We start from the raw sequence: 55,642 nt of genomic DNA on the forward strand, positions 1-55,642 counted from the left end.
ACCGCCGATCCGTCCGACCTGCTGACCGGCTTTGTCGCCTTTCTCTCCTCGCCCGCCGTGCTGGCAATGCTCGGCGCCATTCTCGGCTGCAAGGATGATGCCGCCTTCGCCGACGGTCAGGCGACGAGCTATGGCGCAGGGCACTTCCTGACCCGCCACGACGACGATGTAGCGGGCAAGCACCGCCGTGCCGCCTATGTCTATTCGCTGGCGCCGGCGTGGCGCGCCGAATGGGGCGGCCTGCTGATGTTCCACGGCGACGACGGCAATATCGAGGAAGCCTTTGCCCCCCGCATGGATGCGCTACGGCTCTTCTCGGTACCGCAACAGCATAGCGTCAGCTATGTCACGCCGTTCGCGCCCGAACCGCGGCTGTCGATCACCGGCTGGCTGCGCGCGAACGGGCCCTAGTCGAGGCTGTAACCGTAACGCTCGACCCACGGCGCGAGAATCGGCAGGATTTCGCGCATCTGGGGTTCGTAGCGCTTCCAGCGCCCGCTCGCCGACGAATAGATCGGTTCGGTAACCTGCGCATAGCTGGGGGTGCGGATGAAGCCGCGCTCGACCGCCGTTTTCTGATGGTCGAGGACGCCCTCTTCCCAGTCGAGCCCGAGGAAATGGAAAAGCGGCCGCGTCGCCGCCGCGACATCGGCGATCATCGCTTCATAGCGCAGCATATGAACGTCGATCGGGAACAGGGCCCGGCAATTTTCCCAATAATGGAAAATGCTGTCGTAGGTGCGGCTGGCGTTGGCGAGATCGAGAAAGCTCGCCATCGCCTCGGTCGGCTTGAAATTCTGGATATAGCAGCTGAGCACGACGTCGCACGGATGCCGCATCGCGAGAATGAACTTCGCGTCGGGAAACAGGCGATGGATAAGCGGGACGCGGATCATCGACAGGGGGTTTTTATCGATAACGAGCGCGCCGGCCGGGGGCGGCGCGCGCTTGTCGAGCTCGGCGAAATAGCGGCCCCGCAGATCGGCGACGGCGGCCGCATCGAGCGTGCGGATGTGGTCGAGGTCGCCCAGCGATTGCCCCAGTTCCTCGATGATCGGCAGCTCTTCGAGCATATGGATGCGGCTGTGCCCCATCAGGATCGTATCGAGCAAGGTGGTGCCTGACCGCGGGAAACCCACCAGAAAAGCCGGCGAAGCGCGGTCCGAAGCGGGCGGCACCTCGGCCCATCCGGCGAACCATGCCTGCGTCGTCTGGCGATCGACGGCAGCGATGGTGCGCTGATAGGCGCTGCGATCGACGCCGATCCCCATCGGGCTTTGCGCCTGCGCCCGGTTCATTTCATCGTAGAAATAGAGTGCCTCTTCCACGTGACCCAGCCGGTCGGCAAGCTGTCCCGCGAATTGCATCCGGATCGTCGGGTTGACGCTCGACCCGTGCAGGTCGCGGATCAGGGCGAGCGCCGCTTCACGGTCGCCATCGCGCGACAGCATCAGGGCACGAAGATAATCGATATCGTCGCCCTTAACCTCCGCCGCGGTGGCATCGGCCAGTACGGCGCGCAGCTCGTCGAGCCGGTTGGCCTTTTCGAGCAGGATGCCGAGGTTGAGATAGGCTGGGGCGAAGCGCCGGTCGGCCTTGATCGCAAAGCGCAATGCCCGCTCGGCTTGATCGTTGTTCGACAGGTCGAGAAAGGCAATCGCGATCGCGAGGAATATCTGCGGGTTCGATGGATCGAGGCGCGCCGCCGAGCCAAGCGCGCGTAGCGCCGGTTCGGCATGGTCGATGCTGGTCAGAACCCGTCCGAGCTCAAGCAGCGGCGCAGCGTCCTGCGGGGCGAGGAGCACTGCCTTTTCGAGCATCAGGCAGGCATCTTCATAGCGGTCCATCGAAATCAGGACGCGGCCGATATTGGTGTGGACGAGCGAGGATTTCGGATCGATCTGCCGCGCTTCCTGAAAGGCCTGCAACGCGCCCTCCAGATCGCCGCCCTCGTGACGCGCATTGCCAAGGTTGTTCCACGCAACGAAATTCTTCGGATCGTCCGAAACCAGCTTTTCATAGGCCCAGCCCGCTTCGGTCGCGCGCCCCTGCGCCTTCAGTATCTGCGCCTGCATCGCCTGCAAGTCGGCCGACCCTGCGAGGTCGCCTTCGGCGCACACGCGCGCAGCCTCGTCGGTCTCACCCAGATCGAGCAGCGCGCGCGTGAGGTTGATCCGGTTGTCGCTGGTGTCGGCGCCGTTGGCGATCGCCCGGCGGAGATAATCGACTCCTTGCCGCAACGCGCCGGTCTGGCACGAAACGACGCCGAGTAGCTGGAGCACGGTGGGATTGGTCGGCTGGGCGCGGAGCGCCACCTCGCCCTGGGCTTTCGCAGTCGCCAAGTCGCCCTTGGCATAGGCCGCATAAGCGGCGCGCAATCTGTCAGTCACGGTCATCGACGCTATCTATAAAAAAAGAGGGCGGGACACCAGTCCCGCCCTCTCCTTTGGTTCGCTTGCCGAAGCTTAGAACTTCAGGCGTGCCGACACATAAGCGCGGCGACCGATGACGTCGTACAGCGACGGATCGGTGCCCGACTGCACGTTCGGCGCGTACGTCGGCGGCTGCTTGTCGAACGCGTTGTTCACACCGATGCGGAAGGTCATCGCATCGACCTCGGCCTGGAGCGCGAAGTCGAAGTAGAAGACGCTGCCCGGACCGGTGAACTCTTCGCCGACATACTGGACCGCAGCGCGGTTCTTCATCCCGTCGGTGAAGCGGACGCGGGTGTCGAAGCTCAGCTCACGCGTGATGTTGAGCTTGCTGTTGAGCGTCGCCCTCCAGCGCGGGAAGCTCGTTCCCAGACCGGCGCCGAAGTAGGATGCGGTGCCCGCATAGTCCGTCTTCAGCCCACCCAGACCGACATTCTTGAAGTCGATCAGGTAGTTGAGGGCCAGGTTGAGGTTCAGCGCGCTGTCTTCGTTGATGAACGGCGTCGGCAGGCGATAGCCCAGCTGAACGTCGACACCCGAAGTCTTGACCGAACCCTGGTTCACGTTCTGGAAGTAGCCAGTGACCGGGTCACCGCCAAGTTCTTCCGGCAGGAAGATCGCGGCGATGTTGTTGTTCGACCGGGCGAGGCCAGCACAATAAGGGCTGTTTTCGTCCAGATCCGGGTTGATGTTGTTGTAGCCATAGCACGACGCGATGATTTCGTTCACGTCGGGAGCGAAGATCGTGTCCTTGATCTTGATGTTGTAATAGTCGATCGAGGCGACGAACGGACCCGATTGGAACACCGCACCGACGGTGAAGGTGTCCGACTTTTCAGGCTTCAGATTCTCGTTGCCCGTCGTCGTGATGAACGCCTGTGCGCCCGGCGTCGCGACGAACGAGTCGATCGTGCCGGCGCTGACGCCCGTGTCGAGGCAGAGCTGACGCGCTTCGGCGCCACCGTTCTGACGGAACTGGCTGTTCACCGAGCAAGGGTCGAAAATCTGCGGGAAGCCGCCGCCGCCCGAGAAGAGTTCGCCGAAGTTCGGAGCACGAACCGAGTGCTGATAGCTGGCACGCAGACGCACCTGGTCGATCGGCGACCAGCTGATCGTACCACCGTAGGTCCAGTCACCCGACGAACCGCGGCCGCTGGTGTTCGGATCGCCATCGTCGATCAGGTTGCGGAACTTGCTCTTCGAGTGACGCGCGGTGAGCGACAGCTCGAGCGTGTCCATGATCGGCGCGCGAAGTTCGCCGAAGAAGTCGAGGAACTCGTTGGTGCCAAGGTCGGGCGTGCTGGTGTTGAAACCGGCGATCGGACCGAAGAGAGCGCCCGGGTCGAACGCATATTTGAACTTGCGCTGTTCGACACCGAACACGACGCCCAGCGGGCCGCCCGGCAGATCGGCGAGTTCACCCGAGACATAGGCCTGGGCAACCTTCTGCGTGAACTTGGTTTGCGTCACGCCCGTTTCCGACACGAAGTCGACGCATTCCTGCGAGAGCGGCTGGATACCGAACGGGTTGAAGCCGCCGGCGCAAAGGCTGTCGCCGCCATCGGCCGCTTCAAGCAGTTGCTGTACCTTCTGCACGTTGACGTTGCCCGTCGCGCGCTGGTCGATCGTCGTCTCGCCCCAGCTGTAATAGGCTTCGTAGCGCCAACCCGGAGCGAACTCGCCACGCAGGCCCGCGAGGCCCTGGATGACTTCGTTCTCGAGCTGCTGTTCGCGCAAGCCGGTGCCCAGGAAGCGGTAGCCAATGCGAATGCCTTCATCGGCGCCCGAGCCCGCAAGCAACGGATCATCCAGAACGCGCGAGTTCAGGAGCGACCGCAGGTCGTCCGAGACAAACGGGTTGGTCACCGGAACCACGAAACCGGTGATGCGCTGACCCACTTCGACGAGCGGCGAACGTGCGTTGAGCGCCGAGGCATCGCTGGTCGGATCGACGATGCCGGTGCTGACCGGCGTCGGCGCGAGCGCCGTTGCCGACTTGTAGTTGGTGTAACCGCCCTGCACGAAGACTTCGAACGCCGGGTTGATTTCGTACTTCGCCGTCAGGAACGCCGATTTGCGCTCGAGCGGCAGTACGAGGATGTTCACGATGTCGAAGTTGTAGCTGTAGAAGTCAGGGAAGAAGTTCAGGTTCGGGTTCGCCGGCGAGGCGAGGTCGTACCGGAAGTTCGACACATCGACCGGGCTGTTGAACGTACCGACGCCGAACAGCGAACCGTCCGAGTTAAACCCGAGCTGGTTAGCCTGCGGGGTCTGGCCCGGCGCCACGCCGTAGCTGGCGAACAGGGCGTCGATCGACGCCTGGCTGATCGGGTTGGTCGCGCTGTTCGAGAAGGAGCCCGTCGGGAACGAGCTGGTCGTCGAGGTCGCCTGCGACGCGAAGTCGCGCTGCGCCTTGATCAGGCCCTGGCGCTTCGAATATTCGGCCGAGAAGGCGATGTTACCACGGCCGTCGGCAAAGTTGCCGCCGATGATGCCGCTGAACTGATATTCGCGCGCGTCGGTCTTCGGAATCGAGTTCGAATAGTTGACGCGAAGGTCGATACCTTCGAAATTGTCCTTGAGGATCAGGTTGACGACACCCGCGATGGCGTCGGCGCCGTAAGCCGCGCCAGCGCCGCCGGTCACGATTTCGATGCGCTCGATCAGGCCCTGCGGGATCGTGTTAAGATCGACCGTCTGGTCCGATGCCGACACCATCGGACGGCGGCCGTTGATCAGGACGAGGTTACGGTTCGAACCGAGACCGCGCAGGTTGATGTTCGACTGGCCGTTGTTGCCGGGGTTGTTCGACGTGGTGGTGCCGGCCGGATTGACCTGCGGCAGCGTGTTCAGGAAGGTGTCGAGCGTGACGTCGGCGTTTTCGACCGTCGCTTCGCCGGTGACAACCGCAACCGGGCTGTTCGATTCGAGGTTCGGACGCGCGATGCGCGAACCGGTGACGACGATCGTCGCTTCGCCTTCGTCGGCGGGCGCGTCCTGCGCCTGGACGGGAGCCGAAACCATCGCGACGCCCAAGACGAGGGGCGCGGCGCTCAGTTTCAGCATGGAAAGTTGGGTTTTCTTCACAGTGCAGTCCCTTGCTACTGGTGGCTAAGATACCCGGGCCCCAGCGCGAAGGCACAAACCCCCGAACAGACACCCCGATAGCGTGCGGGATGGAGGGTCATTCATCTTGAGTAAAGGAAATTCCCGGCGCGTTCGGCGGTTTCGGAAGTGATTGTGACGTATTTGCAACAACCCGGAGAAACGACGAAACACAATGCGGTAGCCGCACCTGTTTCGCGACATTTTGTTTCATCGGTTACGAAATCGCTTCGGTCTCCCCGGCCGTTCAGTTGCCCATCGGGCCCGCAAGTTTTCCGGGATCGAGCCGCGCGTCGCGCCATTTGAGGCCCCAGTGCATGTGCGGCCCGGTGGCGCGTCCCGTCCGGCCGACCGTTCCCAGCCGCTGCCCCTGCGCCACCCGGTCACCGACCTTCACGTCGAGCTGCTGACAATGGAGAAAGGCGCTGTTGAGACCCATGCCATGGTCGACGATGAGCAGGTTGCCCTCGAGCGTGAACGGTGCCGCCGCCGCGAGCACGACGACCCCGTCGGCGGGCGCCACGAAGGGGGTTCCCGCCGGCACCGCGACATCGGTGCCGCCGTGATAGCTGCCGGGCTTGCCCTGATAGACGCGCTGCGACCCGAAGAAGCCCGACAGGCGCCCGGTCACCGGCCAGCGGAATTGCTGCCGCCAGCCGTTCGATTCATGATCGGTCCGCCGTGCCTCGGCGATCTGGGCGAGTTCGGCGGGACGGCGGCGCTCGAACTCGGCGTCGCTCGCCGCGCTGCCGCGATAGGGCGCGTTGATATGCTCGATCCGCCAGGTCCCCGCCGCGACCGCAAGGTAACGCTCGACGGCGCGTCCGTCGGCGAGCGTGGCAACGAGGTGCTGGCCGGTTTCGGCATCGCGGTCGAAAGCGATGAGGAAGCTGCCGTCGGCAGCGACCGGCACCGCCTTGCCGTCGAGCGTCAGCGTGCGCGTATCGCCCGGCACCTGCCCGATCAGCACGCCGCCCTGTTCTGCCACGCCGCGAAAGGTGAAATCGCTGCGGACCGGGGCGCTCGGTCGCGGCACCGGTGCCGGTGTCGGCGCCGGGCTTGCGACGGGCGGCGGTGTCGGAGCGGGCGTGTCGGCGGGCGGGACGCAGCTCGCCGTGAGGATCAATAGCGGCAGCGCGGCCGCGGTGCGGAACCGGTCCTTCGTGCCCCTCATGCGCCGCGGGTATCGTCCAGCGCGGCCTGCACCGAAATCGCCGCCGTGGCATAGGGTTCCTGCCGCGCGACCGACCAATAGCGCAGCTCGTCGAGCCCGATCGCCACTCCGGTCACCGCGCACAGGACATGGTCGCCCGGCGACAGGACACGAAAGCCGTTGGGTCCGTAGTGGAGGTTGGCGAGGCGGTTGCGGCTGGCGATCAACATGGTTTTTCGGTCCATTCGGTGTCGGGTCTTTGCCCGACTATAGCCATATCTGCCGCCGCAGCCACCCCCTCCCCGTTACGCCGGCGGCTCAGAACAGCTCGCCCTGCCCCCGCTCCGGCGATGGATCGGCAGGTTTGCGGGCCGACTTTGGCGGAGCCGGAGACGAAACTGGCGCAGGCGGCGCAGGCGTCGGATCGCCCCCGCTCACCGCAACCGGCACGTCGCCGTCGGCGAATTGCAGCCGGAGCGCCCCTGCTTCGCGCGCCGCGCCGGCCGTCGTCACGATCGCCCCGCCCGCATCGCGCACCATCGCATAGCCGCGCGACAGCAGCGCGCGCGGGTCGAGCGAGACGAGCAGTCGCCCCAGCCCCTCAAGCAGGGCCCGGTCGCGATCCCAGCGCCGCGCGAGCAGGCCGGGGCGCAGCGCCGCACCGCGCGTCGCCAGCCGCTCGGCGACCACCGTCAGACGGTGCCGCTGCGCCCGGTCGAGCCGGTCGCCGGCATCGTCGAGCCGCTGCCGCTGCGGCGCGTAAAGCGCCTCGCGGCGTGGCAGGTGGCGCGCGAGGGCGGCAAGCCGTTCACTTGCAAGGGCCTGATGCCGGTTGGCGGCGCCGATCATGCGCCCGGCGCGATGGATGAGCAGTTCCTGCAATTCGGCGCGCACCGGCACCGCGATCTCGGCGGCCGCCGTCGGCGTCGGCGCGCGCACGTCGGCAGCGTGATCGGCGAGCGTCACGTCGGTTTCGTGCCCGACGGCACTGATCGTCGGGATGCGGCAATCGGCGATCGCGCGCACGACCACCTCTTCGTTGAACGCCCACAGATCCTCGATCGAGCCGCCGCCGCGGGCAACGATGACGAGGTCGGGACGCGGCACCGGCCCGCCCGGCCGGATCGCATCGAACCCGCGCACCGCATTGGCGACCTGCGCCGCGGCGCCGTCGCCCTGCACCAGCACCGGCCAGACGAGCACATGCATCGGGAAACGATCGGCGAGGCGGTGCAGGATGTCGCGGATCACCGCGCCGGTCGGCGAGGTGACGACCCCGATGACGGCGGGAAGCCGGGGCAGCGGCTGCTTGCGCGCCGGGTCGAACAGCCCCTCGGCGCCGAGCCGCGCCTTGAGCTTTTCGAACAGGAGCATCAACGCGCCCTCGCCCGCAACCTCAAGACTGTCGACGACGAGCTGGTATTTCGAACGTCCCGGATAGGTGGTGAGCTTGCCGATCGCGATCACCTCGATCCCGTCCTCGGGCCGGAAGGCGAGGCGCCCCGCCTGCCCCTTCCACATCACCATGTCGATCAGCGCATTATCGTCCTTCAGCGCCGCATAGAAATGCCCCGAGGCCGCGCGTTTGGCGCCCGACAGCTCGCCGCGTACCCGAACGCGCGCGAAGCCATCCTCGACCGTCCGCTTGATCGCCGCCGACAATTGGCTGACTGATAAGGCAGGCGCATTGTCCCCCGGCGCCGCCTCGGCTAACAGCCGCGCTTCGGTGCCATCGTCGGACGCCGTATCGGGAAAAGGGACAGACATGAATATCCTGCTGGTGGGCTCGGGGGGCCGCGAACATGCGCTGAGCTGGCAGTTGGCGCAATCGGCGAGTTGCCGCAAGCTCTATGCCGCACCGGGCAACCCGGGGATCGAGGCCCACGCCGAATGCGTCGCCATCGCCGCCGACGATCTCGACGGCTTGATCGCCTTCGTCCGCGCGCACGGCATCGATTTCGTCGTCGTCGGTCCCGAAGCGCCGCTCGTCGCGGGGCTTGCCGACCGGCTGCGCGCGATCGGCGTCGCGACCTTCGGCCCCTGCGCCGCGGCAGCGCGGCTCGAGGGATCGAAGGGCTTCACCAAGGACCTGTGCGCGCGTGCGTCGATCCCGACCGCCGCCTATGTCCGCTGCACCAGCGCCGAGGAAGCGCATGCGGTGCTCGAAGGTTTTGCGATCCCCGTCGTGATCAAGGCCGACGGCCTTGCCGCGGGCAAGGGCGTGATTATCGCCGAAACCGCGGCCGAAGCAACGGCCGCGATCGACGACATGTTCGACGGCGCCTTCGGCGGCGCAGGCGCCGAGGTGGTGATCGAGGAATTCATGACCGGCGAGGAAGCGAGCTTCTTCGCGCTGTCCGACGGTACGGACGTGATCGCATTCGGCAGCGCGCAGGATCACAAGCGCGTCGGCGACGGCGATGTCGGACCCAATACCGGCGGCATGGGCGCTTACAGCCCCGCGCCCGTGCTCACCGCCGAGCTCGAAGCCGCGGTCATGGACCGCATCATCCGGCCGACCGTCAGGGCGCTTGCCGCCGAGGGCTCGCCTTATGTCGGCGTGCTGTTCGCCGGGCTGATGCTGACCGGCGAAGGACCGAAGCTGATCGAATATAATTGCCGCTTCGGCGATCCCGAATGCCAGGTGCTGATGATGCGCTTCAGGGGCGACCTCGCGGCGCTGCTGTACGCCGCTGCCACGGGCAGCATTACCGCGGCGGAGGCGCCGGCCTTCGCGCACGACTATGCGCTCACCGTCGTGATGGCGGCGAACGGGTATCCGGGCACGCCCGAAAAGGGCGGCGCGATCCGCGACATCGCCGCGGCCGAAGCTGGCGGCGTGCGCGTTTTCCACGCCGGGACGGCGAGGGTCGACGGCGCAATCGTTGCGACGGGAGGCCGCGTCCTCAACGTCACGGCGACGGGCAAGAGCGTTACCGAAGCGCAGGCACGGGCCTACGCATCGGTCGACAAACTCGATTTCCCGACCGGTTTCTGCCGCCGCGATATCGGCTGGCGCGAGGTCGCGCGCGAGGCGGTATAGGCGGCGCTGGACGCGGCTGGCGCGCCCGCATAGGCTGAACGGAAAGCAGGGAGAGCAACATGACGTGGCTTCAGGAAAATTGGATCGTCGCGGTCGTCGGCCTCGTCGTCGCGGTCATACTGCTGTGGTGGCTCTTCGGCCGCAAGAAACCCGAAGAGATCGCGCCGCCGGCCGCGACTCCCGCCGAACCGCGCAAGCCGCTCGAACCGGCAAAGCCCGAGATCGTCGCGGCCGAGCCAGCGCGCTTCAAGCCGGTCGAGCCGGCACCCGCACCGACGCCGCCGCCCGCGCCGGTCGCCAAGGCGGCGCCTCCTCCCGCACCAAAGCCCGAGCCTGCCCTCGACATTCCCGAAGAACCCTCGGTTCCGCCAGCGCCCGCAACCGAGACGCCGCCCGCCCCCGAACCCCGTCCTGCCCCGGCGCCCGAGCCCGAGCCGGAACCGGAGCGCGCCGTTCCCGAGGAACCGACCGTTCCGCCGCCGGCCCCCGAGCCCGCTCCGACGCCTTCGCCGGCGCCGGCGCCGGCCGCCGCACCGACGGCAAAGACGGACAATCTGCAATTGCTGAAAGGCGTCGGGCCCAAGATGGTCGCGCTGCTCGGCGGTCTCGGCGTGACCAGCTTTCAACAGATCGCGGACTGGACCGACGCCGATATCGCGGTGATCGATCCGCAACTCGGCGCATTCCAGGGCCGTATCGCGCGCGACAATATCGTCGATCAGGCAGGCTATCTCGCCCGCGGCGACAAGGCCGGTTTCGAAGCGAAATATGGGGCGCTCGGCGGCGAACTCTGATTTCGGCAGTGTTCGAGGCTTGTATCGCAAGCGCTCTTGATCGGGCGGTTTCGACCAAATGCGGACTGGCCGCTTCCAAGCGGCAAACCTAGAGAAGCGGACGTTTGAAGCCGGTGGGGCGAGAATGACAGCTCGGGACCGGTTGCGGACATGCCGGAAAGGACTAGTAAGCTCTCCATGCGAGCTGATCACTCACTTGCAGTTTTTATTGCCGCCTGCACCCTCTTGGGATGCCAGCCCGCGGAACCGACGGCATCGGCGCTGAGCATACCGTCTCTCGGCGAATGTACCGCTTCCGGCGGGACAATCGAAAAAACCGGAATGAATAGCACTCCTCGATGCGTCATTCGGACCATGGACGCCGGGAAAGTCTGCCGCGATAGTTCAGATTGCCAAGGGCGATGCCTCGTCGATGATTGGGAGGGTGAACGGCCGCCGCGTATTGGCACGGCATCGCTTGGGAGGTGCGAGGCGTCCAACCTTACATTTGGGTGCTTCGCTGAAGTCCGCCGAGGAAAAATCGGCAGCTCCTTTTTGTGCGTGGATTGAATGGCTGCTTTCCCACCCCAAAGCCGCCCCTCGAACCCGACGATCTTTCACGCAAAGAAAAAGCCCGGCGAATCGCTTCGCCGGGCTTTCCCGTTCGATTGCTTGTCAGACCGCTTATTCGCGGCTGCCCAGCAGGTTGAGCAGGAAGGTGAACATGTTGACGAAGTCGAGATAGAGGCTGAGCGCCCCCATGATCACCGACTTGCCGACAAAGTCGGTCCCGCGGACGTAGAAATACATGCTCTTGATCTTCTGCGTGTCATAGGCGGTCAGACCCGCGAAGACGAGCACGCCGATCACGCTGATCGCCAGGCTGAGCGCGTTCGACTGGAAGACGAAGGCGTTGAGCAGCATCGCGACGATGATGCCGAACACGCCCATGATCAGGAAGGTGCCGAGGCCCGACAGATCCTTCTTGGTCGTATAGCCATAGAGGCTGAGGCCCATGAAGGCGGCCGCCGTCGCGAAGAAGGTCTGCGCGATCGATGCGTCGGTAAAGACGAAGAAGATCGACGCCATCGACAGGCCCATGACAACCGAGAAAGCCCAGAACAGGCCCTGTGCCGCGGTCGTCGACAGCTTGTTGATGCCGAAGCTCAGCACCATCACAAATGCCAACGGCGCGAACATGATCAGATATTTGGCCGCGCCCGGGCCGAACAGCAGGGCGGGCGCGCCTTCCCAGCGCGAAAAGAGCAGCGCGACGATGCCGGTCAGCAGCACCCCCGACGCCATGTAGTTGTAAACCGACAGCATGTACGACCGCAGCCCGGCATCGACGGCCTGGTCCATTGCGTTCGCGCCGGCGCCAAAACCGGAAGCCGCCACATTGGGGTCGTTCCAATTCGCCATTTTTCATCTCCATCACCGGCCAGCCCATACCGGCCGTAGGGCGAATATCGGCATTTTCCTCCCCGCTTTCAAGCGAAACCGGACATTACGCGCGCTTTACGGTTTCCGAACGTGGCAAAGCTCCTATGCTGGCACAGCCATGTCCACCCATCGCCTCTTCGTCGCGCTGCGCCCGCCGCGCGCGATCCGCGAACAGCTCATCGCCGCGATGCACGGCATTTCGGCCGCCCGCTGGCAGAGCGACGACCAGCTCCACCTGACGTTGCGCTTCATCGGCGAGGTCGATCGCCACCGCGCCGAGGATATCGCCGCGGCGCTCGGCAGCCTGCACGCGCCCGCCGTCGCCGCGCGCCTTGCCGGGGTCGGAATGTTCGAACGCCGGGGTCGCCCGCACACCGTCTGGGGCGGCGTCGAGCCACAGGAGCCGGTTGCGGCACTCCACCGCAAGGTCGACCAACTCCTCGCGCGTGTCGGCGTCGATCCCGAAACGCGTGCCTTTCAGCCGCATATCACCCTCGCCCGCCTGGGTCATGCCGCCGGGCCGGTCGCGCCCTTCCTGGCGCTGCACAGCGATCTCGCGAGCGCACCCTTCGTCTTTGACCATGCCCTGCTCTATGAAAGCGAGATGGGCCATGGCGGGTCGCGCTATCACCCGGTCGCGCGCTATCCGCTTTTCGCAGACGCCGCGACCAGCGCCGCGGCGACCGCGCCGACATCGTCCCACGTCGCGGCAAAGCCGCCGTCGTCGCCATAATAGGGATCGGCGACGCTGTCGCCCGCGCGCCCCGGCACCAGATCGAGCATCAGCCGCAGCTTTGCCGTCGCATCGGCAGGCGCGAGTGCGCGGGCATCGCGAAGGTTGGTTTCGTCGGCGGCGAGGATCAGGTCGAAGCGATAGAAATCCTCGCGAACCAGCTGGCGAGCCCGAAGGTCGCCGATGTCGGTGCCGCGGCGACGCGCCTCGGCCTGCGCGCGCCGGTCGGGCGGATGGCCGATGTGCCAGTCGCCCGTCCCCGCCGAATCGAGCGTCGCATCGATACCCTCTTCGGCAAAGGCCGCGCGTGCCGCCCCCTCGGCCAGCGGCGAGCGGCAGATATTGCCGAGGCAGAGGAAGAGGATCGCGGGTTTCGCATCTTGTCGATCGTTGCGCATATCGCTCCTGTCGCCCGCAAAGTTGAACCGACTTTCAACTTGCGCCTTTTCGCGGCTCTGCTAGCCATTGGCGTCAACGATAACGGGTGAGCGGGAGGGATGCCAGATGGCCGAGGAGACGAGCCACGGTGGAGCGGCGCATGAGCAGGCACCGGCCGCCGCGGCCAGCGCCAGCGGCTATAGCTGGTACGTGCTGTCGGTGCTGGTGGTCGTCTATATCCTGAATTTCATCGACCGGCAGATCATCAGCATCCTCGCGGTCGACATCAAGGCCGACCTCGGGCTGAAGGACGGCGACATGGGCTTCCTCGGCGGCGCCGCCTTCGCGGTCTTTTACGCGCTGTTCGGCATTCCGCTCGGCCGCCTTGCCGACAACTGGAACCGGGTCAAATTGCTGTCGATCGGCCTGACCCTGTGGTCGGCGATGACTGCCGCATCGGGCTTCGCATACAACCAGTTGACCCTGACGCTCGCGCGCATGGGAGTGGGCGTCGGCGAAGCGACCGCCAGCCCGACCGCCTATTCGCTGATCTCCGACTATTTCCCGAAGCGGCAGAAGGCGACGGCGCTCGCCATTTATTCGTCGGGCCTGTACCTCGGCGGCGGCGTTTCGCTGTTCATTGGCGCGTTGATCCTCGAGGGGTGGAATAGGGCCTATCCGGCCGGAGGGCCATTGGGGCTGGTTGGCTGGCAGGCGGCCTTCCTCGCCGTCGGCATTCCCGGACTATTGCTCGCCCTGTGGGTCGCATCGCTGCGCGAGCCGGTGCGCGGCGCGATGGACGGCGCCCCGGCGCACAGTTCGCCGACGCCGTTCCGCGAATTCGGCAAGGATCTGTCGATGATCGTGCCGCCGCTGACGCTCTATGGCGCTTGGCAGCGCGGGCCAGCGGCGCTGGCGATCAACATCGGCTTCGCCGCGGCGGTCAGCGCCTTTGCCTGGTGGATGATAAAACTGACCGGCAATTTGCCGCAATGGTCGGCCGTCGCGCTCGGCTATTATGCCGTCTTCTCCTGGGCCTGCACGCTCCGCGCGCACGACCCCGCGACCTTCCGGCTGATCTGGGGGACGCCGGCGTTTATCTGCACCACGCTGGGCTATGGCCTCGTCAGCCTCGCCGCCTATGCGCTTGCCTTCTGGTCGGCGCCCTATGCCGAAGCGGTGCTGGGCCTCCCCAAGCAGGAACTGGCCTTCATCCTCGGCGCGAACGGCGCGGTCAGCGGCTTTGTCGGAGTGATCATCGGCGGCCGGATCGCCGACGCGCTGCGCGAGAAAAACCCGGCGGGGCGCATCCTGATGATCATCTTCGGCGTCGTCGCGCCGGTCGTCCCAATCTGGATCGGCTATACGACCGAGGATTCGACGATATTCTACACGATGAACTTCCTCGCCGGCCTTTTCGGTGCCGCCGCACTGGGCGCCGCCGCGGCAACGACGCAGGATCTGGTGCTGCCGCGGATGCGCGGGACGGCGACGGCCGCCTTCTTCCTCGGCACGACGCTCGTCGGCCTGTCCTTCGGCCCCTATATGGTCGGACAGATTTCCGATCTTGCCGGGACGATCGTCGACGGCAAACCGGTGGGCGATCTGCGCACCGGCATCCTGTCGCTGATCGGCGTCGCGCCGATCGCGCTCGGGCTGCTCATCTATGCCTATCGCGCCGTGCCGCAGGCCGAAGCGACGATCGAGGAACGGGCGCGGGTCTAACTTGTCCCGGGACTCCTCCCCGCGCGCGGGGAGGAGCGATTGCGACTAGTCCGCCCTGGCGACGATCACGCCGCAGGCAATGCGGTCGCCGCTGTTGCCGCTGGGATCGGTCCGGTAATCGTCGGGCTTGGCGTGGATCACGAACGCCGCGCCGTCGGCGTCGAGCAGCCCGCCGTCGCCGGCCAGGCGTGTGCCGACGAGGGTCAGCGTCGCGCGGCCGATCGTGTCGGGCTCGACGACGAGGTTCGGCATGTCGCCATGATGCGCGCCCATCGGATTTTCACGCCCGTGCTGCGCGCCGGTCGGATTCCAGTGCGGCCCGGCGCTCGTATATTTGGGACCTTCGCAAAGACCGACGGCATGGACGTGCATGCCATAGGTGCCCGCCGCAAAGCCGCGCGCGACCAATTCGAGCCGCAGGCCGTTCGTATCCTTGAAGATGTCGACGCGGCCGCGATCGCTGCCGCTGGCGTCGGTCAGTTGCGCCACCGCATCGGGTTCGGGCAGCTTGTCGGGCGATCCCTTGCCCGTCAGGCTGGCACAGCCGGCCAGCGCGAGGGCGATCAGGCCGGTGGCCAGCAATGTGCCGTTGCGGCGCGATACGATCGTCATAACTTGCTCCCCATGGATTGGCGGGGGGCACGGCGGCCGCATCGGCGACCGTCCGGGCCCTTTCACAGGATGAATGCCCTTATTCGGCGCGGGTTCCAATAGCGATGTGGCGAAAGCCATGCCGGAGGACTTCGTCGCGGCGATAGATGTTGCGGAGGTCAACGAGCAATTTGTCGGCCATGCTGCCGCCAAGCCGCGCGAGATCGAGCGCGCGGAAGGCGTCCCATTCGGTGATGATCGCCACCGCGTCGGCGCCTTCGGCTGCGGCATAGGCGCTCGCCTTCATTTCGACCTCGGGCATCATCGGCGCCGCGATCTCCATCCCTTCGGGATCATAAGCGGTGACGCGCGCGCCGGCGTCGAGCAGCGTCTGGACGATCGCGAGGCTCGGCGAATCGCGCATGTCGTCGGTGTTCGGCTTGAACGTCAGCCCGAGCAGCGCGACCGTCTTGCCGCGCGCGTTGCCGCCCATCGCCGCGATGATCTTGCGGCCCATCGCGCGCTTGCGCAGGTCGTTGGCCTGCACCGTCGCTTCGACAAGGCGTAGCGGCACTTCATTGTCCTGCGCGGTCTTGAGCAGCGCGAGCGTGTCCTTCGGGAAGCAACTGCCGCCATAGCCGGGACCGGCGTGGAGGAATTTCGCGCCGATCCGATTGTCGAGCCCGATGCCGCGCGCGACGTCCTGCACCTCGGCGCCGACGGCCTCGCAGAGATCGGCGATCTCGTTGATGAAGGTGATCTTGGTCGCGAGGAAGGCGTTGGCGGCATATTTGATCATTTCGGCGGTGCGCCGGCGCGTGACGAGGATCGGGGCTTCGTTGAGGAAGAGCGGCCGGTAAACTTCGCGGAGGACGGACTCGCCGTGCGCGTCTTCGGCACCGATCACGATGCGGTCGGGGCGCTTGAAATCGCCGATCGCGGCACCTTCGCGCAAGAATTCGGGATTCGAGGCAACGCTGTGCGAGCGCCCCGGTGCGCCCTCGCGCAGGATACGCTCGACCTCGTCGCCGGTGCCGACCGGGACGGTCGATTTGGTGACGATCACGCAATCATGGTCGAGTGTCGCGGCCAGTTCCTCGGCGGCGCCGAAGACATAGGAAAGATCGGCATGGCCATCACCGCGGCGCGACGGCGTCCCGACCGCGATGAACACCGCGTCGGCCCCGGCAACCGCAGGCGCAAGATCGGTGGTGAAGGACAGGCGCCCCGCCGCGACATTCTTGGCCACCAGCGAATCCAGGCCGGGCTCGTAGATCGGCATCCGCCCCGCGTTCAGCGCTTCGATCTTGCCGGCATCCTTGTCGACGCAGACGACGTCATGGCCGAAATCGGAAAAGCACGCCCCCGACACCAGCCCGACATAGCCGGTTCCGATCATGGCGATTTTCATGCGAACTACCTTTGTTGTTGCGGCCGGCGTGTCATTAAGGACAAATGTTTCAAACGAAAAGGGCCGCGAATTGCTTCGCGGCCCTTTCCATAAAACGCGTTAAGGATCAGTGATCAGAAAACGCGCGCATATTGTTCGTTGCCGACGAAGCCGAGCTTGCCGACGCCGCTGCGCTTGATCACCGCCATCACATTGTCGACGACGAAATAACGCGCATAGGGGTCGGGCTGAACCTGAAGCTCGGGCTCGACCGGCAGCGCCTTGGTCTGCTCGAGATAGTTCGCGAGCTGGGCAAGGTCGACCGGTGCGCCGTTCCAGGTGATCGTCCCGGCGGGATCGATCATCACCTTGTTCTTTTCCGGATCGACATTGTTCTTGCTGTCGGTCGGAACCGGCAGGTCGATCTTCACCGCGTGGGTCTGGACCGGGATGGTGATGATGAACATGATGAGGAGCACGAGCATGACGTCGATAAGCGGCGTCGTGTTCATGTCCATCATCGGTTCATTGTCGTCCCGATCGCCAACGGCCATGGACATAGGATTATTCCTTCATAACTGCGCGGACCGCCTTACAGGCGGCCCAGCGTGCCCGAGCCGGGAGCCGGTTCGGAAATGAACCCGATCTTCTGGAAACCGGCATATTGCATCGTGTAGATCACCCCGCCGATGCACTGGTACGGCGTGTTGATGTCGCCGCGGATATGCACTTCGGGGAAATTTTCCTCGGTGATATTCTGCGGTCCACCGATGTCGGCAAGAAGCTGCTCGAGCTTCTTTTGCCCGCGTTCCAGCAACTGGCGCGAATCGACCGGGGTCTGGCCCCAATAAACTTCGCACGCGGTGCTTTCGGGGTTCGGTTCGCCGTCACCGTCGGTGTCGGCCGAACGGACCGACAGCAGCACATTTTCAGGCTTCGTCGTCGTCGGCTCGAATACCACGGCCGGCAGCTTGAGGTTCACCGTCTCCAACACCACGGGAACCGTGATGAGGAAGATGATGAGCAACACAAGCATGATGTCCACGAGCGGCGTCGTGTTGATTTCGGACATCGGGGCTTCTTCGCCCTTTGCGCCTGCACTCATCGCCATAGGATTAGCATCCTGTCACAAAATTGTCTGTTACGGACCGGGTCGACCCGCCAGCGGCGCATCGACCTGTCCAGCGGACCTCGCCAGCCGCCCGTCGGGAGGCGTGGCGAGGATCCATTAGACCGGTCAGGCCTTCTTCGGCGCGGCGGCGGGAGCAGCCTTCGCCGGAGCGGCGGCAACCGCCGGCTTCACCTGGCCGCCCGACATGATCGAACCGAGAACGTCGTTCGAGAAGGTCGACAGACGGCGGGCGATCGCCTTGTTGCGGCTCTGGAGCCAGTTGAACGCGAGCACCGCGGGAACGGCGACGATCAGACCGATGGCGGTCATGATCAGAGCTTCACCGACCGGACCGGCGACGGTGTCGATCGACGCCTGACCCGACGCACCGATCTTCACGAGGGCGCGAAGAATACCGATAACGGTACCGAACAGGCCGACGAACGGCGCGGTCGAACCCACGGTCGCGAGGAAGGCGAGGCCGCCGTTGAGCTTCGAGTTGATGTGGTTCTGCGAACGCTCGAGCGTGCCGTGCATCCAGTCGTGCGCTTCGACGGGGTCGGTCAGCTTGTTATGCTCTTCGTTGGCGCGCAGACCGTCTTCGACGACCTGACGATAGGCGCTGTTCTTTTCGAGCTTCGCGGCACCGTCGGCCAGCGTCGGCGCGCGCCAGAAATTGGCGTCGACCGCCTTGCCCTGGCTGATCACCTTATTCTGTTCGAACAGCTTGGTGAACAGGATGTAGAGCGTCCCGATGAACATGATCAGCAGCACCAGGAAGGTGATCTGCGACACGATGCCGCCTTCGCACAGCGCGGGAACGAGACCGTAAGGGTTCTGGCCTTCTTCCTTTACGCACATCGAAGCGGGCATCAGGCTCAGGCCTGCGTCGTGAGCAGCTGCCGGCGCCGCAGCGGCGGCATTTGCGATCAGATTAAACATGCTGGTTATTCCCTCTCAAAGAATAAAATTTGGTCAAAATACTGGGTCGGGGCGACCCGCGCCTTGTCAGCGCGGAATCTGCCACCGGATACGATTGCTGTAGCTCCCGCCCGTGGGGTTGCCCGCACGGTCCTTGCCGGGATTGAAGCGGCCGCGACGCGTGATCAGCTTGCACGTTTCCGCGTCAAGGTCGGCGTGGCCGCTCGACGAGGTGATGTCGCACGAAGTGATACGGCCATCGACACCATAGGTGACACGGAAGCCGGTCGTTCCTTCGCGTTCCTCACGCATGGCGCGCGCCGGATAGTCGTCGTTCGTCGCCCAGCGGCCCGGATTGCCCTTGGGCGTACCGGCCTGGCTGAGGTCGGGAGCCGGCGGCGGGGCCGGCGGGGCCGGCGGCGTATAGACCGGCGGCGGCGGAAGCCGCGGCGGGGTCGGCACCGACTGGACCGTGTTCGTCGTTACCGGCGGCGGAATCGGCGACGGGGGCGTCACGACCGGCGGCGGCGGCGGCAGCTTGTTGTCCGGCGGCGGCGGCGGCGGCGGCTCCTCCGGCGGCGGCGGCTCTTCGACGTCCACCACGTCCAATTTTTCGGCAATCTTCTTGACGATACTGATGTTCAAACCATTTACCAGGCCATAGCCCAGCACTGCCGTGAACAGACCAACCAAGACAATTGCCACTACCCTGTTTTTAGGGTCGACATTATCACCATAAGCCATTCAGGGACGACGCTCCTTGCTAGATCATCCTGACACCAATCCGTACCATCGGGTTCGGTTGCCAAATGCCCGGATGATTTCCGATGCGTTTTGCGAGACCCGATAGCATAGCATCCGGCTGTTTATGTTCTTGCCGGACGCTTCGAGCCCGTCCTATCGTGGTGGCGGCAAGTTCGCAAACCCTTTATCAGCGGTTAATGTGCCCTGCCCCATGATGGGGCTTCCGATAGCGTTACCGGTGTCATCCCGGTGTCACAAATGATGGAAAGTGATTTGACCATGCGCGCGCTTTTGCCGACCGCCCTTGCCGGAATTTTGCTTGCAACGGGCGGGATTCAGCCGGTTTCCGCGATGCAGGCCGCCAGCGCTCCCGCGACGGCAAGCGTCTATAGCTACGCCGACATCGCCGATCTCGCGACCGCCGCGCCGATGACGATCCACGCCCAAATTCGCAGCGCCACGGTTCTGAAGCCCGACCGCGCACCCGGTCTCGCGGCCGGGCACGCCCGATTCTATGTCGAAGCCGACGTCGTCGGGCTGATTCGCGGATCGGGGCCACTCGCCGCACGGATCACCTATCTCGTCGATCTGCCGCTGGCGGCGAACGGCAAGGCGGCGAAGCTCAAGAAGAAACAGCCCGTCCTGCTCTTTGCCCGCCCCGTCGCGGGCACCGCTGCCGGTACCAACAGCACCGGCAGCGTCCGCCTGATCGCGCCCGACGCCCAGCTTTTGTGGGATCCGGCGACCGAGGCGCAACTGCGCGCGATCCTGACCGAGCTCGTCAAACCGGGCGCGCCGCCCGCGATCACGGGAATCGCCAACGGCTTCCATGTCCCGGGCACCCTGCCCGGCGAGGGCGAGACGCAATTGTTCCTCGATACCAAGACGGGCGAACCGGTGTCGCTCACCATCCTGACCGCCGCCGACGGGTCGCGCCGCTGGGCCGCGGCGTTCGGCGAGATCGTCGACGGATCGGCCGCGGTGCCCAAGCGCAATACGCTGGCGTGGTACCGCCTTGCCTGCGGGCTGCCCAAGACCCTGCCGCTGAACAAGCTTGCGGGCACGGCTCCCGACGACCGCCGCAAGGCCGCGGCGGATTATGCCGTCGTGCTTGGCGCGCTCGGCGAATGCACGCGAACGCGCAAACCGCCCGTCGCCGGATAAAGAAGAGCTACCGGCCCGCCAAGGCACAGCGGGCTTGTTTCATGGCGAAAAGCCGATAGGGGCGCTGGCGACTGCTAGCCAAGGAGTGCCCCGATGTCCGCTTCCACCGTCCCCGCCCCACGCCCGCCGCTCCGCGTCGCGCTCGCCGGGATCGGGGTCGTCGGCGGCGGCGTCGTCCGCCTGCTCGAGGCCAATCGCGACCTGATCGCGCGCCGCGCCGGACGCCCGGTCGAGATCGTCGCGATCTCGGCGCGCGACCGCCACCGCGACCGCGGCATCGACCTCGCCCGCTATCGCTGGGAAGACGACATGGGCGCGCTCGTCGCGGCCGACGATGTCGACGTCGTGGTCGAAATGATCGGCGGCGCCGATGGCGCGGCGCTGACGCTGGCGCGCCAGACGCTCGGCGCGGGCAAGGCGCTTGTCACCGCGAACAAGGCGATGATCGCGCACCACGGCCTCGACCTCGCCCGGTTGGCCGAGGAAAAGGACACGCCGCTGAAATATGAGGCCGCCGTCGCCGGCGGCATCCCGGTGATCAAGGCGATCCGCGAGGGCGCGTCGGCGAACGAGATCGCGCGCGTCTATGGCATCCTCAACGGCACCTGCAATTATATCCTGACGCAGATGGAGCGGAACGGCGCGAGCTTCGCCGAAGCGCTCGCCGCGGCACAGGCCGAGGGCTATGCAGAGGCCGACCCGACCTTCGACGTCGACGGCATCGACGCCGCGCACAAATTGTCGATCCTTGCCGCGCTGTGCTTCGGGACGAAGCTCGACATCGATGCGGTGACCGCCGACGGCATCCGCAATCTGACCGCTGCCGACATCCGCGAAGCCGAAGCCCTCGGGCATCGCGTCCGCCTGATCGGCATGGCCGAGCGCGACAGCGGAGAAAACGGAGGGGGCCTCTACCAGCACGTCCAGCCGTGCCTCGTCCCGTCCGACCATCCGCTCGCTTATGTTCCGGGCGCGCTCAACGCTGTCGTCGCCGAGGGCAATTTCGTCGGCCGCCTGTTCTTCGAAGGCGCCGGCGCCGGCGCGGGACCGACGGCGTCGGCGATCGTCGCCGACATCATCGACATCGCGCGCGACGAATATGGCCCCGCCTTCGCGATGCCCGTCGATTCGCTCGACCAAGCCCCGGCAGCCGACGCGGGCGCGCGGATCGGCAAACATTATGTCCGCCTGATCGTCGAGGACCGCATCGGCGTGCTCGCCGAGATCGCCGCGGCGATGCGCGATGCCGGCGTCTCGATCGAAAGCCTCATCCAGCGCGGCGGCGACGACGAGGACAGCGTCATCATCGTGCTCGTCACCCATGAAGGCCCGGCAAACGCGATCCACGCCGCGCTCGGCATCCTCGCCGCGTCGGACCATGTCGTCGGCACGCCGATGCACATGCCGATCCTCGCGCTTTAAGGTTCGGCTTCTTCGGGCACCGGCGTCCCCGTATCGGGATCGGTCGCACGCTTCGCCATTTCATAGAGCGCATTATATTCGGGCCCGGGCGGATAGCCTTTGCCCAGCGCCACCCAATTATAGGGCAGGCGGTCGAACATCATCCCCTGCGCCTCGGCGCGCGGCAGTTTAGGCCGGGCGTCGCGACCGACCCCCGCGATCGCACGGAGTTCGGGCGACAGCCGATGCCGCTCCGTGTCGGTGCCGCACACGGTGATCGACCCATCGTCGGCCGGTTTGCAGCGCCGGATCGGGTCGACCATCTCCTTGGCATTGGCGGCAGCGGTTTCGGCATCGCGCGGCGGCGCGGGCGGCCCCTGCACCTGCGCGGCCGCCATCCCCGCCATCGTCATCGCGATGACACAGGATGCGGCAAAAGCGGCGCCGAATCGGGCGAAGCATCCTCGACAAGCGGTGCGGCCGGCCATATGGCGCGCACCATGCCCGACGGGGGCGGCAAGGCAATAGCAAAGACGGAGAGTAGCGGGATGACGAACAGCAGCAACCTCGACCGGGTCCTCGTGCTCGAAATGGTGCGCGTCACCGAAGCTGCGGCGATCGCGGCGGCGAAGCTGATCGGGCGCGGCGACGAGAAAGCCGCCGATGCCGCGGCGGTCGAAGCGATGCGCACCGCGTTCAACACGCTCTATATGGATGGCACCATCGTCATCGGTGAAGGCGAACGCGACGAGGCGCCGATGCTCTATATCGGCGAGAAGGTCGGCAACGCGCCCGGCAAGGGGCCGAAGATCGACATCGCGGTCGACCCGCTCGAAGGCACGACGATCACCGCCAAGGCGGGCCCCAATGCGCTCGCGGTGCTGGCGATCGCCGAGGAAGGCTGCCTGCTCAACGCCCCCGACGTCTATATGGACAAGCTCGCGGTCGGCGCCGGCTATTCTCCCAACGTGGTGAATTTCGACAACAGCATCCGCGAGAATGTCGAGGCGGTGGCGCGCGAGAAGGGCTGCGGCCCCGAAGACATCATGGTGTGCGTCCTCGACCGTCCGCGCCACGAGGCGATGATCGCCGAACTGCGCGCGCTGGGCTGCGGCGTCGCGCTGATCCCCGATGGCGACGTCGCCGGGGTGATCGCGACGACCAACCCCGAGACCAACATCGACATCTATATGGGATCGGGCGGCGCGCCAGAGGGCGTGCTCGCCGCGGCGGCGCTGCGCTGCGTCGGCGGCCAGTTCAAGGGCCGGCTGCTGTTCCGCAACGACGACGAACGCAAGCGCGCCGCCAAATGGGGCGTCGAGGATCTCGACCGCGTCTATGACCTCGAAGATCTTGCCAAGGGCGACGTGATCTTCGCCGCGACCGGCGTCACCGACGGGTCGCTGCTGCGCGGCGTCAAGCACCGCCGCGACGGCGTGATGACCACCGAAACGGTGGTCATGCGCGCCTCGTCGGGAACCGTGCGCTGGGTGAAGGGCGAACATCGGGCAGGCTGACGCCGGCGCCGGTCTGGCTACTCCGCGTCGCCGTCGTCCTTTGGCCGGCGGATTTCGCTGACGAGCAGCTTGTCGATCTTGCGGCCGTCCATGTCGACGATCTCGAAGCGCCAGCCCTTGTCGCTGAAATGCTCGCCCTCCTCGGGCAAGCGCTTCAGAATGGCAAGCGCGTGGCCGGCGGCGGTCGCATAGTCGCGGTCGTCCGCCAGTTCGATTCCCAATCGCTCGGCCATCTGGTCGGCGGGCATCGATCCCGCGATCAGCAGGCTGCCATCGTCGCGCTCGACGACGAAGGGTTCGCTGCCGATATCCTGGTCCGACGCGAATTCGCCGGCGATCGCCGCGAGCAGGTCGGCGGGGGTCACCAGCCCTTCGAAATGGCCATATTCGTCATGGACGAACAGCATCGGCACATCGGCGGCGCGCAGGCTTTCGAGCGCGTCCATCGCGTCGATCTGGTCGTGGATGACCTTGGCCGGGCGGGTCAGCGTTTCGAGGTCGAGCGCCTCGCCCCGAAACAGCGCCGCCGCGATATCGCGCGCCTGCACGATGCCGACGATCTCGTCGACCGAACCGCGCGCGACGGGGATGCGCGTGTGCGGGGTTTCGAGCAGCTTGGCGCGCACCATGTCGGCGTCCGACGCGATGTCGATCCAGTCGACATCCTTGCGCGGCGTCATCACTTCGCGCACCGGACGGTCGGCCAGCCGGACGACGCCCGAGATGATCGCGCGCTCGCTTTCCTCGATCACCCCCGACTTCGACGCCTCGGCGACGATCAGGTGCAGCTCCTCGGCGGTCACCCGGTCTTCCGATTCGCGGTTGAGGCCGAGCAGGCGGAACACCAGCGCCGAACTGTTATCGAGCAGCCAGACGAGCGGCGCGGCGATTCGCGACAGCCAGTACATCATCGGCGCGACGATGATCGCGATCCGTTCGGGGGCGCGAAGCGCAAATTGCTTGGGCACCAGTTCGCCGGCGATCAGCGAAGCATAGGTGGTGAGTGCGATGACCAGCGCGAAGGCCACCGACAAGGCGGTTTCCGCGTCGAAGCCGAACAGCGCCTGCAGGCGCTCGGCCACCGGCTGGCCGAGGCTGGCACCCGAATAGGCACCGGTCAGCACGCCGATCAGCGTGATGCCGACCTGCACGGTCGAGAGAAAGCGGCCGGGGTCCGATGCGAGCTGGCGCGCGATCTTCGCGCCGCGGCTGCCGCGCTTTTCGGCGGCCTGCAAGCGCGGGTCGCGCGACGAGACGATCGCGAGTTCGGACATGGCGAAAACGCCGTTGAGGAGGATGAGGATCAGGATGATCACGACATCCGACCAGGGAAAAGGGGTCATTGGGCGGTCGTACGGCGCGTCGGCGCCCGGCCCCTGTCAGCTTCGGTCATGCCTTCCTATAGGCGAAAGCGAAGCCCGTGCACAATGGGATCGCAGCGATCCGGTTCGGGGAGCATTGCTGCGGCCCGGCTCAGGCGCCGTTCAGCATGATTTTGGAACCAGTTGGCGGGCCATATGTTATCGGCGTATCGGGCGGCCATCGCAGGACCGGGTCGGGCCGCCAAGCTAGGGAGCGAAAAGATGAAGACCAATATGATCAAGCTCACCCTCCTCGCGAGCATCGGCGCGCTGTCGCTGAGTGCCTGCGTCACCGATCCGGTGACCGGCGAGAAGAAGATTTCGAAGGCCGCGATCGGCGGCGTCGGCGGCGCGCTGGGCGGCTATCTGCTCGGCGACCTGATCGGTGGCAAGAACAGCCGTACCGAGGAAATCGTCGGCGCGGGCATCGGCGCGGTCGCCGGCGCGGGCGTCGGCTATTATATGGACCAGCAGGAAAAGAAGCTGCGCGAACGCACCGCCGGCACCGGCATCGACGTCGAACGGCAGGGCGACCAGCTCGTGCTCAACATGCCCGGCGACGTCACCTTCGACTATAACGGCGCGCTGGTGAAATCGCAGTTCCGCAGCGCCCTCGACAATGTCGCATCGACGCTCGCCGAATATCCGAGCACCTATATCGACATTTATGGCCACACCGATTCGACCGGCAGCGACAGCTATAACCAGGGCCTGTCCGAACGCCGCGCCGCGTCGGTCGCCGACTATCTGGGCGGCCGCGGCATTCAGCGCGCCCGCATGGCGACGATGGGTTATGGCGAATCGCAGCTCAAATGTTCGCCCGAACGCAGCGAGGCCGATTATCAGTGCAACCGCCGCGTCGAAATCCGCATCGCACCGGTGACGCAGGCCGATGTGAACGCCGCACGCTGATCTCCACTCCCGTGGACAGGAAAGGGCGTCGCCTGCGGGCGGCGCCCTTTTTTCATCCCTTTTCTATGCCAGGCTGGGAAAACTGGCCTTCAGCCCGTCGATCAGGAACTGCACCGCGAGGGCGGCGAGCAGCACGCCGAGCAGCCGGGTGATCAGCGCCTCGCCCTTGTTGCCGATCAACCGCATCAGCGGCCCCGCAGACAGCAGCGCGGCAAGCGTCAGCAGCAGCACGAGAAGCAACGCCCCGAAGATCACGAAGGCGCGGTCGAGCCCGTTGTTTTGCGCCACCAGCAGCATCACCGACGCGATCGATCCGGGCCCGGCGATCATCGGCATCGCCATCGGAAAGACCGACACATCCTCGATCTCCGGGGTCGCCTTGACCTTTTCGGCCCGCTGCTCGCGCCGTTCGGTGCGCTTTTCGAACACCATGTCGATCGCGATGATGAACAGCATGATGCCGCCTGCGATGCGAAAACTGTCGAGGTCGATATGCAGGAAGCTGAGCAGCGCTTCGCCGAACATCGCGAAAAAGACCAGGATGGCGCCCGCGATGATCACGGCGCGGATCGCCATCGACCGGCGCTGCTCGGCATTGGCGCCTGTCGTCAGGCTGGCATAGATCGGCGCACAGCCCGGCGGATCGATGATCACGAACAGCGTCACGAAGGCCGAGATGAAAAGGTCGAGCATCAGCGGGGCGCCGCCGCGACGCGATCGTCGATCACCGGTTGCATCGCAGCGCCGTCCCACATCCGCACCGTGACGCGGCGCGATCCGTCGGCGGCGACGCTCGACGTCCAGCTCAAAGTCTGGTCGGGCGAAACGCCAACGACCATATCGCCGCCTTCCTCGCCCGCATCGACCGCGACCCCGGGACGCGAACCGCATTTCGCCTGCTTCGCTTCGATGAAATCGGGCGCAACGCGCGGCGTCGTCAGCGTGTCGCCATGGTCGAGCACCCAGCGTATGCGGCCCTTCTTGGGATCGCGCCGCCAGACGGTGGTGAAATAGCCCTGCGCGCCGCCCTTCTGCCACGCGCCGGTGGTGGCGCCGCTATGGCCGTCGCAACTGATATAGACGGCGTGCGGCTGCCATTTGACCGCCTCGGCCGGGTCCTTCTGCGATTTGAGCCAGTCCAGCGCGACGACGCGCTGCGGCACGAACATCACCGCATCGGGCGCCGCGGTTTCGCGGAACGCCGTCCACTGGCCCTTTTCCTGCGCCAGCCGGGCAAAGGCGATTTCGGCGGCGATATAGGCGCTGGGGTTCGGGGCCAGCGGCCGGTCGCGCTCGCGCGCTGCTGCGCCGCCGACCGCGATCGCCGACGACAGGAGCGCGGCGATCAGCAGGCGGCGCATCAGAAACCCTCCGGATCGGCGAGCCCGGCGCGGCGATGCGCGGCGACGAGCGTGTTGCGCAGCAGGCAGGCGATGGTCATCGGGCCGACGCCGCCGGGCACCGGGGTGACCGCCGCCGCGACCGTCGCCGTGCTCGCATAGTCGACATCGCCGACCAGCCGGCCTTTCGCGGCGCCCTCGGCGGGCGGCAGGCGGTTGATGCCGACGTCGATCACCGTCGCTCCGGGCTTGATCCAGTCGGCCTTCACCATCTCCGGCCGCCCGACCGCGGCGACGACGATATCGGCGCGGCGCACCACGTCCGCGAGGTCTTTGGTGCGGCTGTGCGCGATGGTAACAGTGCAATTGGCGCCGAGCAGCAGCGCCGCCATCGGCTTGCCGACGAGGATCGAGCGACCGATCACCACCGCGTCCTTGCCCGAAAGGTCGCCGAGCCGATCCTGCAACAACAGCAGGCAGCCATAGGGCGTGCACGGCACCATCCCGGCGATGCCGAGCGCGAGGCGCCCGGCGCTGACCGGGGTCAGCCCGTCGACATCCTTGTCGGGATGGATCGTCGCCACCGCCGCCTGTTCGTCGAGATGGCCGGGGAGCGGCAATTGCAGCAGGATGCCGTCGACGCTGTCGTCGGCATTGAGCTGGCGCAGCAGCGTTTCGACCTCGTCCTGCGTTGCGGTCGCGGGCAGGCGATGCTCGAAGCTTGCCATGCCGGCGGCGACCGTCGCCTTGCCCTTCGATCCGACATAGACGGCGCTCGCCGGATCGTCGCCGACGAGGACGACCGCAAGCCCGGGCACGCGGCCCGCCGCGGCGGCGAAAGCGGGAACCGCGTCGGCGATCCGCGCGCGCAGGCCGGCGGCGAACGCCTTGCCGTCGATGACCTCAGCGGTGGTCATCTCAGGCCACTCCGGCGTTCATGCCGAGTTGATAGAGGTAGGAGATCACGGGCCCCTGCAGGATGATGATCAGGATCAGCACGACCATCGGCGTCAGGTCGAGCCCGCCGAAATCGGGCATGATCCGCCGGAACGGACGATAAAGCGGCTCGGTGATCCGTTCGAGCACATGCCAGAGCTGCGCCACGAAATCATTGTGGGTGTTGATAACGTTGAAGGCGATCAGCCACGACATCACCGCCTGCACGATGATGATCCACCACAGGACGTTGAGGATGATCGACAGGATTTGCAGCAACATTACGTACATCAAGGTCTCCGGCCGGGCTGGTGTCGGGTCGTAGCCCCTCCTAGCGGTGAATGAGCGTGCCTGCACCCCTGGCGGTGAAAATTTCGAGCAGCATCGCGTGCGGGATGCGTCCGTCGAGGATGACCGCCGCCTCGACCCCGGCATCGACCGCGGCGACGCAGGTTTCGACCTTCGGGATCATGCCGCCGGTGATCGTCCCGTCACCCTTCAGCGCCTCGATCGCCGGGCGGTCGAGGTCGGTGAGCAGCGCCCCCGACTTGTCGAGCACGCCCGATACGTCGGTGAGCAGGAAAAAGCGCTTCGCGCCCAGCGCGCCGGCGATCGCCCCCGCCATCGTGTCGGCGTTGATGTTATAGGTCGCGCCGTCAGCGCCGAGGGCAACGGGTGCGATCACCGGGATGAAATTATCCTTGGTCAGATTGACGAGGATCGTCGGGTCGACCGCCACCGGCTCGCCGACGAAGCCGAGGTCGACATGGCGCTCGATCCCCGAATTGGGGTCGGGCTCGCTGCGATGGACCTTTTCGGCAAGCACCAGATTGGCGTCCTTGCCCGAAATGCCGACCGCGCGGCCGCCGAGCCCGGCGATCCAGCCGACGATTTCCTTGTTGATCTTGCCCGCCAGCACCATTTCCGCGACCTCGGCGGTCGCGGCGTCGGTGACGCGCAGCCCGCCGACGAACTGCGATTCGATGCCGAGCTGTTTCAGCATCGCCCCGATCTGCGGCCCGCCGCCATGGACGACGACCGGATTGATGCCGACCGCTTTCAGCAGCACGACATCCTCGGCAAAATCGCGCTGCGCTTCGGGGTCGCCCATCGCGTGGCCGCCATATTTGATCACGAAGGTCTCGCCGGCATAGCGCTGCAGATAGGGCAGCGCCTCGACGAGCGTTTCGGCCTTGGCGAGCAGGTCGGGCATTTTCGAAGGATCAGTCACAGGGGTCATTCCGCATTCTTTGTATCGAGGCGGCGGCCGATCGCGACCACCGCCATCACGAGCAGCGGCACCATTACCGCCGACAGCACCACCTTGGCGATCATCTGGCCGAGCATCAGGTCGCCGATCGGCCGCACGCCATAGAAGCTGACGGTGATGAAGATCAGCGTATCGATGATCTGGCTCAATGCCGCCGCGACGAATCCGCGCAGCGGCAGGAGCCGCCCGTTGTTCGCGGTCATCCGCGAGAAGAGCCAGACGTTGAGGCTGACCGAGACGCCATAGGCGAGAATGCCCGCCGCCATCATCCGCCAGCCCTGGCCGACGATGATCGGAAAGGCTTCCTTGGCGGGCTCGTACATCCCCGCGTCGGTCGGCAGTTGCAGCACGAACACGGTGAGGATGATCGCGAGGATCAGCGGGATGAAACCCAGCCGCACCAGCCGGTCGGCGACGACGCGCCCGTGAAGTTCGGCGATGCCGCTCGAAATGGCGATCAGGGTCAGGAAGGGAAAGATGCCCGCCTCGACCGCCAGCGGCCCGAGCGCGACCTGCTTCGCGCCGAGGAAACCGCCGAGCGGAACCATGCCGCCATAGAGGATCGCAAAGAGCAGCAGGGAGGGCGCGATGACGCGCGGAGAGCCTTGTTCCATCGGCGCCGCTTAATCGGTTTTGCGGGCGCTGGAAAGATGCGCGCTCAATCGGACGGATTATCCTTGCCATCGGGCGGATTATATTTTTGCAGGAAGTTTTCCATTGCCGTCAGCAGCGTCATCCGGTCGGCCTCGCGACTGAAATAATGGTCGGCAAGCGGCACCGAGACGAACTCGACCGCTTTTCCCGCCTTCGTCATCGCGGCGTGCATCTTCACCGACTGGACATGATCGACGGTCACGTCCTTCCTGCCGTGGATCAACAGCAGCGGCGCCTTGATCCGGACGATCGCGTTGATCGGCGACACGGCGGCAAAATCGGGCGTCATCTTCTCCCACTGGCCGCGATAGAGGCGGCCGCGCGTGCTGCGGGCGAAATCGTTGACCTCGCGCCGCAGGTTGGCGACGCCGGCGATCGAAATGGCGCAGCGATAGAGATCGGGATCCTTGGCGATGCCCCACATCGCCGCGTAACCGCCATAGGATCCGCCGACGATGCAGACGCGTTTCGGATCCGCGATCCCTTCCTTCACGGCCCACTCGACACCGTCGCTGACATCGTCCTGCATCGCAAAGCCGAGCTGCCCCTGCCCGGCGCGTTCGAAAGCCGCCCCGTAACCGGTCGAGCCGCGGAAATTCGGCTGGAGAACGCCATAGCCGCGCTCGGCCAGGAACTGCGCCCAATAATCATAATCCAGCGCGTCGTGCGCCCAAGGCCCGCCGTGCGGCATGACGATGAAAGGCAGCGCCTTTGCGGTGCGATGGCGGGGCAAGGTGAGCACGCCTTCGATCGCAAGGCCGTCGCGGGCCTTGTATTGCACCATTTTTGCCCGTGACAGCCGCTTGCTACCGATCGCCTCGTTCATCTCCGCCAGTTTGGCAAGATGGCCCGAGGCGGTGTCATAATAGAATAAAAGGCCCGGATTTTCGGGCGTACTGACCCTCACGAGCATCTTCGCGAGGTCCTGGCTGTAACTTTCGATCCGGACGACAGCCATCGGCGCGCGTCCATCGAGCTCCTGCTGGTGCGCCGCCATGACGGGATCGAGCCAGTGTACCGGCCGCGCCGGGTCGTTCGTATAGACGCCAAGCAGCTTCGACCCGTCAACGGACAGCGCGAGGCGCTCGATACTGGCGCCTTTGGCGGCATAGACGGTGCGAACATGCCGTCCGGTGACAAGGTCGACTTCGGTTACGACTGATCGCCCGTCTTCACCGTCGGTGACGGCGAACCCGTTGTCGCCGCCCGGAACGAACAGGAACGGGACGACCAGTTCCTCCTCGTCACGCAATCGCGCGCGGTCGACCCACTGGAAGCCGTCGCCCGCGACAGGCCGATAGAGCAGCGCCGCCTTCGTCGTTTCGTCGCGGTAATGGATACCGTAACGGACGTGGCCGAGATGATCGGCGCCCCAATCGGACACGCCCTCGCGCGCCTTTGTTTCGAGCCGCTTGCGCCCGGTCGTCACGTCGACGCGATAGACCGCGGGCCAGAATTCCAGCGAGCTGTATATGGAGTCTTGCCCCGCGACGAGGATTTCGGTGCTGCCGTCGGTCGGGATCCAGAGCAGGTCCGCCGCATTTTGCCCGTTCAACTCCCACAATAGCTTGGTCGCACGGCCCGTCGTGCGGCTGATCGCGACGAGGCGCGAGATATACCATCGATCGCCCGTCACCATCTGCATCGCGGTGACGCCCGCGATGACATTGTCGTTGCCGACCCAGCGCAGCCAGCGGACCTCGGTCTCCTCGGGGAGCTTGACCATCACCGCGGTGCGGAAATCGCTACCGATCTCATGCATGACGATGCGCTGTTCGCCACCGACCGCGAAGAGCCCGGCCAAATGCTTGCCGTCGGGCGACAATTGGGCGCCTTCGACGAACGGCAGCCCGGCGAAAGCCTGTGTCGGCAGCGGCGCGGTGGCGGCCGGTGCAGGGGCAGGTGGTCCGGGTTCCGCCGCCACTGTCGACATCATGCTCGCCAATAGGCCCGTCAGAACCAGCAACCGCCACATCGTCATCCCCCTCCAACAGCCTGTAACTACAAACCAATTCACCGCCCGCCAAGCCTGATCGCGCAACGCGCCCCGCCGCGATTTCCTTGCCCCGCCGCCAAAGCCCGTTAGACAGGCGGCATCATCTTGGCGGGGACGCAGCGGATTATGGAACGGTTTATCGGATTGCTCGGCATCGTCGCACTGCTGGCGATCGCGCTGCTGTTTTCGTCGAATCGCCGCTGGATCCGCCTGCGCGTCGTCGTGCCCGCCTTTCTGCTGCAGGCCGGTTTCGCGCTGCTGGTGATCGGAACGCCGTGGGGCCGCGCGATCATCCAGGCGATGTCGAGCGGCGTGTCGAACCTGCTCGGCTATGCCAAGGCGGGGACCGATTTCATCTTCGGGCCGCTCGCGTCGCCCGAAATCGGCGCCAACAGCTTTGCGATCGCGGCGCTGCCCGTCATCATCTTCTTCGCCTCGCTGATCTCGATCCTCTATTATCTCGGCATCATGCAGCTGGTGATCAAATGGGTCGGCGGCGCGATCCAGAAGATCACCGGCATCACCAAGGTCGAAAGCCTCGGCGCCGCGGCGAATATTTTCGTCGGCCAGAGCGAAAGCCCGCTCGTCATCCGTCCCTATCTGGCGGGGCTGACGCCGTCGCAACTGTTCACCGTGATGACCGTCGGCATGGCGGGGGTCGCGGGGACGATCCTCGGCGCTTACGCCAGCATGATCGGCGAGCAATTGCTGCCCTATCTGCTCGCAGCAAGCTTCATGTCGGCACCGGGCGGCATCTTGATGGCAAAGATCATGATGCCCGACGATCCGAAAGATATCGGCATCGAACCGGTGATCATGCCCGAGGCGAGCCACGACGAGGAGCGCCCGGCGAACATCATCATGGCGGCGGCGCAGGGCGCACAGACCGGGGTCAAGCTAGCGGTCGCGGTCGGCGCAATGGTGCTCGCCTTCGTCGCGCTGGTCGCCCTCGCCAACGGGCTGCTCGCGGGCATCGGCGGCTGGTTCGGCTATCCCGACCTGTCGTTCCAGGCGGTGATCGGCGCGATCTTTCGCCCCGTCATGTGGCTGATGGGGGTCCCATGGGATGAAAGCGCCGCGGCGGGCGGGTTGTTCGGGACCAAGGTCGTGCTCAACGAATTCGTCGCCTTCATCGATCTCGGCAAGGTGCAGGGCGATTTGTCGGCGATCTCGGTCGCGATCGCGACCTTTGCGCTGTGCGGCTTTGCCAATTTCTCGAGCATCGCGATCCAGATGGCGGTCACCGGCGGACTCGCGCCGAACCAGCGCCCGATGATCGCGCGGCTGGGACTGAAGGCGCTGCTCGCGGGCAGCCTGTCGAACCTGATGTCCGCGGCGCTGGCAGGACTGATGCTCGGGCTGATGTAGCCGGATTGCAAATCGGGCCGGTGTGACGTAGCCTTGCCCGGGACCAGCAGTGACCTTTGGCAGGGAAAGGTTTTGCGGTGATGCGACTTTCATTCCCATGGAAAGCGGCGGCAGGAATTGCCCTGATCGCCGGGAGCGGCATGCTGACCACCAGCACGGCGCAGACCCCCGACGAACGGCGGTACCGGCCGCCCGAAGCCACCATCTATCGCGATGCCGCCTACCGCGGCCCCGCGGTGTTCATCGGCGAGGCGAAGTCCAACCTCGGCCTCGCGTGGCCGGTCAATTCGATCCGCGTCGCCAGCGGCCGCTGGGAATTATGCGAAAAAACGCGCTATCGCGGTACCTGCCGGACGGTCGAGCGCGACACGCCGATGCTCGGCAACGTCCTGCGCGGGCTGACCATCCAGTCGATCCGCCCGGTCGGGTCGGGGGGTGGCGGCTGGAACCCGAACCCGCCCGCGAACGATCAGGTCGTGCGCGGCAATTTCGCCGAATTCCATACCCAGCCCGGCACCGGCGGTTACCGCGTCCTCGCCTGCGCCAACGGGTCGTCGACCGCCAATTGCGCCGCGCGCACCGCCGACACCTGGTGCCGCTCGGTGGGCTGGAACGGCTCGGCGCGCGAGCATATGGAGACGGTCGCCAACCGCGTTTATCTGGCCGACGTGCTGTGCGTCCGCTCGGGCTATTGACGATGCGCCGCTCCGCCCCCCTCGCCCTCGCCGCCGCCACGCTCATGCTGGCGGCCTGCGCCTCCACCCCGGCCCGTACCGGAACATCCTATGATTGCGACCGCGGAACGCGGCTGGTGGTCAACTATCTGCCCAATGCCGCGATCGTCCGCGTCAACGGACGTCAGACGATGACCCTGCGGTCGACGCCGGCAAATATGGGCCAGATCTACGAGAACAAGAGCGGCGCCCGGCTGCACCGCACCGGCAACAGCGTGACATGGAATACCGCGCTGCGCTCGGCGCCCGAAAGCTGCCGCGTCGCGATGCGTCCGCTCTGAAAAAGGGGGATGGGCCGCCGGTAAAGGCCGGCGGCCCTTTCAAAGATCCATCTGTGCAAAGGCTGCGCGGACTTCGGCCACGAACAGGTCGGGCTGTTCCCACGCGGCGAAATGGCCGCCGCGAGCCGCTTCGTTCCAATAGACGATGTTGCGGTATCGCCGTTCGGCCCAGCGCCGCGACAGGCGCATGATCTCGTTCGGGAACAGGCTGCAACCGGTCGGCACGTCGATCTCGCCCGCCGCGAACCGGCGGAAGCTGTGCCAATAGAGCCGCGCCGACGAGGCGGCGCTGGCGGTCAGCCAATAGAGGCTGATCGTGTCGAGCATCGCATCCTTCGACACCGCCTGTTCGGGATGGCCGCCGATCGACTGGCCGCCGGGCTGATGCCCGCAATCGGTCCAGCCGTGGAATTTCTCGGCGATCCACGCCATCTGCCCGGCCGGGGAATCGGTGAGCGCATAGCCGATCGTCTGCGGCCGCGTCGCCTGCTGCGTCGAATAGCCATTGTCCTTGGACTGATACCAGCCGAAGCGCGCGAGATAGAGCTTCTCTTCGTCGCTGAGGTCGTTCATCAGATCGGGCGGCGGCGCGCCGGTGACCATGTTGACGTGGATGCCCGCGCAGTGACCCGCGTGGTGCATGCCGATCGCCGAGGTCACCGCGCTGCCCCAGTCGCCGCCCTGCGCGAAATAGCGGTCATAGCCGAGCGCCCGCATCAGCGCGTCCCACGCGGCGGCGATATGCTCGACATCCCAGCCCGGCCGCACCGGCTTGCCCGAGAAGCCGAAGCCGGGAAGCGACGGGATGACGAGATGATAGTCGGCCGACAGCGGTTCGATGACATCGAGAAATTCGAGGACCGACCCCGGCCAGCCATGCGTCAGCACCAGCGGCCGCGCGGCGGGGTTGTCCGAGCGGATATGGAGGAAATGGATATCGAGCCCGTCGACCGCGGCCAGAAAGTTGGGCCAGGTGTTGAGCCGAGCCTCGATCCGCCGCCAGTCATATTCGTCGCGCCAGTAGGTGGCGAGTTCGCGGGCATAGGCGAGCGGGATGCCCTGATCCCAGTCGTCGACCGTTTCCTTCTCGGGCCAGCGGGTGCGCGCCAGCCGGTCGCGAAGATCGTCGAGCGCGTCCTGCGGCACCTCGACGCGGAACGGGCGGATATGTTCGACGTTCATCACCTTCCCCCTTTTGCGGTGTTCAGGGCCGCGCCGGCGCCTTGCAGCCGCGCTGCAGGCCGATGCCTTTCAGGAAGCCGCGGCGCACCGTCCCGGCATAGACCGCAAAGGCATAGCGGCGGCGTTCGGCATTGGCGCCGGTGACCTCGCCGATCAGCCCGCCGAACGGGATGATCGATCCCGCCACATTGCCCGCGACGCGGCCGGCGGTTTCCTCGCGCTTCTTGCCGAGGCTCTTGTCGACCTGCTCGTTGACGTCGGGGCCGAGCACTTCGTTGAGTTCGGTCACTTCGCGGATGATCGCGGCGCATTTGCCGAGCCCGGCGAGCGAATAGGGATCGTCCTGGATCGCCAGCAGCTTTTCGGGGACTTCCTTGCCGTCGAAGGGTTCGGTCACCGAATCGGCGGTTTTCTTGACCGTCGATTCCTCGGGTGACCCCTGTTGCGCATAAAGCGGCGCGGCGGATGTTACGACAAGCAACGAAAGCGTGAAGGCAATTTTGCGGTGCATGATCGGCTCCCCTTGCGGCGCCGGAGGACGCCTTGTCTTGCAAACGCCCGCCGGCCGTTTCGGCTCCGTTCAATCGCCGACCGCCGCCACTCTGTGCAATGACACAGTGATCGTCCAGCCATAAATGCCGGGCGGCGCGCGCGCCCGCTTTCCGTCACCGCGTCGGCACGGGCTCCGGCCCCGTCCAGTCGTAGAAGCCGCGCCCGGCCTTTTTGCCGACCCAGCCCGCCTCGACATATTTGACGAGCAGCGGCGCGGGACGGAATTTCGGGTCGCCGGTGCCGCTGTACAGCACGCGGATGATCTCGAGGCAGGTGTCGAGGCCGATGAAGTCGGCGAGCGTGATCGGCCCCATCGGATGGTTGAGGCCGAGGCGGCAGCCGGTGTCGATGTCCTGCATCGACGCAACGCCTTCGCCCAAGGCAAAGACCGCCTCGTTGATCAGCGGCATCAGCACGCGGTTGACGATGAAGCCCGGCGCGTCGTTGGCATGGACGATTTCCTTGCCGAGCCCACGCCCGAACGCCTCGACCGCCACCAGCGTCGCATCGCTGGTGGCGAGGCCGCGGATCAGTTCGATCAGGCCCATCACCGGGACCGGATTGAAGAAATGAACGCCGATGAAGCGCGCGGGGTCGTGCGCCGCCTGCGCGAGGCGGGTGATCGGAATCGAGCTGGTGTTGGTCGCGAGGATCGCGGTGGCCGACAGATGCGGACCGACGCTGGCGAAGATCGCGCGCTTGATTTCCTCGCGCTCGGTCGCTGCCTCGATCACGAGGTCGGCGGGGGCGAAGGCGCTGTGATCGGCGACCGGCGTGATGCGGCCAAGCAGGGCGTCGGCATCGGCCTGCGTCATCTTTTCCTTGGCGACGAGGCGGCCGAGCGCCTTGGCGATGCCGGCCTTGCCGGCTTCGGCGCGCGACATGTCGATGTCGGACAGCAGCACATCGTGCCCGGCGCCTGCCGAAACCTGCGCGATGCCCGCGCCCATTTGCCCTGCCCCGATGACGCCGACGATCATATGCTGCCCTTTCGCTATATCCTGCCCGTGCCCCTACGGCTTCGGCCAGAAGCGTCAAGTGTCAGCGTCGAGGGGACCGTCAGGGGGCCGAGCGGAACTCGGTCGCGGCCGCAAGGATCAGCGCGAAGGCAGGATCGGCGTCGTCCCATGTCGCCAGCGGGGTCCAGCCGCCGGCGCGAAGCAGCAGGTTCGCGTCGCGCGGGCCATATTTATGGCTGTTCTCGCTGTGGATCGTCTCCCCCTTCGCCATATGATAGCGCTGGCCGTCGACGGTGAAATCCATGTCGCACGCGGCGACAAGATGCATTTCGATCCGCGCATGGACATCGTCCCAGATCGCGCGATGCGAGAAATTCTCGACCGGGATGGTGCCGCCGAGTTCGCGGTTGATGCGTTCGAGCAGATTGAGGTTGAATGCCGCGGTCACCCCGGCCGGATCGTCATAGGCACGTTCCAACGTGCCGATATCCTTGATCCGGTCGATCCCGATCAGCAGCAGCGATTCATCGCCGAGCGCCTCGCGCCAGTTGCGGAGCAGGTCGATCGCGGTGCGCGCAACCATGTTGCCGATCGTCGAGCCCGGAAAGAAGCCGAGCTTGGGCAGCGGACAAATCTCGCGCGGTAGCGCGACGCGCTGGGTGAAATCGGCCTCGACCGGATAGACCGGCAGCCCCGGAAAGCGCGCCGCGAGCGCGAGCGCGCTGTCGCGGAGGAAGTCGCCCGAGATATCGACCGGGACATAAGCGGCGGGTTCGATCGCGGCGAGCAGCAACGGCGTCTTGGTCGAGCTGCCCGACCCGAGCTCGACCACCGCGCGGCCGGGCCCGATCGCCGTCGCCATCGCGGCGGCATGGCGGCGCAGCAGGCCGGTTTCGCTGCGCGTCGGATAATATTCGGGAAGCGCGGTGATATCCTCGAACAGCGCCGAACCGGTCGCGTCGTAGAACCAGCGCGCCGGGATCGCCTTTTGCCGCTGCGCGAGGCCCGCGTGGACGTCGGAGCGAAAGGCGATATCGATCCCCGCATTATCGGCGGAAATCTGCCGAAGTTGACGCACAACGCCCATAGCTAAATATCCTTGGCCAAGCGCACGCCGGTGAATTGCCAGCGCTGGTGGGGGTAGAAGAAATTGCGATAGCTGGCACGGCAATGGCCGCGCGGCGTCGCGCAGCTGCCGCCGCGCAGCACGAACTGCCCGCTCATGAACTTGCCATTATATTCGCCAACTGCGCCGGGCGCGGCGCGAAAGCCGGGATAGGGGCGATAGGCGCTGCCGGTCCATTCCCACACGCTGCCGAACATCTGTTGCAGATCGGTGTCGCCGTCGCTCGTACCGCCTGCCGGCTGGACCGGCCCCGCGCGGTCGAGTTGCTGGCCCGACGCGGGATCGAGCACCGCCGCCGCGGCCTCCCATTCGATCTCGGTCGGCAGCCGCGCGCCCGCCCATGTCGCGAAGGCGTCGGCCTCGTAAAGGCTGATATGGGTTACCGGCGCGGCGGGATCGATGTCCTGCCACCCCGACAGGGTGAACTGGCGCCCGCCGTCCCAATAGGCGGGCGCGTCGATATCTTCGCCCTGCACCCACCCCCAGCCGTCGCTGAGCCACAGCGACGGCGTGTGATAGCCGCCGTCGTCGATGAACTGCTGCCACTCGTCGTTGCTCACCGGCCGGCTGGCGAGCGCATGCGGGTTAAGAAGTGCGGAAAACTGCGGAATTTCACAGTCGAACGCAAAATCTTCACCCGCATGGCCGATCTGCACGACGCCCTCGGCGCCCTTGATCCAGCGCATCGGGCCGGCATCGGCCGAAGCCGCGGAAATCTGCGCAACTTCATTCGCGATTGGGTCTTTTTCCCACACCGCAGGACCGAGCGGGTTCTGCGCGAAGAGGTGCTTCACATCGGTGAGCAGTAGTTCCTGATGCTGCTGTTCGTGGTGGATGCCGAGCGTGACGAGCCGCTGCGCGGCAAGTGGCAGGGCAGGGAGCGCGCTTTGCAGCGCTGCGTCGACATGCGCGCGCCAGATGCAGATTTCGTCGAGCGACGGACGGGTCAGCAGGCCGCGCTGCGGGCGGGCGTGGCGTGGACCTTCGGCCTCGTAATAGCTGTTGAAGAGATAGGGGTAGCGGCTGTCGAACAGGCGGTAGCCGGGAAGGTGATCGCGCAGCACAAAGGTTTCGAAGAACCACGTGGTGTGCGCGAGATGCCATTTGGCGGGCGACGCATCGGGCATCGACTGCGCGCTGGCGTCAGCATCCGAAAGCGTCCGCACCAGATCGAGCGACAGGCGCCGCGTCGTAGCGAAGCGGCTGGTCAGCGCCATCATCGCGTCGGTGCCGGTGGTCAGGGGCAAAGCGTCGTTCTGGCTGGCCATATCGAGACAATCCCCCGAAGCGCGATTCGGTTTCGCGAGGGGAGGAATATGATGGCGCCAGAACAGATTGTCTAGAACATTAAGGGAACATTCTCGACCTCGTCATGCCGGACTTGATCCGGCATCCGTTCTTCCGGCGTTTTAGTGGACCCCGGATCAAGTCCGGGGTGACGAAGTTTCAGGATCAGCGCGTTGCGCCGGGTTTCCAGAGGATGTCGCCGCCCGCCGCGGCATTGAGGTGGCGGGTGAGGACGAAAAGATGGTCCGACAGGCGATTGAGATAGGTGAGCGCGAGCGGGTTGAGGTCGCGCTCTCCGTTCGCGGCGACCGCGGCGCGTTCGGCGCGGCGCGTCACCGCGCGCGCGAGGTGGAGCCGCGCCGCCGCTTCGGTGCCGCCGGGCAGGATGAAGCTTTTGAGCGCGTCGAGCCCGTCGTTCATGCCGTCGATCTCGTCCTCGAGCCGGGCGATTTGGCTGGGCACGATGCGCAGTGCCATCTCGTGCGGGCCGAAACCGAACTGGATGTCGGGCGGGGTCGCAAGGTCGGCGCCGAGGTCGAACAGCTCGTTCTGGATGCGCGAGAGCATCGCCGCCTCGTCGCTCGCGCCGTCGAGCGCGGCGGCGGCGATCCCGATCGCGCTGTTCGCTTCGTCGACGTCGCCGATCGCCGCCATCAGCGGCGCCGACTTGGCGATGCGCGAGCCATCGACGAGGCCCGTCGTGCCGTCGTCGCCGGTGCGCGTATAGATCTTGTTGAGCTTGACCATCTTATCTGCCTAGCGGCGGCGAAGCCCTAGCTGCCGGCGGCGAAGGCACCGATCAGAATGAGCAGCACGATGGTGATCGCCTGCCACTTCACGCGCGCCATCATCATCTTGTTCTGCATCACCTGATTCTCGCGCACCGTGCCGTCGATCTGGGCGCGATGTCCCTGCGAGAAATAGAAGAGACCGCGCGCGAGCGAGAAAAGGACGAAGCCGGCGGCGACCACGACGCCAAGGACAAGCAGGAGTTCCATGCCCCCTATTTAGGGCATTTGCAGCGAATAACCAGTGGGAAGCCGTCCGGCGCGCAAATCGGCGGCGAGCGCCGGGCCGTCGATGCCCGCATCGCGAAAAGCCGCGAGCGACGCAGCCGCGTCGCGCTTGGCGAGGCGCCGCCCGTCGGGGCCGCAAACAAGCGCGTGGTGGCGATAGAGCGGCGTCGGCAGGCCAAGCAGCGCCTGCAGCAGCCGGTGGACGTCGGTCGAGGCAATCAGGTCGGCGCCGCGGATGACGTGCGTCACCCCCATGGCGGCATCGTCGAGCGTGCTCGCGAGATGATAGCTCGCCGGCGCATCCTTGCGCGCGAGAACGATATCGCCGTGCGCCTGGCTGTCGGCGGCGCGCCTGCCCTGTCCCGCTTCCTCCCAGTCGAGGTCGCCCGCGAGCGCGGCGGCGGCCGCCATGTCGAGGCGCCAGCAATGCGGCTCCGTGGCCATCCGGCGGTCGCGCGTCGCCGCGTCGAGGTGACGGCAGGTGCCGGGATAGATCGCACCGGCCGAGCCGTTCGGCGACCCGTGCGGCGCGGCGAGGCTCGCGGCGATGTCGGCGCGCGTGCAGAAACAGGGATAGACGAGGCCGCGGCTGCCGAGGTCGTCCAGCGCCGCCGCATAGGTGCCGAGCCGTGCCGACTGGCGCACCGCTTCGCCGTCGTGATCGATCCCGAGCCAGGCGAGATCGGCGAGCGACGCGGCGACATAATCCTCGCGCGAGCGGCTGCCGTCGATATCGTCGATGCGGATGCGGAATTGCCCGCCGGCGGCGCGTGCGGCGTGGTGCGCAAGCGCCGCGCTATAGGCGTGGCCGAGGTGGAGATCGCCGGTCGGGCTGGGGGCGAAACGCGTCAGCATCGCCGCGTCATGAATCCATATGCTGTGCCGAGTCAAAGGCAATCGATCCATATCTTGCGGGCACAAGCCCCCTTGACGTCAGAATCTGATGCGGCATGTAATGATGGTGTCATGCAGGAACGGCAGTGGCGCGCCATCCCGCGAACATAGGGGGCAGCGTTACCAAGCCATGTTCCATCCCGATCTTGCCCGGCATCCCGATAGCTGTCCGGCCCTCGTCCTCAACGCCGATTATACGCCGCTCAGCTACTATCCCCTGAGCCTCTGGCCCTGGCAGACCGCGGTGAAGGCGGTGTTCCTCGACCGCGTCACCATCGTCGAAAATTACGAGCGCGAGATCCATTCGCCGACGCGGACGATGGCGATCCCGAGCGTCATTGCGCTGCGCCAATATGTGAAGCCGTCGGAGCATCCGGCGTTCACGCGCTTCAACCTGTTCCTGCGCGACCGCTTCGCGTGCCAATATTGCGGGTCGGGCAAGGACCTGACTTTCGACCATGTCGTGCCGCGCCGGCTGGGCGGGCGCACGACGTGGGAAAATGTCACCACCGCCTGCGCGCCGTGCAACCTCAAGAAGGGCGGGCGGACGCCCAAACAGGCGCATATGCCGCTCTATCGCCAGCCCTGGCGCCCGACGAGCTGGCAGCTGCAGGACAATGGCCGCGCCTTCCCGCCCAATTATCTGCACACGAGCTGGATCGACTGGCTGTACTGGGACGTCGAACTCGAAGGCTGACGCGTTCCGGCCGAGCAGTCGTGAAGGCTGCGACCGCTTTATGTCCCCTTCTGGCCGAAAGCAGACGGGCAGCTTTTCTGCGAGAATCCACGCAAGCCGACATCGACCACCGCCGAGCCGTAAGGACGTGGAATAACGCGACACAGGCTCGCAGCTTTGACCGCGTGTTCGCCCTCGATGCGCCTGAACCCGAAAAGGGCTTCTGGAAGCGGTCAGCCGTTAAACGCCGCGATGTTCATCGCGAAAGTGCCCGCACGGAAGGCCGCGATATAGCCCAGATCCTCGGCGCCCGCGAAAATGTTGACGTCCGGGCCGAAGCTGCCCAGCAGCCAGCGGATGATCGTCACCGAACTCGCTTCCCAATAGAGCATGTCTTCGGGGATGCGCGAGGCGATGCGCCACACGGCGTCGCGGTTCCAGTCGCGTTCGTCGTTCGCGCTGTTGCCGCTCGAGAAGAGGCCGTCTTCCTCGATCATGATCTTCCAGGCGCCCGCCTCGACCATTGCCTCGCACTCGCGGATCATCTTGTCGGCGCTGATCTTGCCGCGGTCGCCGGGGCTCCATCCGGTGATCTCGGGCTTGGCCTTCATCCCGAGCGCGTTGACCGCCTTCACCAGATTGACCTTGTCCTGCACCGAGATCGAAACGAGCGCCGACGATAGTTCGACGATGTCGAAGCCCAGCTCCTTCGACTGTTCGAGATAGCGATGCACCGCGACTTCGCCGAGCGGCAACACCGTTTCGATCAGCCCGCCGGTCGATACCTCGATCGCATTGGCGTGGAGATAGGCGTTGATTTCCTTGACGGTGTCGCGGCTGAGCAGGCGCTGGGTACCGCAGGTCCATTTGACGCTGTCGATAAAATCGCCCAGTCCCTCGACGATCCCCGTGAGCTGGGAGAGCGAATAGGCGGGCGAGCGGATTTCGGTGAGCCCGACCGTCCGAGGCTTGGGCTTCGGTTCTATGATCGGCACGATGTCGCTGAACGCACGCTCCGTTGCGTCGGTCATGCTTTTCTGCTCCTGAAGCGGGCGCTCGATATTCATTGATTTTCTTTCTCAGGCGCCGCCGACGGCTTCACCGTCGACAGCAGCGCCAGCCCGATGGCCAGCAGGACGATCACCGGCACGAAACCGGCTTGTTGGGATTGGGTGGCTGCGGTCGCCCAGCCGATCGCGAGCGGCGCGAGCCAGGCGGTGACGGTGCCGGCCATCGCATAGAGGCCGAAATAGGCCCCCGCCTCGCTGGCGGGGCTCAATGATGCGAGCAGCGCACGGCTCGACGCGGTGGTGCCGGAGGTCAGCCCGGTCATCGTGAGCAGCAACGCGAGGAAGACGATGTCGGTGACCCGCGCGAACACCGGCCCGTCCCAAGCGAGCGGGCCGCCATCGAGCCGCACGAAGAAGATCGTATCTGGAGATGTGCCGACGATGACGAGCAGCGCGACGATCATGCCGCTGAGCATGATCTGCAACGTCCGCTTCGACCCGATGCGCATATCGAGCCGCGCGAGGAAGAAGGCGCCGGTCGCAGCGGCCGCGAGCTGCCCGATGCCGAGCAGCAGCAGCTCGGTCGCGCTCCACCCCATCACCCCGCCTGCGAGCACCCCGGTGAAGATCGAGATGGCGGTGATACCGTCGGCATAGATCATCCGCGCGAGCAGGAATTTCGCCGCATTGGGCCGCGCTTTCAGATGCCGCGCGAGCCCGCCGAGATAGGCGAAAGCGCCGCCAAACGACGCGCTCCAGCTTTTGTTCGTCGGCGGATAGTCGCGCGCATAGAGCAGGAGCGGCACGCTGGCCGCGACGAGCAGCAGCGCAGCCATGATGGGGACGATACGCAGATGCTGGAAGCTTTCGGTGTCGAGCCCGAACAGCGGCGCCTCCGGCCGCACGAGCGCGAGCAGGATGAAGATGAGGAACAGGAAACCGCTCGACGAGCCGATCGTGATCGAGAGGCCCGAGAGCCGTGCCATCGACCCGCCCGACGCCGCGACGGCGAGAAGCGAATTATGGAGCATCTCGGTATAGGTGTAGAAGAGCTTGCCGAACACCAGCAGCGTCACGATCACGGCGATCGGCAGCCCGGCACCGCCCGGCTCGGCGAACCAGAGCGCGGCGACAACCCCGACGAGGATGGCCATGAAGGCGACGATCCACGGCTTGCGCCGCCCGCGCTGATCGAGCAGCGCGCCGAGCAGGGGCGCCGTGCAGGCGGCGGCAAAGCCCGCATATTTCGCGAAGTTCGCGACCTCGGCCTGCCCCGCGACCGCGTCACCGACGACCGTCTTGGCGAAATAGGGCATGAAGACGACGCCGAGCATCACGACATAAGGGATACGCCCGCCCTCGAACAGCGCCCAGGCAAGGCCCGGACGATCGAGCCGCGCGGGTGCGGCGGCGGCGGGCGCGATCTCGGGCACGGTCGTGCTGGCCATCAGGCGGCTCCCATCGCTTCGCGGTCGTGGAACGGGTTGTCGACGACGTGCGCCTTCACATCGAGCAGCATGGTCTCGCGCTTTTTCGCGGTATAGGCAGGCCAGCGCGGCAGCAGCGCGTTGTCGGGTTTGCCGTGGCGCGCGAAACTGGCCCAGGTGCGGCCCATGATCCGGCTCATCTCCGCAACGTGCGGCGAGTCCGCGAACCATGGGGTGCGGCTCATCTCGGTGAGATTGGCATAATTGCCCATGACGAGCGGGACGTCGGTCGCGTGCCCCGCGCCGCGCGGCCCGTCGGTCGTGCCGCCGGCATAGGTCATCACATAGACGAAGGTCGGCGCCGCCTTCGCCGACGCCTTGGCATCGGCGAGCTTGTTCGAAAGATAGCGCCAGCTGCCCGCAGTTTCGACGCGCACCATGAGCGCGCCGGGCGAAAGGTCGGGCCAGACCTTCCTGTAATGCGCGAGGATCGTGTCGGTGCGGTCGCCGAGCTTGACGAAGGGGCCGTCGGCGAGGCGCGCATGCACCTCGGCAGCGCTCATCGCTTCTAGCTGCTTCAGGCCCTCGGGCCCCTGATAGCCGGCGATCGGTTCGTCGAGCGTGCTGCCGATCATGACGGGGATCGCCCCGGACGCGCCCGCCGCGACCGCGGCACCGGGGTGCTGGAGCAGGGTCACGCCGTCGACGAGCGGCTGCGGGCCGCCGCCGCCGCCATAACCGCCCTCAGGGTCCTGTCCCGCCTTCGACAGCGCCGCGACGGCTTCGAGGATCGGTGCGGCGGGCATGGTCAGAAGTTCGCGTGCACGGGAGTGGTCGAGGCCAAGCTTTGCAAGCAGACGCTCCGTATAGGCGGTCGCAGCCGGCCGCTCGATCGCGGTCGAGAGCGCGCCGCTCATCACGATGGCGCGGTGGAACAAGCCCTTCGCCGCAGGCATCGCAAGCAGGTGGCTGATCTTCTTGCCGCCGCCCGAGACGCCATAGATGGTGACGCATCCGGGATCGCCGCCGAACGCCGCGATATTGTCCCGTACCCATTGCAGCGCGAGGATCAGGTCGAGATTGCCGGCGTTGCCCACGGCATAGTCGCCGCCGAGGATATCGCCGAGATAGAGATAGCCGAGCGGCCCGATGCGGTGGTTGAGCGAGACAACGACGACATCCTCGGTCCGCGCGAGATGCGTGCCGTCGCTCGACGCCCCCGACCCCGATCCGGTGCGGAAGCCGCCGCCGTGGAGATAGACCATCACCGGGCGCTTCGCGGCGTCGGTGGCCGGGGCCCAGATGTTGAGGACAAGGCAATCCTCGCCGCCGGTGGCGCCGCGCGCGCCGAGCTGCGGGCAGCCCGGTCCATAATTCGCCGCGTCGATCACTGCGCTGCGTGCCCGATACGGCTTGGGCGGCAGGAAGCGCGCCGCACCGCCAGTCGGCTCGCCATAGGGGATGCCCTTGAAGATGCGGACGCCGCCGTCGCTGGTGCCGCGCACCTTGCCCGAGGTGGTTTCGACGATGCCGATATCGCTGCCCATTGCCCCGTTCGCCACCCCGATCGCCGCCATGCCCGCCGCGCCCGCAAGGAAACGGCGGCGGATGAGGGGAAGAACCCATGGCAATGTTGACCTGTCTGTCATCGGCCCTTCCCCTTCGCGGCACCGCCAGGTTGCCGCAACTTGTCCGTCAGAATGCGTAATTGAGCTCAAAGTAGAACTGCCGCGGCGGCGAGAACACGTCGATGTTGATCCCGTTGGTGCCGCGCAGTTCGTTGCCGCCCACCTTGCCGTTGAAGTCGAACAAATTGGTCACGGCGAAGGCGGCGCTGAGCCCGCTGTCGTTGATATTCGCCCAGTCGAGCCGGATATCGGCGGTGGTGAAGCCATCGATCTGCCGCTGCGCTTCGACCCCGACATTCGGCTCGCTCGAAGAAAAGCTGCCGCGATGATAGATATTGCCCGACAGCGAGATGTCGGGGGCGCCATCGATCATCTTGCCGAAATCGATCCGCGGCCGGATGCCCCACAGCCATTTCGAAACATTGGCGGGGCGGAAGGTCGTGAGGTCGAACGGAACCGGAAACGCCTCGAACTGCCCGGTGTTCGGATATTCGAGATATTTCGCATCGGTCAGCGTCACGAAGCCGCCGAGGCTGAACCAGTCGTAATTGACCTTCGCGTCGAGATCGAAGCCCTGGATGCGGATCTTGGCGACGTTGGCGATATAGGCGACCGGATTCCCATTGACCGGCTGGGTGACGTTGCGCTGGGCATTGTCGAAATTGTCGCGATAGACGTCGAACGAGACCAGCCCGCGCAGCGGCCCGCTGCGCCAGCTGTATTTCGTGCCGATTTCATAATCGGTGACGATTTCCGCGCCATATTCCCCGAACCCCGCCGGTGCATTGGCGCCGTTGAAGCCCCCCGGATTGTAGCCGCGGCGGGTGGTCGCATAGACCATGAAGTCGGGATTGAGCTGATATTGCGCCGCGAACGACCAGGTGCCCTCGCCGAATTTGAGCGTCTGGAAGGTTTCGCCCGGGATCGACTTGATGTCGCCGGCGATGAGAAACGGCGCCGCGCCGTTGATCTGCACCATTTGCGTCGGGAGCCCCGAGTTCGCGATCGAGAGCGAAGAGTAGCTGGCTTGCGCGGCCGAGCGCTTGCTCCATGTGTAGCGATAGCCGGCGGTCAGCGACAGCTTGTCGGTGACGTCGAACGTCGCCTGCGTATAGACGGCGCGATCGCTCGCCCGGCTCTTGCCGAGCGAAATGCGCGCGCCCGAATAGCAGTAGAAATTTCCGTCGGCGCCGGGCTCCGCCACCGTTCCCGCCAGCGAACAGGCGACGGCGTTGCTCGCCTGGCCAAGATAGCCGCCATAAAGAAGCACCGCGCTTTGCTGATAATAGGGCGACCAGTTCTTTTCGTAGAAGAAGCCTGCGGTAATATCGAGGCGGTCGTCGAGCAGGCTTGCCTGCGCCTGGATTTCCTCGGTCAGCGACCGCGCGCCATGCCCCGGGGAGTCGACCAGTTCGAGCATCGGCAGATACAGGCTGTCGACATTCTGGGCGCTGTTGCCGCGCCGCTTGTTCGACTGGTAACTGAAGATATTCTTGAGGGTCAGGAAATCCACCACCCGGAATTCGGTGGTATTGATAAGGCCGATCTGCCGCTGGTTGACGCTGGGGAAAGTGACGTTGTTTTCGTTGACGTCATAGACCGACCGCCCCTTCTGATCGTCGACGGCGCCCTGCGCGAGTTCCAGCCAGGTCGGACAGACCCCGCCGGGGCAGGTGATGTTGTTGAGCTTTGCCAGCGCAGGCGCGATCCGCTGCAGATTGCCGCGCTGGATGGTCCCGAACGGCCCGAGGTTGACGACAGCGCTGAACGGTCGCGCGATGGTCGGGATGCCTGACCGGACCGGATCCTCGATATAGTCGACGGCCGCGATCGTCGTGTTCGTGATGCTGTCGGTCGGCGTGAATTCGAGGATGGCGCGGAACGACTGGCCGTCGCGGCCGTCGAGATGTCCACCGTTATAGCGGTTGGAGGAAAAGCCGTTGCTCTTGAGGAGTTGCCCCGACACGCGCAGCCCCAGAACATTGTCGATCAGCGGGCCACCGACGGCAAATTCGACGTCGCGGCGACCATATTCGCCGATCTTGAGGTCGACGAAACCCGCGAATTCGTCACCCGGCCTTGTCGGCGAGAAGAGGACGGCGCCGCCCGTCGTGACGCGGCCGAACAGCGTGCCGACCGGCCCCTTGATGACCTGGACATTGTCGAGGTCGAAGAAATTCGATTCGAGCCCGAAGCTCGGCACCTCGGCGAAATAGGTGACGACGCCGGTGCCGCCGCCCTGACCGCGAATGGCGAAACGCGACGTGCGGCGCGACAGGCCCAGTGAGCCCGACGAACCCATTTGCGCGGTCAGCCCCGGGGTCATTTTGACGAGATCCGGCGCAAAGGTCACATCGTTGCTGCGAAGATCCTCCCCGCTCGCAACACTGACGGCAATCGGCGTTTCCAGAATCGATTCGTCGCGGCGACGTGCGGTGACGATGATCGCGTCGTCGCTGTCGGCCGACTCGGCAGCAGGCGCCGCCTGCCCATCCTGGGCCCACGCCGCCGCCGGAGACAGCGCCGCCATGCTGGCCGCTGCCAGCAGCGCGGTGCGCAGCTTCCGCCCCCCGCACGAAAGATGATAAATCCCGGTCATTGCTCTCCCTCCTCCGCTTTTTTCGCGAATTGATTATCTGTCAATTTTTGAATTTGCAATTTACTGGCTGGTTGTCAAGCAAGTATTTGCTGGTCAGCCAGTCAGAGGGTTGCGGGGTTCTGGCGAACGGCATAGGAATGCGCTTTCAGGCCAAGCAATCAGGGGGCGAAGTGCGGCGCACACAGGAAGAACGGCGGCAGGAGTCCGAGAGCCGACTGCTCGCCGCGGCCGTCAAGCTGATCGCCGAAAAGGGTGCGAACGGCTTTACCCTTGCAGAGGTCGGGCACGAGGCCGGCTATAGCCGCAGCCTGCCGGGCCATTATTACGAGACCAAGGAAGCGCTGCTGGCGCGCGTGGTCGAGCATATCACGCGCGACTCGCTCGCGGCGATCACCGATCCCGACGCCGAACCCGGCATCGAATCGATGCGCGCGCGCTGGGGCCGCGCGCTGGCGGCCGAAGGCGTCGATTCCTATCGCACGCGCGCCCTCTATGCGCTGTTCCTCGGCGCGATGTTCGACCCCGAACTCGCGAAGATCATGGCGCGCTACAACCAGGCCACCGTCTCGCGCATCGCCGACAGCCTGCGCGAGGCGATCGCGCGCGGCGACGTGCGCAGCGACATCGACGTCGAGGTCGAGGCGCAGGCGCTGCTGCTGTTCCGTCGCGGCTCGGCGCTGGTCCATTTCACCGATCCCGCGCTCGACCTCGTCAGCATCCTCGACGGCTATCTGACGCAGGTCGCCGAACGGTTGAAGCCCTAGCCCGCCGCGACCGGCCCCTTCTTCGCTTCGGCCAGATACTCCTCGGCACGGTAGGGCAAGATGAGGTCGCCGAGCAGCGCATCGTCGACCGCGGCGCGGACGGCGTTCGCGTAGGCCTCGTCGTCGGGATAGAGACGGCGCAGCACATCCTCGGGCAGCGGGGTCCGGCCGCCCCGCGCGGGCGAGCTCTTGGTATCGAACACCGCCGTGGGCGCTTCGACTTCAGGCAGGCGCACGCCGCCCAGCGCATTGCCCTGGACGTCGGTGACGATGTCGCGAAGCGTCGCGCCGCGCAGCAGGCGCGGATGCCGCGCGAGCGGTGCGCCGCCTTCCTTCCACCGCACGAGCGCCAACCCCGCCGCCGCCATCGTCGGCATGAAGCGCACCATTCGCTGGTCTGAGCCGCCGACCGAATCCTTGATCCCGTCGCGCTCCGCCACGCTCGCACGATAGCCGGTGTCGCACGCCGATCCATGGACGGTGCCCGCCAGCTCCCACAAACGCAGCTTCGCCGCGTCGGGCTGCGGCGGCACACGGTGCATGCGCGCCTCGGTCTCCGACAGCATGATCAGCACCGGCACGTCGAGATCGTCGCGGATCGTCGTTTCGACGATCCGCGCGAAGAAGCGCTTGTTGTAGTCGGCCGCGCTTTCGCCCGGAATGATCTGAGGATTCGTCAGCTCGCTGCCGCCGCCGACAAGCACGCAGGGAATGAAGGCCGCGAAGAAATTCGCGAGCGGATGGACCGCGTTGATATAGGTCGCGAGCCGCGCCGCCGACTGCGATTCGCCCGTCGCGATCACATGCTTCGCCTTCAGCCCGGCGAGCGGATCGGGACCGCTCCGCCCCTTCGCCGACACCAGGGCTTGGGCGACCTGCGTGAAGATATCGTAGGAGAAGGCATCGCCCGGATGGACGAGACTGCCATAGCGGTCGCCGTCCCAATGTTTGAGCCCCGCGGTCGGCAGCGTGTCGAGCCCGTCGATCCCGACCTTTTGCGCCGAGATCGCGACGTAGACATAGCCGCTCTGCCAGAAGCTCTCGTTCACCGCGTTCGACAGGTCGCTGAAGGTCGAGACATTGGTCCATTCAGCCATCACCACGCCATTGAACTTCGCGGGGTCCTTGGGCCGATGGACGATGACGCGAGTCTTGTAAGGCGCGCGCTGGTCGGCGACTACCTTCCACCGGCCGTCCTTGCCGAGTTCGCCGACCGGCTTGAAGCTCTGCGCCGTGCCCGAAACGAAATATTCCTCCTCGACATAGCCATGCGCCGCCATGTCGCCATAGAAGGCGCCATAGATATGCCCGCGCTTGCCGCCGGTGACCGGGCCTTCGACCTTCGTCGTATCGGGTGCTTTCGCCGCGGCGGAGGTGGCGGCGAGCGCGACGGTTCCGGCGGCAGCCGCAGTCATGGCAAATTCCCGGCGTGACAGCATGTCTTCATCTCCGATGGGTCAGTGGGTCGGCGGAATATCGGCGGCGCGCGCCTGCTCGACATAGGCCTCAGCACGCACGGGCAGGATCACGCCCGCCGTGAGCGCGGCTTGCGCAGCAGCAGCGACGCGATCGACGTAACTCTTGTGATCGGGGTAGAGCCGCTTCAGCTCGTCGGGCGCGAACGGATGCGTCTCGCCGGCGAGGAAATGCTTCGTACCCTGCCCCTTGTAGCTTGCGATTGGCACCTCGAGCTCGGGGAGGCGCACGCCGCCAAGCGCATTGCCATGGCCGTCGCGCGCGATCGTCTTGCCGTCGGCGTCGAAGGCGATCGGTGCCTGCGCGGGCGGGGGCGGACCGCCGGCGAGCCAGCGGTGGACGTGATGGATCGCCGCGTCCGAGGTCGGTTGCCACGACACATGGCTCGCCGCATCGAAGGCGTGCCAGCGGCTGCCGACGCCGTCGCGATCCTCCTTGCCATGGATGATCTTCAAGAGTTCGGCCGGGCCATGCGATGCCCCGGCAACCTCCCAGCTGCGATAGGATGGCGTGTCGGACTGGCGGTTCGGGCGAAAGAAAGGCGCCTCGAACTCGGTGTTCATCTGCATCGCCGGGATACCGAGGTCGGCCCGCACCTGCGTGAACAGCGGACGCGCGCCCGCCGCCGCGGCGCCGGGCGCGGCGCCGCCCTCGAACGGCGCCGCGGCACCGGCGCAGAGCATCGGCATCAGCGCGTCATAGACGCGCGCCAGCGGCTGCACGCCGTTCGCGTAGGAGAGGATGCGGCTGCCCGATTGCGAGATGCCCGCGCCGATCAGCTTGCTCACCCTGTAGCCGTGGAGCGGATGACCGCGCGCCGCATTCGCGCGCAGCGCACGCGCCGCCTGGGTGAAGATGTCGTACGACCAGTCGTCGCCGGGATGGACGAGCGCGGCATAACGATCGGCATCCCAGTTCTTGAGGCCCTGTGGCTTGTCACCTTCGCCGAACACCCCGCCAAATTGGGACGTAACACCGACATAGGCGAAGCCGTCATAGAGGCCCGCTCCATCGAGAAAACTCACATCGAAACCGAGGCTGACGTTGAGCCATTCGACGAGGATGGTGCCGTTGAACTTCCCGGGATCCTTCGGGCGGCGCACGAACAGCCGGGTCGCAAAGGGCCGGCGTTCGCCGGGGGCCAGCGTCCATTTGCCGTCGGGCGTCAGGGCGTCCGCCGCGGCATAGCGCCCGGCCTCGCCTTCCAGCAGATACTCGCCCTCGACATAACCGAGCGCCGCGAGGTCATCGAGCGTCGTCCCGAAGATCTTGCCGCGTCCCGCGGCAGGCATCGGGCGGAGCATTGCCCCCGCCCCTTCCGCAGCGTGGGCACCGATCCCCATGGCACCCAGCGTTGCCCCGGCCAGCGCCGTCGCAGCAAAACTCCGCCTGCTCATCCGCATCGTCTTCTCTCCGATCGTCAATAATAGGGAACCGGCCCCGCGGCCGATTTGGCGATGTAAGCATCGCGATGCCGCGGCAGGATCAACCCCGCCGCCACCGCCCAGTCGGCGGCCGCCCTGATGCGCGCGGCATAGTCGGCATCGGCCGGATAGATCGCCTTCAGCGTCGCGGCGTCAAAGGGTTCGAGCCGCCCCGCGGCATCGTTCGTCTGCGTTATATATTTCACCGTCGGGGCGACGATTTCGGGCATGCGGATGCCGCCCTTCGCATTGCCGAACGCATCGGTCTGGATCGCCGGCTTGTCGCCTGCGACCTCGATCCGGTCGAAGCGCCCGAGTGGTGCACCGCCCGAGAGCCAGCGGTCGAGACCAACGGCGGCGGCTTCGAGGACCGGAAACAGGTCGACCATCTTCGGCCAGCGCGCCGCCATGTTCGGGATGCCGTCGCGCGCCGAAATGTCGGGCCGCCGCCCTCCGCCGATCGCCGAGGCGTGCGTCGATCCGGCGACCTCCCAGAAACGATACCAGTCGCTGTCGGGCTGGCGGCTCGCGACAAAATAGGGCGTCTCGGTCTCGGAATTGACGACCAGCACGGGCACCTTCTGGTCGGTGCGCACGCGTGTCTGCACCGTTCGCGAGCGGCGAATATTGTTATTCTCGTCGAGCGACTTGGCGGGATCATAGATGAAGTCGTCGAACTCGGTCGAGCGGCCGACCGCGACGACGATCATGTAGGCGTCGAAGACGTTGGCCAGCCGGTGCACGGCATTTACATAAGAGAGGAGCCGCGCCGCCGACTGCGACTCGCCGAGCGCGAAGAGGCGTTTGACCGGCAAGCCGCCCATCGGGTCGACCCCGCCCCTCGCCCGATCCGGCCCGAGCGCCCGCGCAACCTGCGAGAAGATGTCGTAAGAAAAGCTGTCGCCGGCGATCTCGAGCGATCCATAACGCTCCGGATCCCACTGCTTGAGCCCGAGCGCCCGCTCCTTCGTCCCCTCAAGGCCCATGCGCTGCGCCGAAATCGCGGCATAGGCATAACCGTCTTTCCAGAATTGCTGGTTCACCGCCGACGAGATTTCGAAACCCGCCGACACGTTGGTCCATTCGCAGATGACGGTGCCGTTGAACTTCGCAGCATCCCTTGGCCGCTGAACGATCACGCGCGTCGTGAACGGCGCCTGTTTTGCCGCCGCGACAGTCCATACACCATCGGGGCCGAGCGTGCCGACGGGCGCATAGGCATCGGCGGTGCCCGCGATGAAATATTCTTCCTCGACATAGCCGTGCGCGGCGAGATCGTCGGCATGCGCGCCAAAAATCTGTCCCCGCTGCCCTCCGGTCACCGGCCCATCAACGCGAACCGCAGAGGCCAGCGCCTTCCCCCAGGCTGTACAGGCCCCGCCAGCGGCAATCGTTGCCGTCATCCCCACGATATAACTCCCCAGTTGCCGACGGCCCAACATCAAGCTCTCTCCAGTTTCCGCGCGCCGGTTCAGCTTAACAAAAACTAGCTGGTGATCAAGCAAGTAAATGAATGCTGACGGAGCGGGGATTTGCCGACGGCGACGAGGAGCAGCGTCGCGCCCCAGGCTGCGACGTTCGTATAACCGCATGGGCGCAGCAGAAAGCGGGATCGAGAAACCGCGTGGTGCCGCGTCACTGAGTCATGGCCTCAGAGACAAAATCGAAGATCCGCCAAATCTAGGTCCGGATACATGAATGGATCGGCCTCGGTCTTATGATCGTCCTAGTTCCCCGGGCATGGGCCGCGACAATGCCTCGACGCTCTTCCCGATCACTGGACGAAGATACTCGGCGGCAGCCGCAGACACGGTCGTCGGATATATCCGGGGCCTCCTTGAGAAGACGCCGACCGGCCGTCAGCGGCCTTCCATCTCGCCGTGACCCACGGTACAATCGTCCGCCTCCCGTCAAGAGACCGCTCGAAGGAGAATGAAGATGGTTCGCATGCTCACCCTCGGGCTTTCCGCGCTCGCGCTTTCGGCGTGTACCACGACCGGCGAGGCCGAGAACCAGCCGTTCACGGTGAGCGGCAGCATCGCCTATCGCGAACGCATCGCGCTGCCGCCGACGGCGCAGATCGAGGTGCGGCTCGACGACGTCAGTCTTGCCGATGCGCCGTCGCGGACAATCGCACGGCAGGCGTTCGGCGCCGACGGGCAGCAAGTGCCGATCGACTTCCTGCTCCGTTTCGACCGCCGCGAGATCGACCCGCGGCACAGCTATGCCGTGTCGGCGCGGATTACCGGCGAGGACGGCAAGTTGATGTTCATCACCGACACCCGCAACAGCGTCGATTTCGAAGGCGTCTCCGAAATCGCGATGGGGACGTTGATGCTGGTGAAGACAAATTAGGCGTCGCAATTCACTTCTGTTGGCACGCCCATTTCCTTGAGCATCTTCTCGACCGCGTCAAAGTCGAATTGCCATTCCTCGTTGCGGCGAAGATTCCGAAAGGCCGGGGAAAAATCCACCCCGCCGCAGCAGTAACAAACTGCCAATTCCCCGAGTTGGCGTCCGCTCTTGTCATAGTAGCGGAAGAAATGGTGCGGTATAAAGCAGGCGGCGGATACGGCATTCGCATATTCTTTGGCCGTCATACGATAGAGTGTTACCGATCTGTCCAACGTGGCGCGTTGAACTGCGTTTAATACCACGCCTTTGGGATTGGACATCGTGACGCCGGTCCGCGCGCGCTCGTCATAAGATACGTCCTCGACAAACAATCGAACTTCGGTTGCTTCGGGCCATGGACGTATTGCAGTGGTTGTCCCGCGGGGACCTGGTTCCTCACCTACCGGAGATTCGAAGTCGGTACGGCCGGACTTCATGGCCGACAACGACAGCGCAATGCCGACCGCGATCAGCAGCGCCGTCCACACAGCAACCATGGCACTTCGTTGCTTCATATCGTTTCCCTCGGCCCAAGACATTTCAATGGCTTTAACAGACACGCAACAAAGGCATAGCTATGCGCCGCTTGACCCGGCGCCTGTTGCAGTGCAGCAAGCTGCGCCCATGGGCCCGCCTATCCAGATCTCGCAAAATCCCGACATCCGCTATCTCGGGCGGATCCTCGGCGACGTCATCCGCGCCTATGGCGGCGACAAATTGTTCCGCCAGACCGAATATATCCGCTCGTCGAG

The 55,642-nt window shown here is 65.7% G+C and carries 54 protein-coding genes (2 of these 54 running past the window's edge); 16 read left to right on the forward strand and 38 right to left on the reverse strand.

The annotated features are described in order from the left end of the window. Positions 1 to 411, forward strand: the 3' portion of a protein-coding gene (locus LH19_RS22320; protein WP_234716005.1) for a 2OG-Fe(II) oxygenase. It extends 309 nt beyond the left edge of the window; the window shows 411 of its 720 coding nt (coding positions 310–720); the start codon falls outside the window, past its left edge; its stop codon occupies positions 409 to 411. On the opposite strand, the gene LH19_RS22325 is transcribed toward LH19_RS22320, so the two are convergent. From LH19_RS22325 to xseA, 5 genes are all read right to left on the reverse strand, one after another. Then, positions 408 to 2,396 (reverse strand): tetratricopeptide repeat-containing sulfotransferase family protein, encoded by a 1,989-nt coding sequence (locus LH19_RS22325; RefSeq protein WP_062913009.1) that lies wholly within the window; start codon positions 2,394 to 2,396, stop codon positions 408 to 410. The genes LH19_RS22320 and LH19_RS22325 overlap by 4 nt on opposite strands. A gap of 69 nt (positions 2,397 to 2,465) precedes the next feature. After that, positions 2,466 to 5,519 (reverse strand): TonB-dependent receptor domain-containing protein, encoded by a 3,054-nt coding sequence (locus tag LH19_RS22330; RefSeq protein ID WP_145923570.1) that lies wholly within the window; start codon positions 5,517 to 5,519, stop codon positions 2,466 to 2,468. Positions 5,520 to 5,784: 265 nt separating this feature from the next. Further along, positions 5,785 to 6,711: a M23 family metallopeptidase gene (locus tag LH19_RS22335; protein ID WP_054731911.1), complete on the reverse strand. Its 927-nt coding sequence runs from the start codon at positions 6,709 to 6,711 to the stop codon at positions 5,785 to 5,787. After that, positions 6,708 to 6,920 carry a DUF2093 domain-containing protein gene (locus LH19_RS22340; RefSeq protein WP_054589418.1) on the reverse strand — a complete coding sequence of 71 codons (213 nt, stop codon included), beginning with the start codon at positions 6,918 to 6,920 and terminating at the stop codon, positions 6,708 to 6,710. Before LH19_RS22340 ends, LH19_RS22335 begins: the two co-directional genes overlap by 4 nt. Before the next feature lie 88 nt (positions 6,921 to 7,008). Next, a complete protein-coding gene (gene xseA / locus LH19_RS22345) occupies positions 7,009 to 8,457 on the reverse strand; it encodes an exodeoxyribonuclease VII large subunit (RefSeq protein ID WP_054731912.1) in 1,449 nt (482 codons plus the stop codon). Here xseA and purD point away from each other — a divergent pair. Continuing rightward, positions 8,456 to 9,733 (forward strand): phosphoribosylamine--glycine ligase, encoded by a 1,278-nt coding sequence (purD, locus tag LH19_RS22350; RefSeq protein WP_054731913.1) that lies wholly within the window; start codon positions 8,456 to 8,458, stop codon positions 9,731 to 9,733. The genes xseA and purD overlap by 2 nt on opposite strands. A gap of 59 nt (positions 9,734 to 9,792) precedes the next feature. Continuing rightward, complete coding sequence (locus LH19_RS22355) at positions 9,793 to 10,527, forward strand: hypothetical protein (RefSeq protein WP_054731914.1); 735 nt, start codon at positions 9,793 to 9,795, stop codon at positions 10,525 to 10,527. A gap of 663 nt (positions 10,528 to 11,190) precedes the next feature. On the opposite strand, the gene LH19_RS22360 is transcribed toward LH19_RS22355, so the two are convergent. Then, the gene (locus LH19_RS22360; RefSeq protein ID WP_054731915.1) at positions 11,191 to 11,928 is read right to left on the reverse strand and encodes a Bax inhibitor-1/YccA family protein; all 738 of its coding nucleotides are present in this window, start codon (positions 11,926 to 11,928) and stop codon (positions 11,191 to 11,193) included. Between the two features lie 139 nt (positions 11,929 to 12,067). Between LH19_RS22360 and thpR the strand changes: the two genes are divergently transcribed. Next, entirely contained in the window at positions 12,068 to 12,682 is a 615-nt protein-coding gene (thpR, locus tag LH19_RS22365) for an RNA 2',3'-cyclic phosphodiesterase (protein ID WP_054731916.1), read from the forward strand. Here thpR and LH19_RS22370 read toward each other — a convergent pair. Then, positions 12,592 to 13,080, reverse strand: a complete 489-nt coding sequence (locus LH19_RS22370) for a low molecular weight protein-tyrosine-phosphatase (RefSeq protein ID WP_054731917.1) — start codon at positions 13,078 to 13,080, stop codon at positions 12,592 to 12,594. The genes thpR and LH19_RS22370 overlap by 91 nt on opposite strands. 106 nt (positions 13,081 to 13,186) lie before the next feature. Between LH19_RS22370 and LH19_RS22375 the strand changes: the two genes are divergently transcribed. Next, the gene (locus LH19_RS22375; RefSeq protein ID WP_054731918.1) at positions 13,187 to 14,785 is read left to right on the forward strand and encodes a spinster family MFS transporter; all 1,599 of its coding nucleotides are present in this window, start codon (positions 13,187 to 13,189) and stop codon (positions 14,783 to 14,785) included. Positions 14,786 to 14,830: 45 nt separating this feature from the next. Here the strand turns inward: LH19_RS22375 and LH19_RS22380 are convergent, their stop codons facing one another. The 6 genes from LH19_RS22380 to LH19_RS22405 all read right to left on the reverse strand — a co-directional run bounded on the left by LH19_RS22380 (position 14,831) and on the right by LH19_RS22405 (position 19,542). Beyond that, on the reverse strand, positions 14,831 to 15,397 hold the full coding sequence (locus LH19_RS22380; protein WP_054731919.1) for a superoxide dismutase family protein: 567 nt from the start codon (positions 15,395 to 15,397) through the stop codon (positions 14,831 to 14,833). Positions 15,398 to 15,476: 79 nt separating this feature from the next. Further along, a complete protein-coding gene (locus tag LH19_RS22385) occupies positions 15,477 to 16,787 on the reverse strand; it encodes a UDP-glucose dehydrogenase family protein (RefSeq protein WP_054731920.1) in 1,311 nt (436 codons plus the stop codon). Between the two features lie 113 nt (positions 16,788 to 16,900). Next, a complete protein-coding gene (locus LH19_RS22390) occupies positions 16,901 to 17,326 on the reverse strand; it encodes an ExbD/TolR family protein (protein WP_054589428.1) in 426 nt (141 codons plus the stop codon). 32 nt (positions 17,327 to 17,358) lie between these two features. Next, a complete protein-coding gene (locus LH19_RS22395; RefSeq protein WP_054731921.1) occupies positions 17,359 to 17,877 on the reverse strand; it encodes an ExbD/TolR family protein in 519 nt (172 codons plus the stop codon). A gap of 126 nt (positions 17,878 to 18,003) precedes the next feature. Then, a complete protein-coding gene (locus LH19_RS22400) occupies positions 18,004 to 18,750 on the reverse strand; it encodes a MotA/TolQ/ExbB proton channel family protein (RefSeq protein ID WP_054590424.1) in 747 nt (248 codons plus the stop codon). 135 nt (positions 18,751 to 18,885) lie between these two features. Beyond that, a complete protein-coding gene (locus LH19_RS22405) occupies positions 18,886 to 19,542 on the reverse strand; it encodes an energy transducer TonB (protein ID WP_054731922.1) in 657 nt (218 codons plus the stop codon). A 279-nt stretch (positions 19,543 to 19,821) separates the two neighbouring features. Between LH19_RS22405 and LH19_RS22410 the strand changes: the two genes are divergently transcribed. Continuing rightward, entirely contained in the window at positions 19,822 to 20,706 is an 885-nt protein-coding gene (locus tag LH19_RS22410) for a hypothetical protein (protein ID WP_082396364.1), read from the forward strand. A gap of 93 nt (positions 20,707 to 20,799) precedes the next feature. After that, entirely contained in the window at positions 20,800 to 22,128 is a 1,329-nt protein-coding gene (locus LH19_RS22415; protein ID WP_054731923.1) for a homoserine dehydrogenase, read from the forward strand. Here LH19_RS22415 and LH19_RS22420 read toward each other — a convergent pair. Next, complete coding sequence (locus LH19_RS22420; protein WP_054731924.1) at positions 22,125 to 22,595, reverse strand: hypothetical protein; 471 nt, start codon at positions 22,593 to 22,595, stop codon at positions 22,125 to 22,127. The genes LH19_RS22415 and LH19_RS22420 overlap by 4 nt on opposite strands. A gap of 60 nt (positions 22,596 to 22,655) precedes the next feature. On the opposite strand from LH19_RS22420, the gene glpX reads away from it, so the two are divergent. After that, the gene (gene glpX / locus LH19_RS22425) at positions 22,656 to 23,624 is read left to right on the forward strand and encodes a class II fructose-bisphosphatase (protein WP_054734150.1); all 969 of its coding nucleotides are present in this window, start codon (positions 22,656 to 22,658) and stop codon (positions 23,622 to 23,624) included. Positions 23,625 to 23,641: 17 nt separating this feature from the next. Here the strand turns inward: glpX and LH19_RS22430 are convergent, their stop codons facing one another. After that, positions 23,642 to 24,967, reverse strand: a complete 1,326-nt coding sequence (locus LH19_RS22430) for a hemolysin family protein (RefSeq protein ID WP_054731925.1) — start codon at positions 24,965 to 24,967, stop codon at positions 23,642 to 23,644. Positions 24,968 to 25,207: 240 nt separating this feature from the next. Between LH19_RS22430 and LH19_RS22435 the strand changes: the two genes are divergently transcribed. After that, positions 25,208 to 25,897, forward strand: coding sequence for an OmpA family protein (locus LH19_RS22435; protein ID WP_054734153.1), 690 nt, complete (start codon positions 25,208 to 25,210; stop codon positions 25,895 to 25,897). A 63-nt stretch (positions 25,898 to 25,960) separates the two neighbouring features. Here the strand turns inward: LH19_RS22435 and LH19_RS22440 are convergent, their stop codons facing one another. Genes LH19_RS22440 through LH19_RS22470 form a run of 7 tightly spaced genes read right to left on the reverse strand, consistent with a single transcriptional unit; the run spans position 25,961 to position 32,072 of the window. Next, positions 25,961 to 26,590: a MarC family protein gene (locus LH19_RS22440; protein ID WP_054731926.1), complete on the reverse strand. Its 630-nt coding sequence runs from the start codon at positions 26,588 to 26,590 to the stop codon at positions 25,961 to 25,963. Next, entirely contained in the window at positions 26,590 to 27,258 is a 669-nt protein-coding gene (locus LH19_RS22445; RefSeq protein ID WP_054731927.1) for a hypothetical protein, read from the reverse strand. Before LH19_RS22445 ends, LH19_RS22440 begins: the two co-directional genes overlap by 1 nt. Next, positions 27,258 to 28,154, reverse strand: a complete 897-nt coding sequence (gene folD, locus LH19_RS22450; protein ID WP_054731928.1) for a bifunctional methylenetetrahydrofolate dehydrogenase/methenyltetrahydrofolate cyclohydrolase FolD — start codon at positions 28,152 to 28,154, stop codon at positions 27,258 to 27,260. The genes LH19_RS22445 and folD overlap by 1 nt, the downstream gene beginning before the upstream one ends. A gap of 1 nt (position 28,155) precedes the next feature. Further along, positions 28,156 to 28,464: a YggT family protein gene (locus tag LH19_RS22455; RefSeq protein WP_054731929.1), complete on the reverse strand. Its 309-nt coding sequence runs from the start codon at positions 28,462 to 28,464 to the stop codon at positions 28,156 to 28,158. Between the two features lie 40 nt (positions 28,465 to 28,504). After that, a complete protein-coding gene (gene argB, locus LH19_RS22460) occupies positions 28,505 to 29,413 on the reverse strand; it encodes an acetylglutamate kinase (protein ID WP_054731930.1) in 909 nt (302 codons plus the stop codon). Then, on the reverse strand, positions 29,410 to 30,057 hold the full coding sequence (locus LH19_RS22465; protein WP_054589440.1) for a queuosine precursor transporter: 648 nt from the start codon (positions 30,055 to 30,057) through the stop codon (positions 29,410 to 29,412). Before LH19_RS22465 ends, argB begins: the two co-directional genes overlap by 4 nt. Positions 30,058 to 30,101: 44 nt before the next feature. Next, positions 30,102 to 32,072 carry an alpha/beta hydrolase family protein gene (locus tag LH19_RS22470; RefSeq protein WP_167346293.1) on the reverse strand — a complete coding sequence of 657 codons (1,971 nt, stop codon included), beginning with the start codon at positions 32,070 to 32,072 and terminating at the stop codon, positions 30,102 to 30,104. Between the two features lie 147 nt (positions 32,073 to 32,219). Here LH19_RS22470 and LH19_RS22475 point away from each other — a divergent pair, with 147 nt between their 5' ends. The 3 genes from LH19_RS22475 to LH19_RS22485 all read left to right on the forward strand — a co-directional run bounded on the left by LH19_RS22475 (position 32,220) and on the right by LH19_RS22485 (position 34,476). Continuing rightward, on the forward strand, positions 32,220 to 33,461 hold the full coding sequence (locus LH19_RS22475) for a NupC/NupG family nucleoside CNT transporter (RefSeq protein ID WP_054731932.1): 1,242 nt from the start codon (positions 32,220 to 32,222) through the stop codon (positions 33,459 to 33,461). Between the two features lie 80 nt (positions 33,462 to 33,541). After that, a complete protein-coding gene (locus LH19_RS22480; protein ID WP_082396052.1) occupies positions 33,542 to 34,156 on the forward strand; it encodes a beta/gamma crystallin-related protein in 615 nt (204 codons plus the stop codon). A 2-nt stretch (positions 34,157 to 34,158) separates the two neighbouring features. Next, positions 34,159 to 34,476 (forward strand): MliC family protein, encoded by a 318-nt coding sequence (locus tag LH19_RS22485; protein WP_054589443.1) that lies wholly within the window; start codon positions 34,159 to 34,161, stop codon positions 34,474 to 34,476. Between the two features lie 39 nt (positions 34,477 to 34,515). Here LH19_RS22485 and LH19_RS22490 read toward each other — a convergent pair whose 3' ends face one another. The 8 genes from LH19_RS22490 to gluQRS form a co-directional block, all read right to left on the reverse strand. Further along, positions 34,516 to 35,658, reverse strand: coding sequence for an epoxide hydrolase family protein (locus tag LH19_RS22490; RefSeq protein ID WP_054731934.1), 1,143 nt, complete (start codon positions 35,656 to 35,658; stop codon positions 34,516 to 34,518). A gap of 22 nt (positions 35,659 to 35,680) precedes the next feature. Beyond that, on the reverse strand, positions 35,681 to 36,169 hold the full coding sequence (locus tag LH19_RS22495; RefSeq protein WP_054731935.1) for a hypothetical protein: 489 nt from the start codon (positions 36,167 to 36,169) through the stop codon (positions 35,681 to 35,683). 154 nt (positions 36,170 to 36,323) lie between these two features. Continuing rightward, positions 36,324 to 37,190: a 3-hydroxyacyl-CoA dehydrogenase NAD-binding domain-containing protein gene (locus LH19_RS22500; RefSeq protein WP_054731936.1), complete on the reverse strand. Its 867-nt coding sequence runs from the start codon at positions 37,188 to 37,190 to the stop codon at positions 36,324 to 36,326. Between the two features lie 79 nt (positions 37,191 to 37,269). Continuing rightward, on the reverse strand, positions 37,270 to 38,256 hold the full coding sequence (gene egtD / locus LH19_RS22505) for an L-histidine N(alpha)-methyltransferase (protein WP_054731937.1): 987 nt from the start codon (positions 38,254 to 38,256) through the stop codon (positions 37,270 to 37,272). A gap of 2 nt (positions 38,257 to 38,258) precedes the next feature. Then, entirely contained in the window at positions 38,259 to 39,563 is a 1,305-nt protein-coding gene (egtB, locus tag LH19_RS22510) for an ergothioneine biosynthesis protein EgtB (protein WP_054731938.1), read from the reverse strand. A gap of 184 nt (positions 39,564 to 39,747) precedes the next feature. Beyond that, entirely contained in the window at positions 39,748 to 40,329 is a 582-nt protein-coding gene (locus LH19_RS22515) for a cob(I)yrinic acid a,c-diamide adenosyltransferase (protein WP_054731939.1), read from the reverse strand. A 26-nt stretch (positions 40,330 to 40,355) separates the two neighbouring features. Then, the gene (locus LH19_RS22520) at positions 40,356 to 40,580 is read right to left on the reverse strand and encodes an HIG1 domain-containing protein (RefSeq protein ID WP_054589450.1); all 225 of its coding nucleotides are present in this window, start codon (positions 40,578 to 40,580) and stop codon (positions 40,356 to 40,358) included. Positions 40,581 to 40,589: 9 nt separating this feature from the next. Continuing rightward, positions 40,590 to 41,453 carry a tRNA glutamyl-Q(34) synthetase GluQRS gene (gene gluQRS, locus LH19_RS22525; protein ID WP_054731940.1) on the reverse strand — a complete coding sequence of 288 codons (864 nt, stop codon included), beginning with the start codon at positions 41,451 to 41,453 and terminating at the stop codon, positions 40,590 to 40,592. A 169-nt stretch (positions 41,454 to 41,622) separates the two neighbouring features. On the opposite strand from gluQRS, the gene LH19_RS22530 reads away from it, so the two are divergent. Further along, complete coding sequence (locus tag LH19_RS22530) at positions 41,623 to 42,189, forward strand: HNH endonuclease (RefSeq protein ID WP_054589452.1); 567 nt, start codon at positions 41,623 to 41,625, stop codon at positions 42,187 to 42,189. A 212-nt stretch (positions 42,190 to 42,401) separates the two neighbouring features. Here LH19_RS22530 and LH19_RS22535 read toward each other — a convergent pair whose 3' ends face one another. Genes LH19_RS22535 through LH19_RS22550 form a run of 4 tightly spaced genes read right to left on the reverse strand, consistent with a single transcriptional unit; the run spans position 42,402 to position 48,832 of the window. After that, positions 42,402 to 43,199: a phosphosulfolactate synthase gene (locus LH19_RS22535; protein ID WP_158514472.1), complete on the reverse strand. Its 798-nt coding sequence runs from the start codon at positions 43,197 to 43,199 to the stop codon at positions 42,402 to 42,404. Between the two features lie 32 nt (positions 43,200 to 43,231). Then, positions 43,232 to 44,626: an MFS transporter gene (locus LH19_RS22540; RefSeq protein WP_054731942.1), complete on the reverse strand. Its 1,395-nt coding sequence runs from the start codon at positions 44,624 to 44,626 to the stop codon at positions 43,232 to 43,234. Beyond that, positions 44,626 to 46,254, reverse strand: coding sequence for a carboxylesterase/lipase family protein (locus LH19_RS22545; protein ID WP_082396055.1), 1,629 nt, complete (start codon positions 46,252 to 46,254; stop codon positions 44,626 to 44,628). Before LH19_RS22545 ends, LH19_RS22540 begins: the two co-directional genes overlap by 1 nt. A 46-nt stretch (positions 46,255 to 46,300) precedes the next feature. After that, complete coding sequence (locus LH19_RS22550) at positions 46,301 to 48,832, reverse strand: TonB-dependent receptor (RefSeq protein ID WP_054731944.1); 2,532 nt, start codon at positions 48,830 to 48,832, stop codon at positions 46,301 to 46,303. A 170-nt stretch (positions 48,833 to 49,002) separates the two neighbouring features. On the opposite strand from LH19_RS22550, the gene LH19_RS22555 reads away from it, so the two are divergent. Further along, the gene (locus tag LH19_RS22555; RefSeq protein WP_158514473.1) at positions 49,003 to 49,596 is read left to right on the forward strand and encodes a TetR/AcrR family transcriptional regulator; all 594 of its coding nucleotides are present in this window, start codon (positions 49,003 to 49,005) and stop codon (positions 49,594 to 49,596) included. Here the strand turns inward: LH19_RS22555 and LH19_RS22560 are convergent. The 3 genes from LH19_RS22560 to LH19_RS22570 are packed head-to-tail and all read right to left on the reverse strand — an operon-like array spanning position 49,593 to position 53,899. Beyond that, positions 49,593 to 51,011, reverse strand: coding sequence for an alpha/beta hydrolase domain-containing protein (locus LH19_RS22560; RefSeq protein WP_145923571.1), 1,419 nt, complete (start codon positions 51,009 to 51,011; stop codon positions 49,593 to 49,595). The genes LH19_RS22555 and LH19_RS22560 overlap by 4 nt on opposite strands. A gap of 42 nt (positions 51,012 to 51,053) precedes the next feature. After that, on the reverse strand, positions 51,054 to 52,469 hold the full coding sequence (locus LH19_RS22565; RefSeq protein WP_145923572.1) for an alpha/beta hydrolase domain-containing protein: 1,416 nt from the start codon (positions 52,467 to 52,469) through the stop codon (positions 51,054 to 51,056). Positions 52,470 to 52,492: 23 nt separating this feature from the next. Then, a complete protein-coding gene (locus LH19_RS22570; protein WP_062913011.1) occupies positions 52,493 to 53,899 on the reverse strand; it encodes an alpha/beta hydrolase domain-containing protein in 1,407 nt (468 codons plus the stop codon). A gap of 535 nt (positions 53,900 to 54,434) precedes the next feature. Here LH19_RS22570 and LH19_RS22575 point away from each other — a divergent pair. Beyond that, on the forward strand, positions 54,435 to 54,851 hold the full coding sequence (locus LH19_RS22575) for a YbaY family lipoprotein (RefSeq protein ID WP_054734155.1): 417 nt from the start codon (positions 54,435 to 54,437) through the stop codon (positions 54,849 to 54,851). On the opposite strand, the gene LH19_RS28870 is transcribed toward LH19_RS22575, so the two are convergent. Continuing rightward, positions 54,848 to 55,405, reverse strand: a complete 558-nt coding sequence (locus LH19_RS28870; RefSeq protein WP_145923574.1) for a hypothetical protein — start codon at positions 55,403 to 55,405, stop codon at positions 54,848 to 54,850. The two genes, LH19_RS22575 and LH19_RS28870, sit on opposite strands and share 4 nt — an antisense overlap. Before the next feature lie 109 nt (positions 55,406 to 55,514). On the opposite strand from LH19_RS28870, the gene ppc reads away from it, so the two are divergent. Next, positions 55,515 to 55,642: the beginning of a phosphoenolpyruvate carboxylase gene (ppc, locus tag LH19_RS22585; protein ID WP_054731950.1), read on the forward strand. 2,551 nt of this gene lie beyond the right edge of the window; 128 of the gene's 2,679 nt are visible here — the first part of the coding sequence; it begins with the start codon at positions 55,515 to 55,517; its stop codon lies off the right edge, out of view.

The organism is Sphingopyxis macrogoltabida (assembly GCF_001314325.1).
GTDB classification, from domain to species: Bacteria; Pseudomonadota; Alphaproteobacteria; order Sphingomonadales; family Sphingomonadaceae; genus Sphingopyxis; species Sphingopyxis macrogoltabida.

Excerpts from the sequence above, each read along its gene's own strand:
- glpX (WP_054734150.1), top strand. The coding sequence starts at position 22,656 with ATGACGAACAGCAGCAACCTCGACCGGGTCCTCGTGCTCGAAATGGTG.
- LH19_RS22520 (WP_054589450.1), bottom strand. The coding sequence starts at position 40,580 with ATGGAACTCCTGCTTGTCCTTGGCGTCGTGGTCGCCGCCGGCTTCGTC.
- egtD (WP_054731937.1), bottom strand. The coding sequence starts at position 38,256 with ATGGGCGTTGTGCGTCAACTTCGGCAGATTTCCGCCGATAATGCGGGG.
- LH19_RS22405 (WP_054731922.1), bottom strand. The coding sequence starts at position 19,542 with ATGGCTTATGGTGATAATGTCGACCCTAAAAACAGGGTAGTGGCAATT.
- LH19_RS22485 (WP_054589443.1), top strand. The coding sequence starts at position 34,159 with ATGCGCCGCTCCGCCCCCCTCGCCCTCGCCGCCGCCACGCTCATGCTG.
- purD (WP_054731913.1), top strand. The coding sequence starts at position 8,456 with ATGAATATCCTGCTGGTGGGCTCGGGGGGCCGCGAACATGCGCTGAGC.
- LH19_RS22495 (WP_054731935.1), bottom strand. The coding sequence starts at position 36,169 with ATGCACCGCAAAATTGCCTTCACGCTTTCGTTGCTTGTCGTAACATCC.
- LH19_RS22490 (WP_054731934.1), bottom strand. The coding sequence starts at position 35,658 with ATGAACGTCGAACATATCCGCCCGTTCCGCGTCGAGGTGCCGCAGGAC.
- LH19_RS22355 (WP_054731914.1), top strand. The coding sequence starts at position 9,793 with ATGACGTGGCTTCAGGAAAATTGGATCGTCGCGGTCGTCGGCCTCGTC.
- LH19_RS22390 (WP_054589428.1), bottom strand. The coding sequence starts at position 17,326 with ATGTCCATGGCCGTTGGCGATCGGGACGACAATGAACCGATGATGGAC.
- LH19_RS22360 (WP_054731915.1), bottom strand. The coding sequence starts at position 11,928 with ATGGCGAATTGGAACGACCCCAATGTGGCGGCTTCCGGTTTTGGCGCC.
- LH19_RS22340 (WP_054589418.1), bottom strand. The coding sequence starts at position 6,920 with ATGTTGATCGCCAGCCGCAACCGCCTCGCCAACCTCCACTACGGACCC.
- LH19_RS22545 (WP_082396055.1), bottom strand. The coding sequence starts at position 46,254 with ATGACAGACAGGTCAACATTGCCATGGGTTCTTCCCCTCATCCGCCGC.
- LH19_RS22465 (WP_054589440.1), bottom strand. The coding sequence starts at position 30,057 with ATGGAACAAGGCTCTCCGCGCGTCATCGCGCCCTCCCTGCTGCTCTTT.
- LH19_RS22500 (WP_054731936.1), bottom strand. The coding sequence starts at position 37,190 with ATGATCGTCGGCGTCATCGGGGCAGGGCAAATGGGCGCGGGCATCGCG.
- LH19_RS22535 (WP_158514472.1), bottom strand. The coding sequence starts at position 43,199 with ATGACCGACGCAACGGAGCGTGCGTTCAGCGACATCGTGCCGATCATA.
- LH19_RS22445 (WP_054731927.1), bottom strand. The coding sequence starts at position 27,258 with ATGCGCCGCCTGCTGATCGCCGCGCTCCTGTCGTCGGCGATCGCGGTC.
- LH19_RS22395 (WP_054731921.1), bottom strand. The coding sequence starts at position 17,877 with ATGGCGATGAGTGCAGGCGCAAAGGGCGAAGAAGCCCCGATGTCCGAA.
- LH19_RS22530 (WP_054589452.1), top strand. The coding sequence starts at position 41,623 with ATGTTCCATCCCGATCTTGCCCGGCATCCCGATAGCTGTCCGGCCCTC.
- thpR (WP_054731916.1), top strand. The coding sequence starts at position 12,068 with ATGTCCACCCATCGCCTCTTCGTCGCGCTGCGCCCGCCGCGCGCGATC.
- LH19_RS22470 (WP_167346293.1), bottom strand. The coding sequence starts at position 32,072 with ATGTGGCGGTTGCTGGTTCTGACGGGCCTATTGGCGAGCATGATGTCG.
- LH19_RS22420 (WP_054731924.1), bottom strand. The coding sequence starts at position 22,595 with ATGGCCGGCCGCACCGCTTGTCGAGGATGCTTCGCCCGATTCGGCGCC.
- LH19_RS22400 (WP_054590424.1), bottom strand. The coding sequence starts at position 18,750 with ATGCCCGCTTCGATGTGCGTAAAGGAAGAAGGCCAGAACCCTTACGGT.
- LH19_RS22435 (WP_054734153.1), top strand. The coding sequence starts at position 25,208 with ATGAAGACCAATATGATCAAGCTCACCCTCCTCGCGAGCATCGGCGCG.
- LH19_RS22540 (WP_054731942.1), bottom strand. The coding sequence starts at position 44,626 with ATGGCCAGCACGACCGTGCCCGAGATCGCGCCCGCCGCCGCCGCACCC.
- egtB (WP_054731938.1), bottom strand. The coding sequence starts at position 39,563 with ATGGCCAGCCAGAACGACGCTTTGCCCCTGACCACCGGCACCGACGCG.
- LH19_RS22455 (WP_054731929.1), bottom strand. The coding sequence starts at position 28,464 with ATGTACGTAATGTTGCTGCAAATCCTGTCGATCATCCTCAACGTCCTG.
- LH19_RS22375 (WP_054731918.1), top strand. The coding sequence starts at position 13,187 with ATGGCCGAGGAGACGAGCCACGGTGGAGCGGCGCATGAGCAGGCACCG.
- gluQRS (WP_054731940.1), bottom strand. The coding sequence starts at position 41,453 with ATGCTGACGCGTTTCGCCCCCAGCCCGACCGGCGATCTCCACCTCGGC.
- LH19_RS22570 (WP_062913011.1), bottom strand. The coding sequence starts at position 53,899 with ATGACGGCAACGATTGCCGCTGGCGGGGCCTGTACAGCCTGGGGGAAG.
- LH19_RS22515 (WP_054731939.1), bottom strand. The coding sequence starts at position 40,329 with ATGGTCAAGCTCAACAAGATCTATACGCGCACCGGCGACGACGGCACG.
- LH19_RS22325 (WP_062913009.1), bottom strand. The coding sequence starts at position 2,396 with ATGACCGTGACTGACAGATTGCGCGCCGCTTATGCGGCCTATGCCAAG.
- LH19_RS22415 (WP_054731923.1), top strand. The coding sequence starts at position 20,800 with ATGTCCGCTTCCACCGTCCCCGCCCCACGCCCGCCGCTCCGCGTCGCG.
- LH19_RS22430 (WP_054731925.1), bottom strand. The coding sequence starts at position 24,967 with ATGACCCCTTTTCCCTGGTCGGATGTCGTGATCATCCTGATCCTCATC.
- LH19_RS22480 (WP_082396052.1), top strand. The coding sequence starts at position 33,542 with ATGCGACTTTCATTCCCATGGAAAGCGGCGGCAGGAATTGCCCTGATC.
- LH19_RS22335 (WP_054731911.1), bottom strand. The coding sequence starts at position 6,711 with ATGAGGGGCACGAAGGACCGGTTCCGCACCGCGGCCGCGCTGCCGCTA.
- LH19_RS22575 (WP_054734155.1), top strand. The coding sequence starts at position 54,435 with ATGGTTCGCATGCTCACCCTCGGGCTTTCCGCGCTCGCGCTTTCGGCG.
- LH19_RS22560 (WP_145923571.1), bottom strand. The coding sequence starts at position 51,011 with ATGACTGCGGCTGCCGCCGGAACCGTCGCGCTCGCCGCCACCTCCGCC.
- LH19_RS22380 (WP_054731919.1), bottom strand. The coding sequence starts at position 15,397 with ATGACGATCGTATCGCGCCGCAACGGCACATTGCTGGCCACCGGCCTG.
- LH19_RS22410 (WP_082396364.1), top strand. The coding sequence starts at position 19,822 with ATGCGCGCGCTTTTGCCGACCGCCCTTGCCGGAATTTTGCTTGCAACG.
- LH19_RS22550 (WP_054731944.1), bottom strand. The coding sequence starts at position 48,832 with ATGACCGGGATTTATCATCTTTCGTGCGGGGGGCGGAAGCTGCGCACC.
- LH19_RS22440 (WP_054731926.1), bottom strand. The coding sequence starts at position 26,590 with ATGCTCGACCTTTTCATCTCGGCCTTCGTGACGCTGTTCGTGATCATC.
- LH19_RS28870 (WP_145923574.1), bottom strand. The coding sequence starts at position 55,405 with ATGAAGCAACGAAGTGCCATGGTTGCTGTGTGGACGGCGCTGCTGATC.
- xseA (WP_054731912.1), bottom strand. The coding sequence starts at position 8,457 with ATGTCTGTCCCTTTTCCCGATACGGCGTCCGACGATGGCACCGAAGCG.
- LH19_RS22385 (WP_054731920.1), bottom strand. The coding sequence starts at position 16,787 with ATGAAAATCGCCATGATCGGAACCGGCTATGTCGGGCTGGTGTCGGGG.
- LH19_RS22370 (WP_054731917.1), bottom strand. The coding sequence starts at position 13,080 with ATGCGCAACGATCGACAAGATGCGAAACCCGCGATCCTCTTCCTCTGC.
- LH19_RS22475 (WP_054731932.1), top strand. The coding sequence starts at position 32,220 with ATGGAACGGTTTATCGGATTGCTCGGCATCGTCGCACTGCTGGCGATC.
- argB (WP_054731930.1), bottom strand. The coding sequence starts at position 29,413 with ATGACCCCTGTGACTGATCCTTCGAAAATGCCCGACCTGCTCGCCAAG.
- folD (WP_054731928.1), bottom strand. The coding sequence starts at position 28,154 with ATGACCACCGCTGAGGTCATCGACGGCAAGGCGTTCGCCGCCGGCCTG.
- LH19_RS22565 (WP_145923572.1), bottom strand. The coding sequence starts at position 52,469 with ATGAGCAGGCGGAGTTTTGCTGCGACGGCGCTGGCCGGGGCAACGCTG.